Consider the following 40832-nt stretch of genomic DNA (forward strand, 5'->3'; position numbering starts at 1 on the left):
GGCGTGGCTGCGCATGCCGACGCCGATCACCGAGACCTTGACGACGTTGCTGTCGACCGAGATGTCGGTGAAGCCGAAACGCTCGCGGTGCGCCTCGATGACGTCGGTCGCGCGCGCCAGCTCGGCCCGCGGCACCGTGAAGGTCATGTCGGTGGTCTGCTGGTCGGCCGAGATGTTCTGGACGATCATGTCGACGTTGACCGAGGCCTCGGCGAGCGGCCCGAAGATCGCCGCCGCCACGCCGGGACGGTCGGTGACGTTGCGCAGGGTTATCTTGGCTTCGTCCCGGCTGTAGGTGACCCCGCTTACGACTGCCTTTTCCACGCTCTCGTCCTCGTCCGCGACCAGGGTGCCGGTGCCCTCCTCGAAGCTCGACAGCACCCGGACCGGCACCCGGTGCTTCATCGCCATCTCGACCGAGCGGGTCTGCAGGACCTTCGCGCCCTGCGACGCCATCTCCAGCATCTCCTCGTAGGTGATCCTATCGATCTTGCGCGCGCGCTGCACGATGCGCGGGTCGCAGGTGTAGACGCCGTCGACGTCGGTGTAGATGTCGCAGCGCTCGGCCGCCAGCGCCGCGGCGAGCGCGACCGCCGAGGTGTCGGTGCCGCCGCGGCCCAGGGTCGTGATCCGCCGGCGCACGGGCTCGAAGCCCTGGAAGCCGGCGACCACGGCGACCTCGCCCTCGGCCATGCGGCGCAGCAGATCCTCGACCTCGATGCGCTCGATGCGTGCCGAGCCGTGGGCGTTGTCGGTGACGATGGGAATCTGCCAGCCTTGCCAGGAGCGGGCCTGGACGCCCATATCCTGGAGCACGATGGCCAGCAGGCCCGCGGTCACGTTCTCGCCGGAGGAGACGATCGCATCGTATTCGCGCAGGTCGTAGAGCCGGGAGGCCGCGCCGGCGTAGCCGACCAGCTGGTTGGTGACGCCGGCCATCGCCGAGACGGCGACCGCGACTTGGTGGCCGGCGGCCACCTCGGCGGCGACCTTGCCGGCGACGTGGCGTATGCGCTCGAGGTCGGCGACGGAGGTGCCGCCGAACTTCATGACGATGCGGGCCATGGTTCAAGAGGCCTGAAAAAGCGGTGGACCCGAGGGCGACGGCGCCGAAGCGCCGGAAGCGCGGCGAGGGGCCAGGCTGCCTTGCCGCGCGATTCGCGGCTATCCATACTGAACAGACACGCGGAAAGGCAAGCGAGCGAGTGGTGACGGCAACTCCCGGGCGGAAAAATTCACAGGCCACGGTCGATCCGGCCGAGGTCGAGCGCTTCTCGGTCCTGGCCGAGGACTGGTGGGACCCGGCCGGGCGCTCGCGCGCGCTGCACCGGATGAACCCGACGCGCCTCGCCTACATCCGCGACCGCGTCTGCCGGCGCTTCGGCCGCGAGCCGCTGGGCGAACGCCCGCTGGCCGGCCTGAGCGTGCTCGACGTCGGCTGCGGCGGCGGCCTCGTCACCGAGCCCCTGGCCCGGCTCGGCGCCACGGTCACCGGCCTGGACGCCACGCCGGCGGCGATCGCCGTCGCCAGCGCGCACGCCGAGGCGCAGGGCCTGGCGATCGACTACCGCCAAGCGACGGCGGCCGAGCTGGTCGAGATCGGCCGCACCTTCGACCTCGTGCTGGCGCTGGAGACGGTCGAGCACGTCGCCGAGGCGGCCGATTTCCTGGCCGACTGCGCCGCCCTGGTCGCGCCCGGCGGCGGCCTCGTGCTCTCGACCTTCAATCGCACCGGCAAGGCCTTCCTGCTGGGAGTCGTAGCCGCCGAGTACCTGCTGCGCTGGGTGCCGCGCGGCACCCACGACTGGCGGCGCTTCCTGCGACCCTCGGAGGTCGCGGCCGGCCTGCGCCCGCACGGCCTGACGGTGCGCGACGTCCAGGGCATCGTCTACAATCCGCTGAGCGAGAGCTGGCACCTGTCGCGCCGGGATCTCGACGTCAGCTACCTGCTGTGGGCCGAGCGGGACTGACCGGCGGCCGGACCAAACCCCTCAGGCGTCGCCGGTGTCGATCCAGGGCAGGCTGGCGACCTCGACGCCCTCGTCGGCCAGGGCCTCGGCCTCCTCGCGCGTGCTCTCGCCGTAGATCCCCCGTGCCTCGGCCTCGCCATAGTGAATCCGCCGCGCCTCCTCGGCGAAGCGGGGCCCGACGTAGTCGCAGCTGGCCTCGACGCGGTGGCGCAGGTCGAGCAGCGCGCGGCGCAGCTCCGTGGCCCTGGGATCGGAGGCGACCTGCTTTTCCGGCGGCGGCGGCGGCGCGGCGGCACGGCCGCGGGCGAGCCGGGGCGCCATGATCGCCTTTTCGACCTTGTCGGTTCCGCAGCTCGGGCAGACGACCAGCCGGCGCTCCGCCTGCGCATCGAAAGCGGCACCGTCCTTGAACCAGCTGTCGAATTCGTGCTCGTTGTCGCAACGCAGGCTGTAGAGAATCATGGCCTCGGCCGCAGGTCCTCAGGGTCGACGAATGATAGATGGCGATCGCGTGACGGAAGGTAAAGCAGGCTGTCGCACCGGGCACCGGGCCGAGGCGACGCCCTCGGCCTGGATCGCCCGCTTCGCGGCGCTGGTGCCGGCCGGTGGGCCGGTGCTCGACTTGGCGGCCGGCGGCGGCCGTCACTCGCGGCTGTTCCTCGGCCGCGGCCATAGCGTGGTCGCGCTCGACCGGGACGTTTCGACGCTGGCGCCGATCGCCGACCCCCGCCTCGAGGTCGTGGCCGCCGATCTCGAGGCCGGGCGCTTCCCGTTGGCCGGCAGGCGCTTCGCCGCCGTTGTCGTGACCAACTACCTGCACCGGCCGCTGCTGCCCGCCCTGGTCGAGGCGGTCGCGCCCGGCGGCCTGCTGCTCTACGAGACCTTCGCCCAGGGCAACGAGGCCTTCGGCCGCCCGAGCAACCCGGACTTCCTGCTGGCGCCCGGCGAACTGCTCGAGGTGGTGCGCGGCCGGCTGCGGGTGCTGGCCTACGAGGACCTGACCGTGAGCGTGCCGCGCCCGGCGGCGATCCAGCGAATCGCCGCCCGCTCCGGCTGAACCGGGCTGCGCCGCCGCAGCCAGGGATTCCTACTCGCCGGCCTGGCGGAGCTCCTGCCGTGGCGGCGCGAAGGGGCGGTCGTGCTGCAGCGCCGGCACCATGCGCCGCGCCTCGGCGACCGCGGCGGTATCGATCTCGGCGGTGACGAAGCCGGGCGCCTCGCCGCCGTCGGCCAGGACCTCGCCCCAGGGCGCGACGATCAGCGAATGGCCGTAGGTCTTGCGGTCGCCGGCGTGGGTGCCGCACTGGGCCGGCGCGAAGACGAAGCAGCCGGTCTCGATGGCCCGGGCGCGCAGCAGCACGTGCCAGTGGGCCCGTCCGGTGAACTCCGTGAAGGCGGCCGGCACCGACAGGAAGCTGGCGCCGCCCTGGGCTAGGCTGCGGTAGAGCGCGGCGAAGCGCAGGTCGTAGCAGACGGTCATGCCGAGCCGGCCCCAGGGCAGCTCGGCCAGCACCGCCTCGCGGCCCGGCCGGAAGGTCTTGGACTCCCGGTAGGTCTGGCCGTCCGGGATCTCGACGTCGAACATGTGGATCTTGTCGTAGCGGCCGGCGACCGAGCCGTCGGGCGCGAACAGCAGCGAGCGGTTGGCGCAGAGCTCGGGCTCGAGCCGCACGGTCGAGGAGCCGATCAGCAGCCAGCGGCCGAGCTCGGCGGCCAGGGCCGAGAAGGCGGCGACGGCCGGGTGGTCCTCCTCGGGGGCCGCGGCGGCCAGGCTCTCCGAGCGCCGCAGGGTCATCATCGGCGTGTTCTCGGGCGTCAGGATCAGCTGGGCGCCCGCGGCGGCGGCCTCGCGGATCGTCGCGCTGGCCGCCTCGATGTTCTCCGCCAGGCTGTCGCTGCTGGTCATCTGCACGCAGGCGACCTTGAACGAGGTCCCGCCGTTTCCGGCAGCCGGGCCGGTCACTGGCCGGCCCCACCGGACAGGCGGGCGTCGAGCTCGCCCCGCGCCTCGAGCGCGTAGAGCCGGTCGCAGTCGCCCAGGTACTGGTCATCGACGAAGACCTGCGGCACCGAGGTGCGGCCGCCGGCGCGCTCGACCATCTCGGACTTGCGCGAGGGGTTCATCATAACGTCGATCTCCTCGAAGGCGACGCCCTTGTCGGCGAGCAGCTTCTTGGCCCGGTAGCAGAAGGGGCAGAAGGCGGAGGAATAGACTTCGACCTTGGGCATCGCGGCAGCTCCGTAGTGGCTCAGGGCAGAGTGATCCTGGCAGGCGATATAGGCAAGGCGGGCGGCGAAGTCAGGCCCGGCCAGCGCCGAGGCTCTCCCAGACGCTCCTCAGGGTCGGGCGCGCACGACCCGGGCGAGCACGAGGGCGTCGACCGAGGCGGCGCCGGCGCGCTTGAGGGTGCGCGCGCAGGCCGAGAGCGTGGCACCCGTGGTCAGCACGTCGTCGACCAGCAGCACCCGCCGGCCCTTGAGCGCCCTGCGTGCCGGCGGCGGCACCGCGAAGGCGCCGGCGACGTTCAGCTTGCGCCGGCGCCGGCTGAGCCGTCCCTGGGACGGCGTCGCCCGGCGCCGGACCAGGAGCAGCGGCGCATAGGGCTTGCCGCCGAGCCGGGCCAGCCCCTGGGCCAGCAGGCCGGCCTGGTTGTAGCGGCGCAGGAACAGGCGCCGGGGGTGCAGCGGCACCGGCACCACCAGCTCGGCCTCCTGCAGCAGCTCGGCGCCGGCCCGGCGCATCCAGAGCGCGAAGGCGGGGGCGGCGTCCGTGCGGTCGGCATGCTTGAAGCGCAGGATCAGGGGCTTCGAGGCGGCATCGTAGGCCAGGGCGGCGCGTGCTCGGTCGAAGGCCGGCGGGCTGCGCCGGCAGCCCGCGCAGAGCGCCTCGCCGGCCAGGTCGACTGCGGGCTCGAACTCGAAGGGGTGGCCGCACTGCCGGCAGCAGGGCGTGCCGAGGAAGCGCAGGCCGCCCCAGCAGTCGGCGCAGACCCGGCCGGGCTCGTCGACGGTCCGGCCGCAGGCCAGGCAGCGCGGCGGCAGCAGCGCGTCGAGCACGCCGCGCCACAGCCGGCGGCCCCAGAGCCGGCCAGCCTGGAGCAGGCGAGACCTGGCGAGGCGGCCGGGCGGCGCGGCGCCGGTCATTGCCAGCGGCCCCGCCGGCTGCCATATCGCCGGGCATGTCGGACAGCCAGCGCCCCTTCGACCGCGCCGTCGTGCGCCGCCACCGCGAGCGCGCCGCCGCGGCCTGGCCGGCCCACGACTTCCTGGTCCGCGAGGTCGCCGGCCGCCTCGCCGAGCGGCTCGACGACATCCGCCGCAGCTTTCCGCTGGCGCTCGACCTCGGCTGCCACGGCGGCGAGCTGATGCAGGCCATGGCGGGACGCGGCGGCATCGAGCGGACCGTCGCCTGCGACCTGTCCGAGGCCATGGCCCGGCGCGCGGCGGCGACCGGGGCCGCCGCCCTGGTCGCCGACGAGGAGGCGCTGCCCTTCGACGCCGGCAGTTTCGACCTGGTCGCCAGCGCGCTCAGCCTGCACTGGGTCAACGACCTGCCCGGCGCCCTGCTGCAGATCCGCCGGGCGCTCAAGCCGGACGGGCTGTTCCTGGCGGCGCTGCTCGGCGGCGAGACGCTGGGCGGCCTGCGCGCCGCCCTGGTCGAGGCCGACGGCGAGATCAGCGGCGGCGCCGGCCCGCGCGTCTCGCCCTTCGCCGACCTGCGGGACGTGGGCGGCCTGCTGCAGCGCGCCGGCTTCGCTTTGCCGGTGGTCGACAGCGACACCCTGGAGGTGACCTACGAGAGCGCCCTGGCGCTGATGCGCGACCTGCGCGGCATGGGCGAGAGCAGCGCCCTGGCCGCCGGCCGCAAGGGCTTCACCCGGCGCGAGACCCTGCTGCGCGCCGCCGAGCTCTACGCCGAGCACTTCGCCGGGCCCGACGGGCGCGTCTCGGCGAGCTTCCAGGTGCTCTACCTGACCGCCTGGGCGCCCCACGCCTCCCAGCAGCGGCCGCTGCGGCCCGGCAGCGCCGCGCAACGCCTGGCCGAGGCGCTCGAGACGGTCGAGCGCCCCGCCGGCGACAAGGTCGTTCCGACAGGACAGGCCGGGCCTCCTCCTTCCGGGAAATCCTGATCTGCCGCGATGATCGCGAGCCGGCCGCCCGCTGGCAAGCGGCGCCGCCCCCTTCCGGCCGCCCTTTGCTAAAGGAGGTCGCGGAGCTGGGCGACCAGCGGCAGGTCGGCCGGGGGCATCGGGTAGTCGGCGAGGCGCGCCGGACGCACCCAGGCGAGCCGCTGACCTTCCAGCGGCTGCGGGTCGCCCTGCCAGACCCGGCAGGCGAAGAGCGGCATCAGCAGGTGGAAGTCCTCGTAGCCGTGCGAGGCGAAGCCGATCGGCGCGAGGCAGGAGCTGCGCGTGTCGAGGCCGAGCTCCTCGGCGAGCTCGCGCACCAGCGCCGCCTCGGGGGTTTCGCCGGCCTGGACCTTGCCGCCCGGGAACTCCCAGAGGCCGGCCATGGCCTTGCCAAGGGGCCGCTGCGCCAGCAGCACCCGGCCGTCGGCGTCGATCAGCGCGACCGCGGCGACCAGCACGACCGGCTTTGCCGCCGGCTCGGCCTCCCGCGCGGCGGCCTCCCAGCAGCCGCCGCCGGTCACCCGACGGCTCCGTCGCAGCCCGCAGGCTTGCATGGTTCGCCCTTCGACAGGCTCAGGGTGAAGGGCTCACCACGAAGCGACGGAGGCCTCGTCGTGGGATCCGGCGCGCGCTTCATGGTGAGCCTGTAGAACCATGCCAGCGACGGAGGCCTTGTCGCGGAGCCCGAGGCGCGCTTCGTGGTGAGCTTGTCGAACCATGCAAGCGCGAAAGGCGCCGGCCGAGCCACGCTCACATGTTCGAGGCCCACCGCCAGTCCCCTCAGCTCCGGTACGAGCCGTTGATGTCGATGTAGCCGTGGGTCAGGTCGCAGGTCCAGACCCGCGCGGCGCCGCGGCCGATGCCGACGTCGACCTCGACCAGGATCTCCCGCCCCTTCATGTGCGCCGCGACGGGCGTCTCGTCGTAGCCCTCGACGCGCTGGCCTTCGCTGGCCACGGTGACGCCGCCGATGGCGATGCGCAGGCGGTCGCGGTCGGCCTTCTCGCCGGCCTTGCCGACGGCCATGACGATGCGGCCCCAGTTGGCGTCCTCTCCGGCGATCGCGGTCTTGACCAGCGGCGAGTTGGCGATCGACAGCGCGATGCGCTTCGCCGCCCGGCCGCTGGCGGCGCCGCTCACCGCGATCTCGACCAGCTTGGTCGCGCCCTCGCCGTCGCGCACGACCTGCAGGGCGAGATCGCCCAGCAGCGCTTCGAGCGCCTGCCGGAAGCCGCGCAGGAGCGGCGAGCCGGGCCCCTCGACCGGCGGATGGCTGGCGGCGCCGGTGGCGAAAGCCAGCAGGGTATCGCTGGTCGAGGTGTCGCCGTCGACCGTTATGGCGTTGAACGAGCGGTCGGCACCGCGCTTCAGCAGGCTCTGCAGCACCGCAACCGGCAGCCTGGCATCGGTCGCGACGAAGGCGAGCATGGTCGCCATGTCGGGCGCGATCATCCCCGAGCCCTTGGCGATGCCGACCAGCGTGACCTCGGTCTCGCCGATCCGGGCGGTGCGCACGGCGCCCTTGGCGAAGGTGTCGGTGGTCATGATCGCCCGCGCCGCGCGGTCCCAGCCGTCGCCGCCCAGCTGCCCCTTCAGCGCCCCCAGGTGGCTGGCGATGCGCTCGTCCGGTAGCGGCTCGCCGATGACGCCGGTCGAGGCGACGTAGAGCTGCTCGCGGCGCCCGCCCAGGGTCTCGGCCAGGGCCCCGAGCAGGCGCTCGACCGAGGCCATGCCGCGCGCGCCGGTGAAGGCGTTGGCGTTGCCGGCGTTGACCAGCAGGCCGAGCGCGGCGGCGCCGCCGGCCAGGGCCTCGCGGCACCAGAGCACGGGGGCGCTGGCAGTCAGCGAGCGGGTCAGCACGCCGGCCGCCGTGGTGCCCGGCCGGAAGCGCAGCAGCAGCAGGTCGTCGCGACCCTTGTAGCGGATCCCGGTGGCGGCCGTGGCGATCTCGACGCCGGCGACCGGCGGCAGCTCGGGGAAGCGCTCCGGCGCAAGCGGCGAGACCTTGCTCATGACGACGTCCTTGCTGTGGCTTGCACGCGCAGCCCTGCGGCCGGCTGCCCCGGACTACTCGGCCTTCGGCTCCTCGGCCGCGGGCTCCTCGGCCCCCGGCTGGGCCGCCGCATCCGGCGCCGCCGGCTGCATGATCTCGACGCTGGCCTCCTCGCGCAGGGCCTTGACCTGCTCGTCGATGACGCCGCGCGCGACCTGCTCGCGCAGCTCGGCCTCGACCTCCTCGAGGCTCGGCGCCGGCGCCTCGCGGCGGTCCTCGGCCAGGATCACGTGCCAGCCGAACTGGGTTTCGACCGGCTCGCGGGTGTAGTCGCCGGTCTCCAGCTCGAAGGCGGCCTCGGAGAAGGGCGCCACCATCTGGTCCCTGGCGAACCAGCCGAGGTCGCCGCCCTGGGGTCCCGAGGGGCCGGTCGAGCGCTCGGTGGCGAGCTGCTGGAACTCCGCGCCCTCCTCGAGCTCGGCGATGACCGCCTCGGCTTCCTCCTTGGTTTCCAGCAGGATGTGCCGGGCCTTGACCTGCTCGGCTGCCGGGTTCTCGGCAAGGTAGGCCTGGTAGGCGTCCTGCAGCTTCTCCTCGGTCAGCGCCTCCTCGATCTGGTCCTCCAGGTAGACGCGGCGCACGGCGTCCGCCTCGGCCTCGGCGACCAGGGCGCGGACGCGCTCGTCCTCGGCGACGCCGGCGTCGCGGGCGGCCTGGGTCAGCAGGGTCAGATCGACCAGGCGCTCGATCAGGGCCGGGAACAGCATGCCGACCTGGGCCTGCATCTGCGCAGGCAGGTCCTGGGCCGAGCGCAGCACGTCGGACTGGCGCAGCTCCTGCCCGTTGACCACGGCGACCACGGGGTCCTCGCCGGTCGCGGCGGCACCGTCCTGCGCGGCGGCGAGCTGCGGGACGGCCAGGAGGGCGAGCCCGAACAGCGCGGGGGCGAGCCAGGGGAAGCGGGGCATGGGGGAATCCTTTCGAGCGGGCCGGCTCCGGCAGGAGACGGGATAGGGTCGTGGCGACCGCGGGCCTCGGCGCCGGCCCATCGACTGGACGGGGCCGCCACGCTGCATCGGCGGCACTATGCAGATAACGGGCCGGCGAACAAGGGCAGGCGGCGCTGGGATAGCCGCCCCGAAGGCATGCGCGAGGCTCGGCCGGGGGCTTCGGCTCGGGGCGTTTCGTTGACAGGCCCGGTCGGGAGCCATATCTGTGACCCCGCAGGACTGGCGCCCTTCCGAGGGCGGCCGGCCCACGCCCCGTGCCCCGAGGACTTCATGATCGGCTCCATCGCAAAGCGGCTGTTCGGTTCAGCCAACGACCGCTTCGTCAAATCGCTTCGGCCCCTGGTGCTTCAGATCAACGCCCTGGAGCCCGAGGTCGAGAAGCTCTCGGACGAGGACCTGCGGGCCCGCACGCCGGCCTTCCGGGCACGGCTCGAGGCCGGAGAGAGCCTGGACGACCTGCTGCCCGAAGCCTTCGCCACGGTACGCGAGGCGGCCCGGCGCACCCTCGGCCAGCGCCACTACGACGTCCAGCTCGTCGGCGGCATCGTCCTCCATCGCGGCATGATCGCCGAGATGAAGACCGGCGAGGGCAAGACCCTGGTCGCGACCCTGGCGGTCTACCTCAACGCCCTGGCCGGCAAGGGCGTGCACGTGGTCACCGTCAACGACTACCTGGCCCAGCGCGATTCCCAGTGGATGGGCCGGATCTACGAGTTCCTGGGCCTCAGCGTCGGCTGCATCGTCCACGCCCTGCCCGACGAGGCCCGCCGGTTCGAGTACGCCAAGGACGTCACCTACGGCACGAACAACGAGTTCGGCTTCGACTACCTGCGCGACAACATGAAGTTCCGCCTGGAGGACATGGTCCAGCGCGAGTTCTGCTACGCCATCGTCGACGAGGTCGATTCGATCCTGGTCGACGAGGCGCGCACGCCGCTGATCATCTCCGGGCCGGCCGAGGATTCCTCCGAGCTCTACCGCCAGGTCAACGCGCTGCTGCCGGGCCTGGTCGAGGAGGACTACGAGAAGGACGAGAAGCAGCGCTCCGTGACCCTGACCGAGGCCGGCGTCGAGCACATCGAGGCGCTGCTCGCCGAGGCCGGCCTGCTCAACGAGGGCACGCTCTACGACATCGCCAACGTCGGGGTGCTGCATCACGTCAACCAGGCGCTGCGCGCCCACAAGCTGTTCTCCCGGGACACCGACTACCTGGTCAAGGACGACAAGGTGGTCATCGTCGACGAGTTCACCGGCCGCGCGATGGAGGGCCGGCGCTACTCGGAAGGCCTGCACCAGGCCCTCGAGGCCAAGGAAGGCGTCACGATCCAGCAGGAGAACCAGACGCTCGCCTCCATCACCTTCCAGAATTACTTCCGGCTCTATCCGAAGCTCGCCGGCATGACCGGCACGGCGATGACCGAGGCGGAGGAGCTCGCCGACATCTATCGGCTCGAGGTCATCGAGATCCCGACCAACGTGCCGGTCGCGCGCCTCGACTACGACGACGAGGTCTACCGCTCGGTCACCGAGAAGTTCGACGCCATCGTGGCGCAGATCGAGGAATGCCGGCAGCGACAGCAGCCGGTACTGGTCGGCACCGTCTCGATCGAGAAGTCGGAGATGCTGGCCGCCCTGCTGCAGAAGAAGCAGATCCCGCACCACGTGCTGAACGCGCGCCAGCACGAGCAGGAGGCCTTCGTCATCGCCCAGGCCGGCCAGCCGGGCGCGGTGACCATCGCGACCAACATGGCCGGCCGCGGCACCGACATCCAGCTCGGCGGCAACGCCGACATGCGGCTTGCCCAGGAGATCCCCGCCGAGGCCGACGAGGCGACGCGCGAGGCAGCCGCCGCGGCGATCCACGCCGAGATCGAGGCCGCCAAGCAGGTCGTCAAGCAGGCCGGCGGCCTGTTCGTCCTGGCTACCGAGCGCCATGAGAGCCGGCGCATCGACAATCAGCTGCGCGGCCGCTCGGGCCGCCAGGGCGATCCCGGCGCCTCGAAGTTCTTCCTGTCCCTCGAAGACGACCTGATGCGGATCTTCGGCTCGGACCGCATGGAGGGCGTGCTGCGCCGCCTCGGCCTGCAGGAGGGCGAGGCGATCGTCCACCCCTGGGTCAACAAGGCCCTGGAAAAGGCGCAGTCGAAGGTCGAGGCGCGCAACTTCGAGATCCGCAAGAACCTGCTGAAGTTCGACAACGTGATGAACGACCAGCGCAAGGTCGTCTACGAGCAGCGCAAGGAGCTGATGCTCGCCGAGGACGTCAAGGACACCATCGTTTCGATGCGCGAGGAAGTGCTGGGCGACGTCGTGACGCGCTGCATCCCGGCCAAGGCCTACGCCGAGCAGTGGGACGTCGCCGGCCTGCACGAGGAGGCGCTGCGCCTGTTCGGGCTCGACCTTCCGGTCTCCGAGTGGGCCAAGGAAGAGGGCATCGCCGACGAGGAGATCCGCCAGCGCATGATCCAAGAGGTCGAGCGCAAGATGGCGGCCAAGGAGGTCAACTTCGGCCCCCAGCTGATGCGCCTGGCCGAGAAGCAGATCCTGCTGAACGTGCTCGACCGCCAGTGGAAGGACCACCTGCTCAGCCTCGATCACCTGCGCCACGGCATCGGCCTGCGCGCCTACGCCCAGCGCGATCCGCTGAACGAGTACAAGAAGGAGGCCTTCGACCTCTTCGAGAACATGCTGGTGCGGGTGCGCGAGGAGACCACCGCCCTGCTCAGCCACATCGCGATCCGCACCCAGGACCCGGCCGCCGTGACGCCGCAGCGGCCGCCCCAGGAGATGCACGAGACGCGCGAGGATCCGGCGCTGCGCCCGGGGCCGGGAGAGCGCGAGCCCGAGTTGGTCGGCGCCGGTGCGCCGCTGCGCGAGGGCGGCGCCCAGGCCGCGGCCCAACCGGCGCGCCGGCCGGTCCAGAAGCCCGCGGCCAGCGCCGTCGATCCCGGCGATCCGGCGACCTGGGGCAAGGTCCAGCGCAACGCCCCCTGCCCCTGCGGCTCGGGCAAGAAATTCAAGCATTGCCACGGCAAGCTCGCCTGAGCCCCCGCGACCGACCGGGTGAACCGCCATGCGCTGCCTGGTCCTGATCAATCCGAACAGCGGCCGAGCCGCGGAAGCCGAGGACGCCGTTCGCTCGCTCGAGGCCGCAGGCCTCGATACCGAGATCGAGCGGCCGGAAGGTGAGGTCGCGGCGCGCAAGGTGATCGAGCGGCGCGCCAACGAGTTCGACGCCCTGGTCGTGGCCGGCGGCGACGGCACCTTCCACGGCCTCGCGGAGAGCCTGGTCGCCGCCGGCAAGCCGCTCGGCATCCTGCCCCTCGGCACCGCCAACGACCTCGCCCGCGCCCTGCACATTCCCGACGACCTCGAGCGGGCCGCCCAGGTGATCGCGGCCGGCAAGCGCCAGCGGATCGACCTCGGGCGCGCCGGCAGGACGCTGTTCTTCAATGTCGCGACCATCGGCCTGGGCGCCGAGGTGCCGCGCTTCCACAGCGGCGAGCGCAAGCGCCGCCTCGGCCTGCTGAGCTACCCGGTCAGCCTGTGGCTGGCCTGGCAGCAGAACCGCTCGTTCCGCGCCCGGATCCGCTGCGACCGCGAGACCGCGCGCGGCCGCTTCATCCACATCGCGGTCGGCAACGGCCCGAACTTCGGCGGCGGCCTGGTCGTCGACGAGGACTGCCGGATCGACGACGAGACGCTCTACCTCTACGCCATCAAGCCGGTCGGCTTCTGGCGGATGCTGCGGCTCGCGCCCTGGATCCGCGCCGGGCAGCTGCGGCCCTGGCCGGAAGTCCTGACGCTGCGCGGCAAGCGGATCACGATCGCGACGCCGATGCGCCGCCGGATCAACCTCGACGGCGAGATAGCGGGGCACACGCCCTGCACCTTCACCGTCGAGGCGAAGGTGCTTGAGGTCTTTGTACCTTGAACTCACCTATAGCCCTTCGCCCCGGCGTCGCGCCGGGGACCGGGAGTCGGACGAGGCCGAGGCGATGAGTACGATCAAGGACGAATGGACCGTTGCGCTGGAGGATGTCGCGCGCGCCCTGCACGGGGCGATCGAGGTGCTGAAGCGGGTCGGCACGGGGCTCGACGACACGCTGCTCGACGCCGACGCCCTGGCCGACGCGCCGCAGCAGCACGAGCGGCTGCTCCAGCAGCTCGAGGCGATGATCCGCAGCCACGGCGAGCTGCCCGACGACTTCGACCCGGAGCGCGACCTCGCGCGCGACGCCCTGGCCTCGCTGCGCGAGACCTTCTCGACCAACAGCACGGTCGAGATCCTGCGCGAGGCGGAGGAGGCCGAGGAGGCCCTGGTCGCCGCCGCCGCGGAGGCGCTGTCGCTGGAGGAGATCGGGCCGGAGACCGAGGAGCTGCTCGGCGGCCTCGGCCGGCTCGCGGTCGAGACCGGCAGCGACCTTGCCCGCCTGCGCCTCGCGGCCATCCTGACCTGGGCCTGACCTGGGCCTGACCCGGGACTTGGCGTGACCGGGGCCTGGAACCAACCGGGCTCGGGGCTCGTCTTGCCTCCGGCAGGCACCTACCGGGAGACCTCACCGTGAACCTCAAGGCCGCAGCGCTGGCCGGCGGCTCCGTCGCCGTCTTCTTCTACGTTCTCTGGGCCTTCGGCGGCTTCGTCGGCGCCGTCTACTGGGCGATCCAGGAGAGCCTCCTGAACGTTGTGCTCAGCATCTTCATCCCGCTCTACGGCGGGCTCTCGGTGATCTACGACCTGATCTTCGGATAGCCGCCCCGTGGGTAGCTGGCCCGGGCTCGGCGCCTTCACGTCCCTCGACAGGCTCCGGACGTGGGGCGCAGAGCCTCAGCCCAGGCCCTTCTGGCCCATCGCCAGGAACTTGTCGCGGCGCTGGACCCTGAGCGTGCCGCCATCGAGTCGGCGCAGGGCGTGCAGCGCCTCCTCGATGGCGTCGCCGACCGCGGTCATGGTCTTGCCGCGCCCGCGGTGGGCGGCGCCCAGCGGCTCGGGCACGATCTGGTCGATGACGCCGAGCCGCTCCAGATCCTGGGCGGTCAGGCGCAGCGCCTCGGCGGCCTCCTGGTTCTGCTCGGCCGAGCGCCAGAGGATCGAGGCGCAGCCTTCCGGACTGATCACCGAGTAGATCGAGTGCTCCAGCATGATCACGCGGTTGGCGGTGGCGAGAGCGATCGCCCCGCCCGAGCCGCCCTCGCCGATCACCGTCGCGATCACCGGCACCCTGAGCTGCAGGCTGAGCTCGATGCAGCGCGCGATCGCCTCGGCCTGGCCGCGCTCCTCGGCGCCGATGCCGGGATAGGCGCCGGCGGTGTCGACGAAGGTCAGCAGCGGCAGCCTGAAGCGCTCGGCGAACAGCATCAGGCGCTGCGCCTTGCGGTAGCCCTCGGGCCGCGGCATGCCGAAGTTGTGGGTCACGCGGCTCTGCATGTCGTGGCCCTTCTCCTGGCCGAGTACGACGCAGGAGTGGCCCCGGAAGCGGCCGAGGCCGCCGAGGATCGCCTTGTCCTCGCTGTACAGGCGGTCGCCGGCGAGCGGCACGAAGTCCTCGACCAGCGCGGCCAGGTAGTCGGCCGAGTGCGGCCGCTCCGGATGGCGCGCGACCTGGCATTTCTGCCAGGCCGAAAGCTTGGTGTAGGTCTGGCGCAGCAGGCGCTCCGCCTTGCCCTGGAGGCGCGCGACCTCGTCGGCGATGTTGAGCTCGCCGGCGTCCGAGAGGTGGCGCAGCTCTTCGATCTTGCCTTCGAGCTCGGCGATCGGCTTTTCGAAATCGAGATAATGGCGCATGGCGGAGCCCGACATAGCACAGCCCAGGGCGGTGTCACACCGCTTCCATGGCTCTACGCCAGATACAACGGCCAACCGGGGAATGGGAAGGCGTGTGGGCGCTGCCACATGAGCAGTCGCCGGTCAATCTCCGAACGTCTGCGATCTCCGATTCCAGAGCAGTCGCAACGCGAGATCAGTTTGGTCGAGGAGGTCTTTCACAGGGCGCGCCTTAGGTGTCCTCCATGCCCTGCACTCTCTCAAGAAGATCTCGCAATGTGATTTCCCCCCAGTCCTTTACTACCTCCCGCCCCTCCAGTGTGATGCCGCACTCATCCAGGATCTCCATCGTCACCGTTTCCCCAAATGTCCTCTTGAATATTTCTGCAACGTCATTCTTAGTGAGACTCAGCGTCATAAAGTAATCGCCGTTCAGTACGACTTTCCTACCCCAGCATACAGAAAGTTCGTCCCCGTCAAAATCCGTCTGCTGCTGCTCCATCGATATTCGAATTTTACCGGCCTGCACGTGCTTCGCATCCTCCACCTTGAACGAAGCGAGACGGTTCTGCCCCATGTCACGATTCCAGCCTCTTGCGCTCACCTTCACTGGAACATCCTCTCAAAGTACATTGTTGCTGAGCATGTGTCTGAGTATATGCCCATAAGCACAGCTTGTAAAGAGTTTTACTCACAGTGATAGCTTTGGGCCGAATTTAAATCAGCACATCTTGCTGTGCCGAGGGTCGCCAGCACCCTTGTCTAAAGTCCGGTTACTAGGCATGCTGCGCCTCGCTGTTCCTAGGGGTGTCCTCGCATGCGAGGGCTGAGAGTCCGCCGGCCGTGGCGGTGACCCTTAGAACCTGATCCGGGTCATGCCGGCGCAGGGAAGGAACCGGAAATCGGCCTCCGGCGACGATGTCGCGCCCCCGCCCGTTTCCGTCTTTCCCCGTCGCCCCGCCCAACGAGACGACGGAGGACATATCCCATGAGAGCTCTCGCCCTTGCCCGGGCCTTGCTTGCCAGGTGCCTGCTGGCCGCCCTGTTGCTGTTGGCCGGCGCCGCTTCCCACTCCGCCCGCGCCGACGAGACCGGCTACCGCGTGCTGCTCGACTGGTTCCTCAACCCCGACCACGCGCCGCTGGTGGTGGCGCTGCAGAAGGGCTTCTTCGAGGAGGCAGGCCTGGCGGTCGAGCTGCTCGAGCCGGCGGACCCCAACGACCCGCCCAAGCTGGTCGCCGCCGGTCGGGCCGAGGTCGCGGTCAGCTACCAGCCGATGCTGCACATCCAGGTCGGCGCCGGCCTGCCGCTAACGCGCATCGGCACGCTCGTCGCGACGCCGCTCAACACCCTGCTGGTCCTGGCCGACGGCCCGATCGAGACGCTCGCCGACCTGAAGGGCAAGCGGGTCGGCTACTCGGTCGGCGGGTTCGAGGAGGCGCTGCTGGCGGCGATGCTGGCGCCGCACGGCCTCGGGCTCGAGGACATCGAGCTGATCAACGTCAACTTCGCCCTCGGACAGTCCCTGCTGGCCGGGCAGACCGACGCGGTGATCGGCGCCTACCGCAACTTCGAGAAGCACCAGCTGCGCCTGGCCGGCGGCGCCGGCCGCTTCTTCTACGTCGAGGAGGAGGGCGTGCCCGCCTATGACGAGCTGATCCTGGTGGCGCGCAGCGACGTCCAGCCCGACCCGCGCGACGCCGCCTTCCTGGGCGCCCTGGAGCGCGGCGTGCAATACCTGATCAACCACCCCGAGGAGAGCTGGGAGCTGTTCGTCGCCTACAAGGAGGATCTCGACGACGAGCTCAATCGCCTGGCCTGGACCGACACCCTGCCGCGCTTCGCCCTGCGCCCGGCGGCCGGCGACGCCGGCCGCTACCGCCGCTTCGCCCGGTTCCTGCAGGACCAGGGCGTGGTCGGCGCGCTGCCGCCGGTGGAGAGCTATCTGCGCATGCCGGAGTGAGGGCGGCTCAGAAGAAGGGCGCGATCAGCGCACGCAGGCCGTAGGCCAGAGCCGCCACCGCCAGCACGCCGGCGCACCACAGGCCGAGGAACCAGAGCAGCCGGCGCCCGCGCTCGCTCATCGCCGGCGCCTCAGTGGTAGCCCTCGTCGCGGACCTTGCCGCGGAACACCCAGTAGCTCCAGGCCGAGTAGGCCAGGATCACCGGGATCATCACGGCGAAGCCGACCAGGGAGAAGATCTGTGTCGAGACCGGCGCCGCGGCCTCCCAGATGTCGACCTCGCGCGGGATCGCGTAGGGCCAGAGCGAGACGCCGAGGCCCAGGAAGCCGAGCAGGAACAGCACGGCGGCGCTGACGTAGGGCCAGACCTCGCTGCCGCGCGCCAGGGCCAGCCAGTGGAAGATCGCCACCGCCAGCACGGCGACCGGCACCGGCCAGAGGAAGGCGATGTTCGGCCAGCCGAACCAGCGGTCGGCGACCGCCGGGTCGCTGAGCGGCATCCACAGGCTGACAACCGCCATGGCGAGCAGCACGACCGGCAGCAGCAGGGCCGACCAGCGCCGCGCCCGCGCCTGCAGGGCGCCCTCGGTCTTGAGGATCGTCCAGCCAGCGCCGAGCAGCCCGTAGCCGAACACCAGCGCCAGGCCGACGAACAGCGGGAAGGGCGCCAGCCAGTCGAAGGTGCCGCCGGCGTAGACGCCGTCCTCGACAGGGATCCCGCGCACGAAGCCGCCGAGCACGACGCCCTGGGCGAAGGTCGCGATCGCCGAGCCGAAAAAGAAGGCGCCGGACCAGAAGCCCTTGCGCCGGGTCGAGCGGAAGCGGAACTCGAAGGCGACGCCCCGGAACACCAGGGCCAGCAGCATGGTGACCAGCGGCAGGTAGAAGGCCGGCAGCACCACAGAGTAAACCAGAGGGAAGGCCGCCAGCAGGCCCGCGCCGCCGAGCACCAGCCAGGTCTCGTTGCCGTCCCACACCGGCGCCACGGAGTTCATCATGCGGTCGCGCTCGAGCTCGTCGCCGGCGAAGGGGTACAGGATGCCGATGCCGAGATCGAAGCCGTCGGCCAGGACGTAGACCATCACGCCGAACACGATGACTCCGGCCCAGAGCATCGGCAGCAGCGTGTCGATATCCATTCCAGCCCCCTCCTACTCGCGCGGCAGGCGCATGCCCGGCGCATCGACGTGCTCGGCCGGCGGCTCCGACCAGGCCGGCCCCTGCCCCGCAATTCGTCCCAGGTACCAGGTGCCGGCCCCGAAGACGCCGAGGTAGACGACGACGAAGGCGGCCAGCGAGGCCGCCACGCTGCCCCCGGAAAGCGGCGCCAATGCGTCGGCGGTGCGCAGCAGGCCGTAGACGACCCAGGGCTGCCGTCCGACCTCGGTGGTGATCCAGCCGGCCAGAATCGCGATCAGGCCGAGCGGCGAGCCGGCCAGCGCCAGCCAGAGGAACCAGCGCGTGTCGTAGAGCCGGCGCCGGAAGTAGAGGAAGGCGCCGACGAGCCCGATTCCGAGTATCGCGAGACCGCAGGCGACCATCACCCGGAACGACCAGAAGACGATCGCGACCGGCGGGCGCTCGTCCGCCGGCCAGGACTTCAGCCCGCGCACCTCACCGTCCCAGGAGTGGGTCAGGATCAGCGAGCCGAGCTTCGGGATCGCGAGCTCGAAGCGGTTGCTCTCGCTCCGCTCGTCGGGAAGCGCGAAGAGGACCAGGGGCGCGCCCGGGCGCGTCTCCCAGTGACCCTCCATGGCCGCGACCTTGACCGGCTGGTGCTCCAGCGTGTTGAGGCCGTGGAGGTCGCCGGCGACGATCTGGAGCGGCGCCACCACGGCGACGAACAACACCGACATGGCGAGCATGGTACGCGTGCGCGTCTCCTCGCGCCCCTTGAGCAGGTGCCAGGCGCCGATGCCGCCGACCAGCAGGCCGGTCGAGAGGTAGGCGGCCAGGATCATGTGGACCAGCCGGTAGGGAAAGGAGGGGTTGAAGATCGCGGCCAGCCAGTCGGTCGGGCGGAAGTAGCCGTCGACCAGCTCGAATCCCGCCGGCGTCTGCATCCAGGAGTTCGCCGAGAGGATCCAGAAGGACGAGATCAGGGTGCCGACGGCGACCATGCAGGTTGCCAGGAAATGCAGTCGCGGGCCGACCCGATCCCAGCCGAACAGCATGACTCCGAGAAAGCCGGCTTCCAGGAAGAAGGCGGTCAGCACCTCGTAGGCCAGCAGCGGCCCCAGGATGTTGCCGGCCGCCTGGGACAGGCCCGACCAGTTGGTGCCGATCTGGTAGCTGAGCACGACGCCCGAGACCACGCCCATGCCGAAGCAGACCGCGAAGAGCTTGCTGAAGAAGCGATAGAGGTCGCGAAAGCGCGCCTCGCCGGTGCGCAGCCAGAGCAGCTCGAGCAGGGCGAGGTAGCTGGCGAGGCCGATCGTGATCGCCGGGAAGACGATGTGGAAGGATATCGTGAAGGCGAACTGAATGCGCGATAGCAGCAGCGGGTCGAATTCCATCGCGCGGCGCCTCCCGATCTGGACCCGCGGAGCCTAGCACGCCGCCGGCCGCGCCGGCCGCCCTCCATCGCCTCGGGTCGAGGCCTCGGGAGGGACGGCTCCTCGGGGCAACGCTTCCCGCGGCCCTGCGGTTGCAGGAGGGCGGCGCTTCAGCCGGCTTCGGCGATCTGCCGCGCCTTGTCGACCAGGACCTCGGCCTGCTTGATCGAGGCGATGTCGATCAGCCGGCCGTCGAGCGTGACCGCGCCCTTGCCCTCGCGCTTGGCCTGCTGCATCGCCGACAGGATCGCCTCGGCCCGGGCGATCTCCTCCTCGGAGGGCGTGAAGAGCGCGTTGGCCAGCTCGATCTGGCTGGGATGGATCGCCCACTTGCCCTCGCAGCCCAGGACCGCGGCGCGATTGGCCTGGGCCCGGTAGCCCTCGGCGTCGCGGATGTCGCCGAAGGGGCCGTCCACCGGGCGGATGCCGGCGGCGCGCGCCGCCACCACCATGCGCGCGATCGCGTAGTGCCACATGTCGCCCCAATGGAAATCGCGCGACGCGCCCGCGACCGCGGCGTCCGTCAGCACGCCGTACAGCGGGTTCGGGCCGCCGATATTGGTCGTGCGCGCCTTGGTCGAGGCGGCGTAGTCGGCGACGCCGAAATGCAGCGACTCGTTGCGGGCGCTGGCGGCGGCGATCTCGTCGACGTTGGCCATGCCCAGCGCGGTCTCGATGATCAGCTCGAAGCCGAGTCGCTTGTCCCGACCGATGGCGTCCTCGACCTGGGTCACCAGCATGTCGAGGGCGTAGACGTCGGCGTAGGTGCCGACCTTGGGAATCATGATCAGGTCGAGCCGCTCGCCGCCCTGCTCGATGACGTCGACGACGTCGCGGTACATGTAGGGCGTGTCGAGGCCGTTGATGCGCAGCGACAGGGTGCGCTTGCCGAAGTCGATCTCGTTGAGCGCCTTGACGACGTTCTTGCGCGCCTGGGCCTTGTCGTCGGGTGCGACGGCGTCCTCGAGGTCGAGGAACACGACGTCGGCGGCCGAGTCCGCCGCCTTCTCGATGAAGCGATAGTTGGAGGCCGGGACCGCCAGCTCGCTGCGGTTCAGGCGCGCCGTTGCCGGCTCGACCACGGTGAAGCTCATGGGCCGCTGCTCCCTTCGGCTGGCCGGCCGCGGCCGGGAGCCTCCGCTGTAGCCAAGGCCCGGGGCGGAATCAACCGCCTTCGCCGCCCGCCCTCCCGCCGCCCGGCCCGGCGCCGGGAGCGCGGCGAGGGCCCTCCGCGGGCCGGGCGGCCAGCGGATGGCGGTCCTGGACCAGGGACTTCAGCCGCTCGTCGAGCACGTGGGTGTAGATCTGCGTCGTCGAGATGTCGGCGTGGCCGAGCATCTGCTGGACTGCGCGCAGGTCGGCGCCGTGGGCGAGCAGGTGGCTGGCGAAGGCATGGCGCAGCACATGCGGCGAGACCTTGGAGGGGTCGGTACCGGCCTCGACGGCCAACTCCTTGAGCAGCTGGGCGACCCGGTGGCGGGTCAGGTGGCCGTCGCCGCCGCGCGAGGGGAACAGCCAGCGCTCGTCGCTCGGGCGGCGCAGGAAGCTGCGCCGCGCCGGTTCGTAGGCGAGCAGCGCCGCGCGGGCCGGCTCGCTGAGCGGCACCATGCGCTCGCGGCCGCCCTTGCCGCTGACGATCAGCAGGCGCGGGTCGCGGGCGACGGCGGCGGCCGGCAGCCCGACCAGCTCGGAGACGCGCAGCCCGGTGGCGTAGAGCAGCTCCAGGATCGCGACCAAGCGCAGGCCCTCGGGCCCGCGCCGCCGGCGCGCCGCCTCGAGCAGGCCGGTGACCTCCGCCTCGCTGAGGATCTTCGGCAGGCTGCGCCCCTGGCGCGGGCTTGCCAGCTGCAGGGTCGGGTCGTCGGACCGGCGCTCCTCGCCGAGCAGGAAGCGGTAGTACTGGCGCAGCGCCGACAGGCGGCGCGCGGCGGTGCGCGGCGCCAGTCCGGCCGTCTCCAGCGCCGCCAGATAGCCGCGCAGGTCCTCGGCGCCGGCCTCGGCCGGCGCCCGGCCGCGCGGTGCCAGGAAACCGGCCAGATGCTCCAGGTCCCGGCGATAGGCCTCCAGGGTGTTGGCGGCCGCGCCGCGCTCGGCGGCGAGCATCTCCAGGAAGGCTTCCACGTGATCCAAGCGCGTCCCGTCGCGGTCCCCCCGGCCGCGATGCCCCCGCCCGCGCGCGGAGGCTCCGGTCACAAGCCCCTGGCCACTGCCGCTTCCAGGGCGAGCGCCCGCGCCTCGCCGGGGCGATCGACCCGGTTCAGGGCCTCGACCGCCTTCGCCGTCGGGTAGGGGTGGCCGGCGACGCCGTTCTCGGCGATGACCAGGGCGGCCAGCAGCACGGTCTCGCCGAGCCGCGCGCCGACCGCGGCCTGTTCGAGAGCCAGCAGGGTCGAGGTGCCGGTCAAGGGCCCTGCGGACTCGCTGCCGATCAGCTCGCCGAACGCGAGCGCGTCGGTCTCGCCGAGGGCATAGAGCAGCCCGCGCAGCGTGACGACCTCGGCATGCAGCTCGGCCTCGGGGCTGCCGCCCGCCTGCCGGGCGCTGCGCCAGCCCGACAGGTCCTGCGGCCCGCCCGCGATCTCGACACCGGCCAGTCGTGCCAGCGGCCAGAGGTCGACCAGCGCTTGGCGCGCCGTCGGATCGACGCCGACGCTGCGCCGCAGCTCGTCGATCCAGGAGCCGGCCAGCTCGTAGCGGCCGGCCAGGAAGAGGGCGCGCGCGGCGCTCTGCGCGAGCCCCGGAGTCGCGTCGCTCGGCTGGAGCTCGGCGAGCAGCGGCGCGAAGGCGCGGGCGACGCCCAGCTCGACGCCGTCGGCGCGGGCGCTCGCCAGGGCGGGCGGGATCAGCTCGCCGCGCGCCGGGCCCTGGTCGCCGCGCGCCGCGACGTAGAGCAGGGCGCGTGCTTCGGGGCCCGCCAGACCGGCGGCCAGGCTCGCCGCCCGGCCGATCTGGTCGGCGCCGAGGCGGCCGGCCTCGTAGAAGCCGACCAGCTCCTCGGCCTGGATCGCGCCGGCTGCGGCGGCGCGCTCGGCCAGCGCCAGACGCCGGTCGCGGCCGAGGTCGCCGTCGCGGGCGGCCATGGCGAGGACCGCCGGGTCGCGGCTGTCCTGCCAGGAGGCCGGCGGCGCCAGATCGCTGCCGAGCACCAGGGCGACGTTGAGAGCGCTCGGTGCGGGATCCGCCGGCGCCTCGCCATAGCCGAGCGCGGCAGCGGCCAGCGCCGAAAAGCCCTGGTCGGCGCCCTCGCCGCTCTCGCGCAGCAGGTCGAGGCCAAGCATGGCGGCGTCGTTCTCGCCGGTCGCCGCCTGGCAGGCGACCTGCGCCTTGGTCCAGAAGGCGTCGCCCGGCTCGCGCGCAACGCCGTCGCGCGCCGTCGCGCAGGCCTGCCCATAGTCGCCGGTCAGCAGGCTCGCCTGGGTCTTCAGCTCGAGCAGGTCGGGCGCGCCGGCGGCCTCGCCCTCGACCAGGTCGAGGAGGGCGCCCAGGTAGGCCGACTCGCCGAGCGCCAGCAGTGCCCGGCCGCGCAGCACCAGAAGGTTCTGCCCGGGGCCGCCGTCCCGGACGACGGCGCGCACCGATTCGCCCGGGGTCTCGGCTTCGGACAGCAGCACGCGCAGCACCAGGGTGCGCAGCGTCGGGCTGTCGAGTGTCCCGGATAGGCGAGCGAGCAGGGCGACCACCGTCTCGCGCCGGCTGCCGCGCCACAGGTCGTAGCCGAGCCCGCCGTCGTCACGGGTCCAGAGGCCGAGGCGCTCGGGCGCCTCGGCCGCGCCGAGCGGACCGCCCAGTCCTCCACCCTCGAGCCCCCCATCCCCGAATCCACCTTCCCCGAATCCACCTCCCTGGTAGCCGCCTTCCCGGCCGGGGTCCGGCCGCGAGGGTGCCGCCGCGCCGCCGCCGGTCGCGGGCGGGTCCGGCAGCTGGAACAGCTGGATCGGTTGGGAGCCCTGGGCGAGCTGGAGGGCGGCAGAAGGCGGCACCGCGGGCGCTGGCGGGGCGGGATGCGCGGCGGCCGGGCCGGGGGCGGTGACGAGGAGCAGTGCCGCGGCCAGGGGCAGGAGCCCGGCGCCGCGCCGAGGGCTAGCGCGGAAAGCTGTCATCGGACAGGACCTTCTCGACCCGCGCGCTCGGTGGCTGGATGTCGACGAACAGCAGGGCCAGGCCCCCCCCGACCACCAGCAGCAGGACCAAGAGCAAGACCATCGCGCCGAACCGTCCCATAGCCTTCCTCGACTCCCACGACTGCGATCACGCACACTTTCTAGCAACCGGCCGGAGTCGAGGCCAAGCCCGCTTGCCGACGGCCCGCCCTCTCGACCACCTTCTCCCCAGTCTGGATCTGGCTCCCCGGTCTGGAGCTGGCTCCCCGGTCTGGAGCTGGCGAGGAGACCGGCCGAATTATGGTACATTCGACTGTGGCCAATTTGCGGCGCACCCACCCCCTCGCGGATCCTTCGGCAGAGGTTATAGTCTGCCCCATCATGTCGACCGTCACCGACCCCAGCACGGAGCAGCAACTCGCCCCCAGCGGGCGCAGCATCGTGCTGGTCGGCCTGATGGGCGCCGGCAAGTCCTGCATCGGGCGGCGGCTGGCCAAGCGCCTCGGCCTGCGTTTTGTCGACGCAGACAGCGAGATCGAGGCGGCCGCCGGCTGCAGCATTCCCGAGATCTTCGAGCGCCACGGCGAGGCCGCCTTCCGCGACGGCGAGCGCAAGGTGATCGCGCGTCTGCTCAAGAGCGGCGAGCGCAAGGTGCTGGCCACCGGCGGCGGCGCCTTCGTGGACCCCGCCACGCGCGAAGCGATCGCCGCCGCCGGCGTCTCGGTCTGGCTGCGCGCCGACCTGGAGCTGCTGCTGCGGCGCACCAGCCGTCGCGCCAACCGCCCGCTGCTTCGGCACGGGGACCCGCGCGAGACCCTGACCCGCTTGATCGGCGAGCGTTATCCCCTGTACGCGCTCGCCGACATCACCATCGACAGCCTGGATGCGCCGCCGGACGAAACCGTCAAGCTGGTGCACGAGGGGCTGGAGCGTTACGGAGCCCTCAGTTGAACCGCACCGAGCGCCTGACCGTCGCGCTGGACGAACGGCGGTATGACATCCTGGTCGGCGAGGACCTGGTCGCCCAGGCGGGCCGCCACCTGCGGCCCCTCGCGGAGGGCCGCAGGGTGATGATCGTCTCCGACGAGACCGTCGCCGGCCTGCACCTCGGCGCCCTGGAGCGCGCGCTGGCGGACGCCCGCATCGACGCCCGCGCCTTCGTCGTGCCGGCCGGCGAGGCCAGCAAGGACTTCGCCACCCTCCAGCACCTCTGCGAGCGGCTGCTCGAGGCCGGCATCGATCGCGGGACGCTGCTGCTCGCCTTCGGCGGCGGCGTCGTCGGCGACCTGACCGGCTTCGCCGCAGCGATCCTGCTGCGCGGCATCGACTTCGTCCAGGTCCCGACCACCCTGCTCGCCCAGGTCGACAGCTCGGTCGGCGGCAAGACCGGCATCGACACGCCGCAGGGCAAGAACCTGGTCGGCGCCTTCCATCAGCCGCGCCTGGTCCTGGCCGACACCGGGATCCTGGCCAGCCTGCCGCGCCGCGAGATGCTGGCCGGCTACGCCGAGGTGGTGAAGTACGGGCTGCTCGGCGACGCCGGCTTCTTCCACTGGCTCGAGGGGCACGGCCACAGCCTGGTCGAGGGCGAGCCGAACGCGCTGCGCCACGCCGTGCTGACCGCCTGCCGCGCCAAGGCGGCGGTGGTCGCCGCCGACGAGCGCGAGACCGGCCAGCGCGCCCTGCTCAATCTCGGCCACACCTTCGCCCACGCGCTGGAGGCGGAGTGCGGCTACGGCGACGACCTGCTGCACGGCGAGGCCGTGGCGATCGGCATGACCCTGGCGTTCGAGCTCTCGGCCCAGCTCGGCCTGTGCCCGGCCGAGGACGCGGACCGCGTGCGCCGCCACCTCGCCGCGGTCGATCTGCCGACCGGCTTCGAGCGGCTCGGCGGCCGGGCCTGGAGCGCGGGGCGCCTGATCGAGCACATGCGCCGGGACAAGAAGGCGAGCGGCGGCCAGCCGGCCTTCGTGCTGGCGCGCCGGATCGGCGAGGCCTTCGTCAGCCGCGACGTCGCCGAGGCCGATCTCGTCAGCCTGCTGACCGAGGCCATCGCCCAGACCGCCCCGCCGCTCGATCTGGCGGGCGCCTAGCCCAGGACTTCCCGAACGCCATGGAAACCCAGCAATTCCTCGTCATCGGCGCGATCCTCGCGCTGCTCGTGCTCTCGGCCTTCTTCTCCGGCTCCGAGACCTCGCTGACCGCCGCCTCGCGGGCGCGCATGCATACGCTGCAGCAGCAGGGCAACGCCCGCGCCGCCCTGGTCAACCGCCTGTGGGAGCGCAAGGACAAGCTGATCGGCGCAATCCTGCTCGGCAACAACCTGGTCAACATCCTGGCCTCGGCGCTGGCGACCTCGCTGCTGATCTCGCTGGTAGGCGACACCGGCGTCGCCTACGCCACGCTGGGGATGACCCTGCTGGTGCTGATCTTCTCCGAGGTCCTGCCGAAGACCTACGCGCTGCACCACGCCGACCGCATGGCCCTGGTCGTCGCGCCGATCATCAACGTGGCGATCTTCCTGTTCAGCCCCGTGACCCGGCTGGTCCAGCTCGTCGTCACCGGCACGCTGCACCTGTTCGGCGCCAAGTTCGACGCGACCTACGGCACCGAGCGCTGGGAGGAGGAGGTGCGCGGCGCCATCGAGCTGCACCACGACCGCGGCGCCGAGGAGAACCGGGAGGAGCGCGACATGCTGCGCTCGATCCTCGACCTCGGCGACGTCGAGGTCGGCGAGATCATGGTGCACCGGCGCAACGTCCTGGCCATCGACAGCGAGCTGCCGCCCGAGAAGATCATCGAGCAGGTGCTGGAGAGCCCCTACACCCGGATCCCGCTGTGGCGCGGCAAGTTCGACGACATCGTCGGCGTGCTGCACGTCAAGGCGCTGCTGCGTGCCGTCCAGGCGCGCGCCGGCAAGGTCGAGGGCCTCGACGTCGGGGCGATCGCCGCCGAGCCCTGGTTCATTCCCGATTCCACCGACCTGCTGTCGCAGCTCCGGGCCTTCCGCCACCGCAAGGAGCACTTCGCGATCGTCGTCGACGAGTACGGCGAGGTCCTGGGCATCGTCACCCTCGAGGACATCCTGGAGGAGATCGTCGGCGAGATCAGCGACGAGCACGACGTCAAGGTCGCCGGCGTCGAGATCCTGTCCGACGGCTCGGCGGTGGTCCACGGCTCGGTCACGCTGCGCGACCTCAACCGGCACAGCGGCTGGCGCCTGCCGGACGAGGAGGCCTCGACCGTTGCCGGCCTGATCCTGCACGAGGCGCGCTGTATTCCCGAGATCGGCCAACGCTTCGCCTTCCACGGCTTCGCCATGGAGATCCTGGGGCGCCAGCGCAATCAGATCACCCTGGTCAAGATCGCGCGCCTCGGCGAGGAGGAGAAGGCGGGGGAGCAGGAGCCGGAGAAGCCCGGGAGCGACACCGCCGCATAGCGACCTCCCGCGCCGCGCGATCTCGTCTGCGGCAAGCCGCTACTTTTGCTCCCGGCTTCCTTGACCGCCGCCGGCAGCCGGCCCACACTGCCGGCCTGGGTCGCGACACTTGGCGCAGGCCCGTCGCCTGCGCGCTGCCGGCCCGGACGCGGGAGGATGCCGTGCGACGCCAGATCATGCCCCACCTGGTCCACAACCAGGCTCTCTACTTCCTGCAGCCCGAAGACAGCGTCGCCGAGGCGGTGGCGCTCATGTCCGAGCAGCACATCGGCGCCGTCATGGTCGTGCGCGGTGGGCAGCTGATCGGGATCTTCACCGAGCGCGACGTCGTCACCCGGGTCGTCAACGCCCGGCGCGACCCCGACGCCACGCTCTTGTCCGAGGTCATGACCGAGGGGCCGCAGACGATCGCGCCCGGCGAAACCGCGGGGGGCGCGCTGGAGCTGATGGCGCGCCTCGGCTGCCGGCACCTGCCGGTGGTCGACGGCGAGGAGATCGTCGGCATGGTCTCGATCCGCGATCTCTTCGGCTCGGTCCGCGAGCAGCTCGAGCAGGACCTGAAGCAGCGCGACGCCCTGCTGTTCGACACCACCTACGGGGTTGGCTGAGCGCCTAGAGCGCCGCGCCCGGTCGCTGGCGGGCGCCGCAGTTGACGCTGCGCGGTGGGGGCCTATCATCGCCGCCTTCCCGCCCCCAAACGCACGCGGAATCCCGATGCCCCTGTCGCCGCCGGCCGCGCGCGAGCCGATCCACACCCGCCGCTACACCTTCGAGGCCTTCCGCCGGTCGGACGGGCTGTGGGACATCGACGCCTACCTCGCCGACACCAAGACCTACGGCTTCGACAACGAGTACCGCGGCCGGATCGAGGCGGGCCAGCCGCTGCACGGCATGTGGATCCGCCTGACCATCGACGAGGACTTCCTGGTCCACGCCATCGAGGTCGCCTCGGACGACACGCCCTATGCGATCTGTCCGGCGGTGGCGCCGAACTTCCAGAGGATCGTGGGCCTGCGCATCGGCGCCGGCTGGCGCGCCAAGGTGCGCGAGCAGGTCGGCGGTGTCGCCGGCTGCACGCACCTGGTCGAGATGCTGGGCGCGCTCGGCACCGTCGCCTTCCAGGCGGTCTTCCCGCTGCGCGTCGCGCGCGACGCCGCGCCGCGCCGCGCCGGCAGCCGGCCGCCGCTGCTCGGCACCTGCTACGCCTTCGCCCCCGACAGCCCGGTGGTCAAGCGGCAGTGGCCCGAGTTCTACACCGGCCCGGAGGCGTCCGGGCACGGCGACGAGTAGGCCGCTCAGGCCATCCGAGGCTCAGGCCATCCGAGGCTCAGGCCGCCTCGGACGGCGTCCTGGCCGAGATCTGCAGGGCGTGGAGGCCGCTGTCGAACTCGCCGCTCAGCGCCGCGTTGACCAGGCGCTGGCGGTCGACGCGCGACAGCCCCTCGAAACGCTCGGCCACGACCAGCACCCGGTAGTGCGTCTCGCCCTCGGGCCGGGCGCCGGCGTGGCCGGCGTGAAGATGGGAGTCGTCGGCGACCTCGAGGCGCTGCGGCGCCAGGGCCTCGCGCAGGCAACGCTCGATGCGCTCGGCGCGGTTCCCGGACCGCGAGGTCGGGGGGGTCGGGGACATGGCGGGCACTCCTTTTCGGCAGAACGGGCCGCTCGCCAGCGGTGTTAGTCTCCCGCTCCCGCCGAAGCAAGGTTCCCCTTTTCGCCGCCCATGACCTTCTCTTCCGATCCGGCGCGCCGGCGCCAGGCCCTGCTGCTGCTGCTCGGCCTGGTCGTGGTCTGGGGCGCCAACTGGCCGATCATGAAGGTCGGCCTGGCGTATGTCCCGCCCTTCTGGTTCGCGGCCCTGCGCCTCGCCCTGGGGGCCGCGACGCTGTTCGGCCTGCTCGCCCTGCTGGGGCGCCTGCGCCTGCCGCCGCGCGCCGACCTGCCGGTGCTGATGAGCGTCGCGCTGCTGCACATGGCGGGCTTCCTGGCGCTCGCCAACCTGGCGCTGCTGACCGTCGAGGCGGGGCGCTCGGCGGTGCTCGCCTACACCACCCCGCTGTGGGTCGCGCCGGCCGCCGTGCTGCTGCTCGGCGAGCGCATGACCCGGCTGAAGGCGCTCGGCCTGCTGCTCGGGCTGGGCGGGCTGGCGGTGCTCTTCAACCCGCTCGACTTCGCCTGGCAGGATCGCCGGCAGCTGTTCGGCAACGGCGCGCTGCTGCTCGCCGCCCTGCTCTGGTCCGCGGCGATCCTGCACGTCCGGCGACACCGCTGGAGCGCCAGCCCGCTGGACCTGGCGCCCTGGCAGATGCTGCTGGCGAGCGCCCTGCTGGCGGCGGCCGCCCTGCCGCTCGAGGGCCTCGGCTGGGCCCGCTGGTCCTGGGAGCTGGGCGCGGTGCTGGCCTACAACGGCCCGCTGGCCAGCGCCTTCTGCTTCTGGGCGGCCGTCATGGTCGCCCGCGACCTGCCCTCGATCACCACCTCGCTCGGCTTCCTCGGCGTGCCCCTGTTCGGCGTCCTGGTCTCGACGCTCTGGCTCGGCGAGCCGCTGAGCGCCAGCCTGCTGCTGGGCCTGGCGGCGATTCTCGGTGGCCTGGCGCTGGTCAATCTCGCCGACCAGAGGCGCGCCCGAGGCGGCGTTTGCGGATAGCCGCCATGCCTTGCCGCGCCGCAGCACGGCGGCCATAATTTGTCCCATGGTCAGTTCCTGCGAGGAGTCCCTCAACAGCCCCTTCGAGCGCGCGGCGGTGCAGCCCTGCGCCCACCCGGGCTGCACCGCGGCCGGCGACTTCCGCGCCCCGGCCGGGCGCGACCGGCTGCGCGACTACCTCTGGTTCTGCCTGGAGCACGTGCGCGCCTACAACAGCGCCTGGGACTACTTCGCCGGCCTCTCGAGCGACGAGATCGAGCGGATCCGCCGCAGGGACTGCACCTGGGACCGGCCGACCTGGAAGCTCGGCAGCGGCCCCTTCGCCGACGGCTGGAAGGAAGGCGGGCGCTTCCGGGTGGATCCGACGGAGGAAGCCCGGCGCGGGTAGCGCCAGCGGCGCGCCCGGCCCGGCCCGGCGGGCGAGGAAGCGCGGGCGCTCGACCTGCTGGGCCTTGAACCGGGCGCCGACTGGACCGAGATTCGCAGTCGCTACAAGCAGCTCGCCAAGCGCCTGCACCCCGACGCCACCGGCGGCGACCGGGTCAGCGAAGAGCGCTTGAAACGGGTCAACCGCGCCTACGCAACCCTGAAGACCCTTCACGCGGCCAGCCGCGCAAGCTAGGTAAAGGCAAGGAACCGGGCCCACATAAGGGCCGGCCCGTGCGGCCGGCGCCCGCAGCAGCAAGGACGAACCCCGCTAGATGTCCCTCCACAGCGACGACCAGCTCCACGACATGCCGACCGGCCTGCCGGACATCAAGGTCTCGGTGCGCCAGACCTTCAACCTCGACAGCGACATGGAGGTGCCGGCCTTCTCGCAGGAGAGCGACTACGTCCCCGACGTCGATTCCTCCTATCGCTTCGACCGCGACACGACGCTGGCGATCCTGGCGGGCTTCGCCCACAACCGCCGCGTCATGATCCAGGGCTACCACGGAACCGGCAAGTCGACGCACATCGAGCAGGTGGCGGCGCGCCTCAACTGGCCCTGCATCCGCATCAATCTCGACAGCCACGTCAGCCGCATCGACCTGATCGGCAAGGACGCGATCGTGCTGCGCGACGGCAAGCAGGTCACCGAGTTCCGCGAGGGCCTGCTGCCCTGGGCCCTGCAGCGCCCGACCGCGCTGGTCTTCGACGAGTACGACGCCGGCCGCGCCGACGTCATGTTCGTGATTCAGCGCGTGCTCGAGGTCGAGGGCCGGCTGACCCTGCTCGACCAGAACAAGGTGATCCGCCCGCACCCCGCCTTCCGCCTGTTCTCGACGACCAACACCGTCGGCCTGGGCGACACCACCGGCCTCTATCACGGCACCCAGCAGATCAACCAGGGCCAGATGGACCGCTGGAATATCGTGGCGACGCTGAACTACCTGCCGCACGAGGAGGAGGAGGCGATCGTCCTCTCGAAGCTGCCGGGCTACGACAGCAAGGCAGGCCGGGAGAAGCTGAAGGCCATGGTCGCGGTCGCCGACCTGACCCGCTCCGGCTTCATCAACGGCGACATCTCGACGGTGATGAGCCCGCGCACGGTCATCACCTGGGCCGAGAACGCGGACATTTTCGGCGACGTCGGCTTCGCCTTCCGCCTGACCTTCCTGAACAAGTGCGACGAGGTCGAGCGGCCGGTCGTGGCCGAGTACTACCAGCGCAGCTTCGGCACGGAGCTGCCCGAGAGCGGCGTCCACGCCACGGTGGTCTGAGCCAGGCGACCGACCGAACAGCGAGATCGAACCAGCGAGGCGGAAAGGCGAGCTTGTCCCAGGCCGAGACCCCGATCGAGCGCTTCAAGCGCGCCACCGGCGCGGCGATTCGCGCGCTCGCCGAGCAGCCGGACCTGACGGCGAACTTCGCGCCCTCCGGGCAGGGGCTCGTCGGCAAGGAGGTGCGCCTGCCGATGCCGGCGCGCGACCTGCCGGCCGAGGAGGTCGCCCAGGTCCGCGGCGAGGCCGACGCCGTGGCCCTGCGCCTGCGCTTCCACAACGAGAAGCTCCACGCCAGCCAGCGGCCGCAGAACCAGGCCGCGCGCGAGATCTTCGACGCGGTCGAGCAGGTGCGCTGCGAATCGCTCGGCGCCCGGCGCATGGCGGGCTGCGGCCTGAACCTGGGCGCCGCCCTCGAGGAGCGCTACCGGGCGCGGGGCTATGCCAGGGCGCAGAACCGCGAGGAGGTGCCGCTGGCCGAGGCGCTGCGCCTGCTCGCCCGCGAGTCCATGACCGGCCAGGCGGCGCCGCCCTCGGGGCAGCGCATCGTCGACCTGTGGCGCCCGCACCTCGAGGCCGAGGTGCTGAAGGACCTCCACGACCTCGACACCATGGCCGCCGACCAGAAGGCCTACGGACGGACCGTGCGGCGGCTGCTCCAGCACCTCGACCTGGAGGCCATGACCGAGCAGGAGCCGCTCGACGACGAGGAGTCCGAGGAGGGCGGCGACGAGGCCCAGCAGGACCCCTCGGAGATGCGCGGCGAGGGCGGCGAGCAGGACAGCAGCGAGTCGGCCTCCTCGGAAGCCGGCGACGAGGCCGAGATGGGCGAGGCCGAGGGCGAGGACGACGAGGCCGCCGAGGCCGACGGCGAGATGCAGGCCGGCATGGCCGACGAGCAGCCGGGCCGGCCCGGCCGGCGGCCGAACTGGGATCTTTCCGACGCCCTCGAGGGCGTCTACCGGCCCTTCACGACGGAGTTCGACGAGGTCGTCGAGGCCGCCGAGCTGTGCGACCCCGACGAGCTGACGCGCCTGCGCCAGATGCTCGACCAGCAGCTCGCCCACCTGCAGGGCGTGATCGCGCGCCTGGCCAACCGCATGCAGCGCCGCCTGCTGGCCAAGCAGCAGCGCTCCTGGGACTTCAATCTCGAGGAAGGCATGCTCGACACGGCGCGGCTGTCGCGCGTCGTCACCAACCCCGGCCATGCCCTGTCGTTCAAGATGGAGCGCCAGACCGACTTCCGCGACACCGTGGTGACGCTGCTGATCGACAACTCCGGCTCGATGCGCGGCCGGCCGATCTCGGTCGCGGCGATGAGCGCCGACATCCTGGCGCGCACCCTGGAGCGCTGCGGCGTCAAGGTCGAGGTGCTGGGCTTCACGACGCGCATGTGGAAGGGCGGACAGGCGCGCGAGCGCTGGATCTCGGCCGGCAAGCCGCAGATGCCGGGCCGCCTCAACGACCTGCGCCACATCGTCTACAAGTCCGCCGACGAGCCCTGGCGGCGCGGCCGCAAGAACCTGGGGCTGATGCTCCGCGAAGGCATCCTCAAGGAGAACATCGACGGCGAGGCGCTGATCTGGGCGCACAACCGGCTGATCGCGCGGCCCGAGCAGCGGCGCATCCTGATGGTCATCTCAGACGGTGCGCCGGTCGACGACTCGACCCTTTCGGTGAACCCCGGCAACTACCTCGAGCGGCACCTGCGCGAGGTCATCCACTACATCGAGACACGCTCGCCGGTCGAGCTGACCGCGATCGGCATCGGCCACGACGTGACGCGCTACTACCGCCGCGCCGTCACCATCGTCGACGCCGAGCAGCTCGGCGGCACGATGATGGAGAAGCTGGCCGAGCTGTTCGACGAGGATCCCGGCCTGGAGCGGCGCGGCGGCGCCCGCCGGCGCGGCCGCAGCGCCGCCTGAGCCGGCCCATCATGCACGCACCTGCGCTGCCCGAGGGCGTCGGCATCGTCGACCGCGAGACCCTGAAGAGCCTCTCGGGCATGGAGCTGCTGCGCGGCTGGCGCGACGGCCTGCTGCCGACGGCGCCGATCGCCCACACCCTCGGCTTCCGTCTCGCCGAGATCGAGCAAGGCCGGGCGCTCTTCGTCGGCACGCCGCACCTGGCGCTCTACAACCCGATCGGCAGCGTTCACGGCGGCTACGCCGCGACCCTGCTGGATTCCTGCATGAGCTGCGCGATCCACTCGACGCTGCCGGCCGGCAGCGGCTACACGACCGCCGAGATCAAGGTGAACTTCGTGCGCGCCATCACGGTCGACAGCGGCGAGCTCAGGGCCGAGGGCCGGATCATCCATCCCGGCCGGCGTCTCGCGACCTCCGAGGGCCGCATCACCGACGCCGCCGGCCGCCTGCTCGCCCACGGCACGGCCACCTGCTACATCTTCGAGATGTGAGGCCGGCCGCCGCCACGGAGGCGACGGCCGGCCCGACGGCTTGCCCGCCCGGCCACCAGGCCAGGGGCGATCAAGCTAGGAGTGCTTAGGCCAGGGCGGTGCGCTGCAGGCTCGGCGTCTCTGGCGTCGGGACGCCGGACGTCTTGTAGGTCGCCATCAGCTGCTGCTTCTCGGCGGCCATGCGCTCACCCAGGTCGTCCATGTCGAGGCCGGCCTTGCGGGCCTGGCTGAACATGCCCTCAACCCGCTTCTCCTCCTCCTCGACGTGATGCTCGATCATCTCGGAGAGCACCTTGACCTTGGCTTCGTAGAAGGAGTCGTCGGGCCCGCCGGCCTCGATCTCGGCGATCAGGACCTTGGCGCCGTCGTGCTCGACGTAGGCCTCCTTCAGCAGGTCCTCCTCGACCGCGCCCTTGCAGGCCGGATAGAAGACGTCCTCCTCGATCTTGGCGTGAATCGCCAGCTCCATGCAGATCTGCTCGGCGAGCGCCTGCTTCTTCCCGTCTCCCTTGGCCTTCTCGAACTGGTCGAACAGCTCCTCGACCTTGCGGTGATCGGCCTTTAGCAGGGCGATGGCGTCTTTCTTCGGCATGTCAAACTCCAAGACAAGTGTTTCAATCACTGCAGAGCGCAACGACTCGCCGCAACTACAGTTCCTTTTGCGAAGTGTTCGCAAGGACGGAACCTTTCCTGCTCTAGAGATCGAGCTCGATCCAGGCCGGCGCGTGATCGCTGGCCCCCGGCTCGCCGCGCACCGACCGGTCGATGCCGGCCTCCGCCAGGCGCGGTGCCAGCGCCGGGCTGAGCAGCAGGTGGTCGAGGCGCAGGCCGGCATCGCGCTCCCAGCGCCGCCGCTTGTAGTCCCAGAAGGTGTAAAGCGGCGCCTCGGGGTGGCGCGCGCGCAGCGCGTCGGTCCAGCCCTGGTCGAGCAGGCTGCGAAAGGCGGCGCGCGGCTCCGGCTGCAGCAGCGCGTCCTCGGTCCACGAGCGGGTCGGATAGATGTCCCGGCCGGTCGGAACGACGTTGTAGTCGCCGGCCAGCACGACCGGCACGCCGCTTTCGAGCAGGCTGCCGGCGTGGGCGACCAGCCGGTCGAACCAGGCGAGCTTGTAGTCGAACTTCGGGCCGGGCCGCGGGTTGCCGTTGGGCAGGTAGAGCGAGGCGACCAGCACGCCCTGCACCGCGGCCTCCAGGTAGCGCGCCTGGGCGTCCGCCGGGTCGCCCGGCAGGCGCCGGCGCGTGACCACCGGCTCCGCCGCCCGCGCCAGGATCGCGACGCCGTTCCAGGTGCGCTGGCCCTGCCAGGCGGCGGCATAGCCCGCTGCCGCCAACTCCTCCTCCGGAAAGGCCGAAGGCGCCGCCTTGAGCTCCTGCAGGCAGACGACGTCGGGCCGGGCCCGCTCCAGCCAGGCCAGCAGGTTGGCGAGGCGCCGGTTGACGTTGTTGATGTTGAAGGTCGCGATTCTCATGGGGATTCGAACGTCCGGCGGCGACACGCGATCCCGCGCCAGGTGCGATCGCCGCCGAGGGAGCGAGCGCCGTGGTTGCGTCGGTTTCCTCCATGACGCTTAATCGACCGGCGGAGAAACCACCCAAGAGTGGTGCGCCGTCATAGAAACCGCCATCGGGAGGATATCGTCATGGTGAGACCGTTCCTTTGGGCCCTGGCCCTCGCAGCCCTCGCCCTGCCCCAGTTGCCGGACCGCGCCGCCGCCCAGGCCGGCCTGCTGAGCGGCGTCGTCGACCTCGAGCCGCTGACGCTCTCGGTCATGGAGCCGATGACCCAGGCGCCCTACGAGCTGGAGGCCGGCAAGTATTACCGCCTCGACATCGTCTGCGACGGCTCTGGCGAGCTGGCGATCTCCGGCGCGGAGTTCTTCCGCAACGTCTGGGTCAACGAGGTCGTGATCAACGACATCGAGGTCCGGCCGCTCGGCATCGACTCCCTGGAGTTCGACGACGCCGGCACCGCGCAGATCTCCTTCGTGACGATCCGGCCGGGCACCTTCGTGCTGCGCATCCCGGGCACCACGGGGGAGTCCCAGCAGGCGATCTTCAACGTCAGATGACGGGCGGGCGCGGCGGCGGGCGGCTCAGGCCGCCTCCCGCTGCGCCGCCTCGACGAGCCGGACGATCTCGGCGAGGATCGCCGTCAGGTCGTAGTCCTTGGGCGTGAAGACCGCGGCGACGCCCGCCGCCCTGAGCGCCGCCGCGTCCTCGGGCGGAACGATGCCGCCGACGACCAGCGGGACGTCGGTCAGGCCGAGGGCGGCGAGGCGCGCCGCGGTCTGCTCGACCAGCTCGAGGTGGCTGCCCGAGAGGATCGACAGGCCGACGACGTGGACGCCCTCCTCCAGGGCGGCGCCGGCGATCTGTCCCGGGGTCAGGCGGATGCCCTCGTAGACGACCTCGAAGCCGGCGTCGCGAGCGCGCACGGCGATCTGCTCGGCGCCGTTCGAGTGGCCGTCGAGGCCGGGCTTGCCGACCAGCATCTTGAGACGTCGGCCGAGCCGCGCCGAGACGGCGGCGACCCGTTCGCGGAGCTGCTCCAGCTCGGCCTGGCCGCCGCGCACGGCGACGGCGCGGGCGACGCCGGTCGGCGCCCGGTACTCGCCCCAGATCGCGCGCAGGACGCCGGCCCACTCGCCGGTCGTGACCCCGGCATGGGCGCAGGCGATGGAGGCCTCCATCGGGTTGCCGCCCGCGGCCGCGGTCTGCCCGAGCCGGGCCAGCGCCGCCTCGGCCGCGGCGCCGTCGCGCGCCGCGCGCCAAGCGGCGAGACCCTCGAGCTGGCGCCGCTCGGCCTCGGGATCCGGCGCCAGGAAGCCGCCGTCGGCCGAGGCGGTCAGCGGCGAGGGCTCGGTCTCGGTCAAGCAGTTGACGCCGACGACCTTCAGCCGGCCGCTCTCGATGTCCTGGAAGCGCCGGGTCGCGCTGTCGACCAGGCGCTCCTTCATGTAGCCGCTGTCGATCGCCGCGACCGCGCCGCCGAGCCGCTCGATCTTCGCCAGCTCGGCGCGGGCGGCGGCGCAGAGCGCCTCGACCTTGGCCTCGACCACGGGATTGCCGGCGAAGAGGTCGCCGTACTCCAGCAGGTCGGTCTCGTGCGCCACGATCTGCTGCAGGCGCAGGCTCCACTGCTGGTCCCAGGGCCGCGGCAGGCCCAGGGCCTCGTTCCAGGCCGGCAGCTGGACGGCGCGGGCGCGCGCGTCCTTCGACAGCACGACCGCCAGCATCTCCAGCAGGATGCGGTAGACGTTGTTCTCCGGCTGCTGCTCGGTCAGGCCGAGGGAGTTGACCTGGACCCCGTAGCGGAAGCGGCGGTAGCGCTCCTCCTCGACGCCGTAGCGCTCGCGGCAGATCTCGTCCCACAGGCGCGCGAAGGCGCGCATCTTGCAAAGCTCGGTGACGAAGCGGACGCCGGCGTTGACGAAGAAGGAGATCCGGCCGACCACCTTCGGCAGGTCCTCCGGCGGCACCTGGCCGCCGTCGCGCACCGCGTCCAGCACGGCGATGGCGTTGGCCAGCGCGAAGGCCAGCTCCTGCTCCGGCGTCGCCCCGGCCTCCTGCAGGTGGTAGCTGCAGACGTTGGTCGGGTTCCACCTCGGCAGCTCGCGGTAGGCGAAGGCGACGACGTCGGTGGTCAGCTTCAGCGAGGGCTTCGGCGGGAAGATGTAGGTGCCGCGGCTGAGGTACTCCTTGAACAGGTCGTTCTGCACCGTGCCGGAGAGCGCGGCGCGCGCGACCCCCTGGCGCTCGGCACAGGCGACATAGAGCGCGAGCAGCCAGGGCGCGGTGGCGTTGATCGTCATCGAGGTGTTCATCCGGTCGAGCGGGATGCCCTCGAACAGCGCCGTCATGTCGCCGAGGTGGCCGACCGGGACCCCGACCTTGCCGACCTCGCCCCGCGCCAGGGGATGGTCGGCGTCGTAGCCGGTCTGGGTCGGCAGGTCGAAGGCGACCGAAAGCCCGGTCTGGCCCTTCGCCAGGTTGGCCCGGAACAGCGCGTTCGAGGCCGCGGCGGAGGTGTGGCCGGCATAGGTGCGGATCAGCCAGGGCGCGTCGCGCTGCGCTGCAGCGGACTCCTGCTGCGCTGCGGCTTGGCCCGCTGGGCCGCCGCTCGGGTTTTCTGGCATTCCGTGGCATCCGTTTCGTGTGGAACCATCCGATAGAACGAAAATTATACCCTGAGAGTTTCCATTGAAACAAAGTTGAATTGTGCATTGCAATAGGAACGAGCCTGCGATATGCCGCTTTCAAGACCGCGCCGAGCGGCGAGGGCACACAGCGCCCGTGGACGAGCAAGGATTGGCAGCAGACCGAGGAGTCGTCGAGCATGACCGAGCCCGCTGAGGTGATCGAGTTGCGACCGGGGCAGACCGCCAAGGACCTCTACGAGATCGGCGAGATCCCGCCGCTCGGCCACGTGCCGAAGCGGATGTATGCCTGGGCGATCCGCCGCGAGCGCCACGGCGAGCCCGAGACCGCCATGCAGCAGGAGGTGGTGCCGGTCCCGGCGCTCGACAGCCACGACGTGCTGGTCATGGTGATGTCGGCCGGCGTCAACTACAACGGCGTCTGGGCTGCGCTCGGCACGCCGATCTCGCCCTTCGACGTGCACAAGGCCGACTACCACATCGCCGGGTCCGACGCCGCCGGCGTGGTCTGGGCGGTCGGCGGCAAGGTCAAGCGCTGGAAGGTCGGCGACGAGGTCGTGGTCCACTGCAACCAGGACGACGGCGACGACGAGGAGTGCAACGGCGGCGATCCGATGTTCTCGCCGTCCCAGCGGATCTGGGGCTACGAGACGCCGGACGGCTCCTTCGCCCAGTTCGCCCGCGTCCAGGACCGCCAGCTGATGCCGCGCCCCCGGCACCTGACCTGGGAGGAGTCGGGTTGCTACACCCTGACCCTGGCGACCGCCTACCGGATGCTGTTCGGCCACCGCCCGCACATCCTGCGGCCCGGCCAGAACGTCCTGGTCTGGGGCGCCTCGGGTGGCCTGGGGTCGATGGCGGTCCAGCTGATCGCGACCGCCGGCGCCAATGCCATCGGCGTTATCTCCGACGAATCCAAGCGCGACTTCGTCATGGGCCTGGGCGCCAAGGGCGTCATCAACCGCAGCGACTTCGCCTGCTGGGGCCAGCTGCCCAAGGTCAACTCCGAGGAGTACAAGACCTGGTTCGCCGAGGTCCGCAAGGTCGGCAAGGCGATCTGGGACATCACCGGCAAGGGCAACAACGTCGACTTCGTCTTCGAGCACCCCGGCGAGGCGACCTTCCCGGTCTCGACCTTCGTCGTGAAGCGCGGCGGCATGGTCGTCTTCTGCGCCGGCACCACCGGCTACAACATCACCTTCGACGCGCGCTACGTCTGGATGCACCAGAAGCGCATCCAGGGCAGCCACTTCGCCAACCTGCTGCAGGCCGCCCAGGCCAACACCCTGGTCGTTGAGCGCCGCCTCGACCCCTGCATGAGCGAGGTCTTCGCCTGGACCGACATCCCGCGCGCCCACACCAAGATGCGCAAGAACCAGCACAAGCCCGGCAACATGGCGGTTCTGGTCCAGGCCGGCCGGCCCGGCCTGCGCACCCTCGAGGACGCGATCGAAGCCTGAGCCGGGGCCCGTTCGCGAGCGGCCGGCGGCGACCCTTCCCGCCGCCGGCCGCACCTTCTGCCGCACCGAGATATCGGGTAGACCTGCGCCATGACCGACTGCCTGCCCGCCGAGGCGAGTGCCCGCTCCGGCCCGCTCTCCCCGGCTTTGCTAGACGACCTGCTGCCGCTCTGCCGCGAGGCGCTGGGCGCCGCCGAGGGCCTGGAGCTGGCCGCGCGGCGGTCCGTCGGCGCCCTGGTCGCACCGCAGGGCCGGCCGGACCCGGACCTGCTCGAACGCGAGCAGTTCGCCGCCCACGGCCTGGCCTGGCTGGCGACCTACGTCGCCGCCTTGCGCGAGACGCTGCACTGGGTCGAGCGCCTGGAGGCCGAGGGCCGCTGCGGCGAGCTCGAGCGACTGATCCTCCAGGCCGCTTTCGGCGAGTACCTGGCGCAACTCGCCGGCGGCCTGCCGCTGAGCCAGGTCGAGGTGCTGCGGCCGGCCGACCTCGGCCTCGCACCGGAGGCGCTCGAGGCCTTCCTGACTCCGACGGTGGCGGGGCTGATCGCCCGCGGCAACACCGCTGGCCTGCGCCTCCGCCTCGCCGAGCTGATCGCGGCGGACCGCTTCGGCGAGCCGGGCCTGGACGAGACCGACGCCCTGATCGCCGAGCAGTTCCGCAAGCTCGCCGACGCCCATGCCGAGGCGGCGCACGGCTGGCACCTGCGCGACGAGCTGATCCCGATCGAGGTCGTGCGGCAGCTCGCCGAGCTCGGCGTCTTCGGCCTGACGGTGCCCGAGGAATACGGCGGCCTCGGCCTCGGCAAGACCGCCATGTGCGTGGTCACCGAGGCGCTGAGCCGCGGCTACATCGGCCTCGGCTCGCTCGGCACCCGCACCGAGATCGCGGCCGAGCTGATCCGCCTTGGCGGCACCGAGGAGCAGAAGCGCCACTGGCTGCCGAGGCTGGCGAGCGGCGAGATCCTGCCGACGGCGGTCTTCACCGAGCCCGGCGTCGGCTCCGACCTCGGCAGCCTCAAGACCCGCGCCGTGCGCGACGGCGACCGCTACCGCATCCACGGCAGCAAGACCTGGATCACCCACGCCGCGCGCACCGACCTGATGACCCTGCTGGCGCGCAGCGATCCGGACAGCGCCGACTACCGCGGCCTGTCGATGTTCCTGGCCGAGAAGCCGCGCGGCACCGAGGCCGAGCCCTTTCCGGCCGCCGGCATGACCGGCGGCGAGATCCCGGTGCTCGGCTACCGCGGCATGAAGGAGTACGAGCTCGCCTTCGACGGCTTCGAGGTCGAGGCGCGGAACCTGCTGGGCGGCGTCGAGGGCGAAGGCTTCAAGCAGCTGATGGCGACCTTCGAGTCGGCGCGCGTCCAGACCGCCGCGCGCGCCGTCGGCGTCGCCCAGAACGCCCTGGAGCTGGGCCTCGCCTATGCCCGCGAGCGCATCCAGTTCGGCAAGCCGATCCTGGCTTTCCCGCGCGTCGCCGGCAAGCTCGCCTGGATGGCGGTCGAGACCATGGTCGCCC

43 protein-coding genes and 1 riboswitch are annotated in these 40832 nt (G+C 71.6%); of the genes, 22 read left to right on the forward strand and 21 right to left on the reverse strand.

Going from position 1 to position 40832, the window contains the following annotated elements:
• On the reverse strand, positions 1–1065 hold a 1065-nt coding region (locus WD341_RS07840), incomplete at its 3' end, for an aspartate kinase (RefSeq protein WP_368424884.1).
• A gap of 143 nt (positions 1066–1208) precedes the next feature.
• On the opposite strand from WD341_RS07840, the gene ubiG reads away from it, so the two are divergent.
• Positions 1209–1970: a bifunctional 2-polyprenyl-6-hydroxyphenol methylase/3-demethylubiquinol 3-O-methyltransferase UbiG gene (gene ubiG / locus WD341_RS07845; protein WP_368424885.1), complete on the forward strand. Its 762-nt coding sequence runs from the start codon at positions 1209–1211 to the stop codon at positions 1968–1970.
• Between the two features lie 21 nt (positions 1971–1991).
• Here ubiG and WD341_RS07850 read toward each other — a convergent pair whose 3' ends face one another.
• Complete coding sequence (locus WD341_RS07850; RefSeq protein WP_368424886.1) at positions 1992–2432, reverse strand: DUF1178 family protein; 441 nt, start codon at positions 2430–2432, stop codon at positions 1992–1994.
• A gap of 49 nt (positions 2433–2481) precedes the next feature.
• Between WD341_RS07850 and WD341_RS07855 the strand changes: the two genes are divergently transcribed.
• The gene (locus tag WD341_RS07855; protein ID WP_368424887.1) at positions 2482–3027 is read left to right on the forward strand and encodes a class I SAM-dependent methyltransferase; all 546 of its coding nucleotides are present in this window, start codon (positions 2482–2484) and stop codon (positions 3025–3027) included.
• Positions 3028–3057: 30 nt separating this feature from the next.
• Here WD341_RS07855 and WD341_RS07860 read toward each other — a convergent pair whose 3' ends face one another.
• The 3 genes from WD341_RS07860 to WD341_RS07870 form a co-directional block, all read right to left on the reverse strand.
• Complete coding sequence (locus tag WD341_RS07860; RefSeq protein WP_368424888.1) at positions 3058–3933, reverse strand: carbon-nitrogen hydrolase family protein; 876 nt, start codon at positions 3931–3933, stop codon at positions 3058–3060.
• The gene (gene grxC / locus WD341_RS07865; protein WP_368424889.1) at positions 3930–4199 is read right to left on the reverse strand and encodes a glutaredoxin 3; all 270 of its coding nucleotides are present in this window, start codon (positions 4197–4199) and stop codon (positions 3930–3932) included. The genes WD341_RS07860 and grxC overlap by 4 nt, the downstream gene beginning before the upstream one ends.
• Positions 4200–4307: 108 nt before the next feature.
• A complete protein-coding gene (locus WD341_RS07870) occupies positions 4308–5114 on the reverse strand; it encodes a ComF family protein (protein WP_368424890.1) in 807 nt (268 codons plus the stop codon).
• A gap of 35 nt (positions 5115–5149) precedes the next feature.
• Between WD341_RS07870 and WD341_RS07875 the strand changes: the two genes are divergently transcribed.
• Positions 5150–6100, forward strand: a complete 951-nt coding sequence (locus WD341_RS07875) for a methyltransferase domain-containing protein (RefSeq protein ID WP_368424891.1) — start codon at positions 5150–5152, stop codon at positions 6098–6100.
• 68 nt (positions 6101–6168) lie between these two features.
• Here WD341_RS07875 and WD341_RS07880 read toward each other — a convergent pair whose 3' ends face one another.
• The 3 genes from WD341_RS07880 to WD341_RS07890 all read right to left on the reverse strand — a co-directional run bounded on the left by WD341_RS07880 (position 6169) and on the right by WD341_RS07890 (position 9061).
• The gene (locus WD341_RS07880; RefSeq protein ID WP_368424892.1) at positions 6169–6621 is read right to left on the reverse strand and encodes a (deoxy)nucleoside triphosphate pyrophosphohydrolase; all 453 of its coding nucleotides are present in this window, start codon (positions 6619–6621) and stop codon (positions 6169–6171) included.
• Between the two features lie 259 nt (positions 6622–6880).
• The gene (gene argJ / locus WD341_RS07885) at positions 6881–8113 is read right to left on the reverse strand and encodes a bifunctional glutamate N-acetyltransferase/amino-acid acetyltransferase ArgJ (protein WP_368424893.1); all 1233 of its coding nucleotides are present in this window, start codon (positions 8111–8113) and stop codon (positions 6881–6883) included.
• Positions 8114–8167: 54 nt separating this feature from the next.
• Complete coding sequence (locus WD341_RS07890; RefSeq protein ID WP_368424894.1) at positions 8168–9061, reverse strand: peptidylprolyl isomerase; 894 nt, start codon at positions 9059–9061, stop codon at positions 8168–8170.
• A 312-nt stretch (positions 9062–9373) separates the two neighbouring features.
• Between WD341_RS07890 and secA the strand changes: the two genes are divergently transcribed.
• The 4 genes from secA (at position 9374) to WD341_RS07910 (ending at position 13856) form a co-directional block, all read left to right on the forward strand.
• Entirely contained in the window at positions 9374–12148 is a 2775-nt protein-coding gene (gene secA, locus WD341_RS07895) for a preprotein translocase subunit SecA (protein ID WP_368424895.1), read from the forward strand.
• A gap of 28 nt (positions 12149–12176) precedes the next feature.
• Entirely contained in the window at positions 12177–13037 is an 861-nt protein-coding gene (locus WD341_RS07900) for a lipid kinase (protein WP_368424896.1), read from the forward strand.
• Between the two features lie 64 nt (positions 13038–13101).
• On the forward strand, positions 13102–13569 hold the full coding sequence (locus tag WD341_RS07905) for a hypothetical protein (protein WP_368424897.1): 468 nt from the start codon (positions 13102–13104) through the stop codon (positions 13567–13569).
• A 98-nt stretch (positions 13570–13667) separates the two neighbouring features.
• Entirely contained in the window at positions 13668–13856 is a 189-nt protein-coding gene (locus WD341_RS07910; RefSeq protein ID WP_368424898.1) for a hypothetical protein, read from the forward strand.
• Positions 13857–13931: 75 nt separating this feature from the next.
• Here WD341_RS07910 and WD341_RS07915 read toward each other — a convergent pair whose 3' ends face one another.
• Both WD341_RS07915 and WD341_RS07920 read right to left on the reverse strand, forming a co-directional pair.
• Positions 13932–14888, reverse strand: coding sequence for an acetyl-CoA carboxylase carboxyltransferase subunit alpha (locus WD341_RS07915; RefSeq protein WP_368424899.1), 957 nt, complete (start codon positions 14886–14888; stop codon positions 13932–13934).
• A gap of 211 nt (positions 14889–15099) precedes the next feature.
• The gene (locus WD341_RS07920) at positions 15100–15477 is read right to left on the reverse strand and encodes a hypothetical protein (protein ID WP_368424900.1); all 378 of its coding nucleotides are present in this window, start codon (positions 15475–15477) and stop codon (positions 15100–15102) included.
• Positions 15478–15660: 183 nt separating this feature from the next.
• Positions 15661–15774: riboswitch (TPP riboswitch) on the forward strand.
• An 81-nt stretch (positions 15775–15855) separates the two neighbouring features.
• Between WD341_RS07920 and WD341_RS07925 the strand changes: the two genes are divergently transcribed.
• Positions 15856–16830, forward strand: a complete 975-nt coding sequence (locus tag WD341_RS07925; protein ID WP_368424901.1) for an ABC transporter substrate-binding protein — start codon at positions 15856–15858, stop codon at positions 16828–16830.
• 7 nt (positions 16831–16837) lie between these two features.
• Here WD341_RS07925 and WD341_RS07930 read toward each other — a convergent pair whose 3' ends face one another.
• The 7 genes from WD341_RS07930 to WD341_RS07960 form a co-directional block, all read right to left on the reverse strand.
• The gene (locus WD341_RS07930; protein ID WP_368424902.1) at positions 16838–16951 is read right to left on the reverse strand and encodes a DUF2474 family protein; all 114 of its coding nucleotides are present in this window, start codon (positions 16949–16951) and stop codon (positions 16838–16840) included.
• Positions 16952–16961: 10 nt separating this feature from the next.
• The gene (gene cydB, locus WD341_RS07935; protein ID WP_368424903.1) at positions 16962–17969 is read right to left on the reverse strand and encodes a cytochrome d ubiquinol oxidase subunit II; all 1008 of its coding nucleotides are present in this window, start codon (positions 17967–17969) and stop codon (positions 16962–16964) included.
• Positions 17970–17981: 12 nt separating this feature from the next.
• Positions 17982–19346: a cytochrome ubiquinol oxidase subunit I gene (locus tag WD341_RS07940; RefSeq protein WP_368424904.1), complete on the reverse strand. Its 1365-nt coding sequence runs from the start codon at positions 19344–19346 to the stop codon at positions 17982–17984.
• A 149-nt stretch (positions 19347–19495) separates the two neighbouring features.
• Positions 19496–20479 (reverse strand): CoA ester lyase, encoded by a 984-nt coding sequence (locus tag WD341_RS07945; protein WP_368424905.1) that lies wholly within the window; start codon positions 20477–20479, stop codon positions 19496–19498.
• A gap of 70 nt (positions 20480–20549) precedes the next feature.
• Positions 20550–21515 (reverse strand): site-specific tyrosine recombinase XerD, encoded by a 966-nt coding sequence (gene xerD / locus WD341_RS07950; RefSeq protein WP_368424906.1) that lies wholly within the window; start codon positions 21513–21515, stop codon positions 20550–20552.
• A gap of 59 nt (positions 21516–21574) precedes the next feature.
• Positions 21575–23365, reverse strand: a complete 1791-nt coding sequence (locus tag WD341_RS07955; RefSeq protein ID WP_368424907.1) for a hypothetical protein — start codon at positions 23363–23365, stop codon at positions 21575–21577.
• A 100-nt stretch (positions 23366–23465) separates the two neighbouring features.
• The gene (locus WD341_RS07960; protein WP_368424908.1) at positions 23466–23588 is read right to left on the reverse strand and encodes a hypothetical protein; all 123 of its coding nucleotides are present in this window, start codon (positions 23586–23588) and stop codon (positions 23466–23468) included.
• A gap of 278 nt (positions 23589–23866) precedes the next feature.
• On the opposite strand from WD341_RS07960, the gene WD341_RS07965 reads away from it, so the two are divergent.
• From WD341_RS07965 to WD341_RS07985, 5 genes are all read left to right on the forward strand, one after another.
• Positions 23867–24436 (forward strand): shikimate kinase, encoded by a 570-nt coding sequence (locus WD341_RS07965; protein ID WP_368424909.1) that lies wholly within the window; start codon positions 23867–23869, stop codon positions 24434–24436.
• Complete coding sequence (gene aroB / locus WD341_RS07970) at positions 24433–25578, forward strand: 3-dehydroquinate synthase (RefSeq protein ID WP_368424910.1); 1146 nt, start codon at positions 24433–24435, stop codon at positions 25576–25578. Before WD341_RS07965 ends, aroB begins: the two co-directional genes overlap by 4 nt.
• A 20-nt stretch (positions 25579–25598) precedes the next feature.
• A complete protein-coding gene (locus WD341_RS07975; RefSeq protein WP_368424911.1) occupies positions 25599–26924 on the forward strand; it encodes an HlyC/CorC family transporter in 1326 nt (441 codons plus the stop codon).
• Positions 26925–27085: 161 nt separating this feature from the next.
• Positions 27086–27532, forward strand: coding sequence for a CBS domain-containing protein (locus WD341_RS07980; RefSeq protein ID WP_368424912.1), 447 nt, complete (start codon positions 27086–27088; stop codon positions 27530–27532).
• A 106-nt stretch (positions 27533–27638) separates the two neighbouring features.
• A complete protein-coding gene (locus WD341_RS07985; protein WP_368424913.1) occupies positions 27639–28214 on the forward strand; it encodes a DUF2889 domain-containing protein in 576 nt (191 codons plus the stop codon).
• 37 nt (positions 28215–28251) lie between these two features.
• Here the strand turns inward: WD341_RS07985 and WD341_RS07990 are convergent, their stop codons facing one another.
• Positions 28252–28554: a BolA family protein gene (locus tag WD341_RS07990; RefSeq protein WP_368424914.1), complete on the reverse strand. Its 303-nt coding sequence runs from the start codon at positions 28552–28554 to the stop codon at positions 28252–28254.
• Positions 28555–28644: 90 nt separating this feature from the next.
• On the opposite strand from WD341_RS07990, the gene WD341_RS07995 reads away from it, so the two are divergent.
• From WD341_RS07995 to WD341_RS08020, 6 genes are all read left to right on the forward strand, one after another.
• Positions 28645–29568 carry a DMT family transporter gene (locus WD341_RS07995; RefSeq protein WP_368424915.1) on the forward strand — a complete coding sequence of 308 codons (924 nt, stop codon included), beginning with the start codon at positions 28645–28647 and terminating at the stop codon, positions 29566–29568.
• A 46-nt stretch (positions 29569–29614) separates the two neighbouring features.
• The gene (locus WD341_RS08000) at positions 29615–29956 is read left to right on the forward strand and encodes a hypothetical protein (RefSeq protein WP_368424916.1); all 342 of its coding nucleotides are present in this window, start codon (positions 29615–29617) and stop codon (positions 29954–29956) included.
• Between the two features lie 57 nt (positions 29957–30013).
• Positions 30014–30190, forward strand: a complete 177-nt coding sequence (locus WD341_RS08005; protein WP_368424926.1) for a DnaJ domain-containing protein — start codon at positions 30014–30016, stop codon at positions 30188–30190.
• 79 nt (positions 30191–30269) lie between these two features.
• The gene (gene cobS, locus WD341_RS08010) at positions 30270–31271 is read left to right on the forward strand and encodes a cobaltochelatase subunit CobS (protein ID WP_368424917.1); all 1002 of its coding nucleotides are present in this window, start codon (positions 30270–30272) and stop codon (positions 31269–31271) included.
• 53 nt (positions 31272–31324) lie between these two features.
• A complete protein-coding gene (gene cobT, locus WD341_RS08015) occupies positions 31325–33199 on the forward strand; it encodes a cobaltochelatase subunit CobT (RefSeq protein WP_368424918.1) in 1875 nt (624 codons plus the stop codon).
• A gap of 11 nt (positions 33200–33210) precedes the next feature.
• Positions 33211–33693: a PaaI family thioesterase gene (locus WD341_RS08020; RefSeq protein WP_368424919.1), complete on the forward strand. Its 483-nt coding sequence runs from the start codon at positions 33211–33213 to the stop codon at positions 33691–33693.
• 85 nt (positions 33694–33778) lie between these two features.
• Here WD341_RS08020 and WD341_RS08025 read toward each other — a convergent pair whose 3' ends face one another.
• Both WD341_RS08025 and WD341_RS08030 read right to left on the reverse strand, forming a co-directional pair.
• Entirely contained in the window at positions 33779–34285 is a 507-nt protein-coding gene (locus tag WD341_RS08025) for a hemerythrin domain-containing protein (RefSeq protein ID WP_368424920.1), read from the reverse strand.
• 103 nt (positions 34286–34388) lie between these two features.
• Positions 34389–35162 carry an exodeoxyribonuclease III gene (locus WD341_RS08030; RefSeq protein WP_368424921.1) on the reverse strand — a complete coding sequence of 258 codons (774 nt, stop codon included), beginning with the start codon at positions 35160–35162 and terminating at the stop codon, positions 34389–34391.
• A gap of 171 nt (positions 35163–35333) precedes the next feature.
• Here WD341_RS08030 and WD341_RS08035 point away from each other — a divergent pair, with 171 nt between their 5' ends.
• Entirely contained in the window at positions 35334–35762 is a 429-nt protein-coding gene (locus WD341_RS08035; protein ID WP_368424922.1) for a hypothetical protein, read from the forward strand.
• Between the two features lie 24 nt (positions 35763–35786).
• On the opposite strand, the gene WD341_RS08040 is transcribed toward WD341_RS08035, so the two are convergent.
• On the reverse strand, positions 35787–37829 hold the full coding sequence (locus tag WD341_RS08040) for a protein meaA (protein WP_368424923.1): 2043 nt from the start codon (positions 37827–37829) through the stop codon (positions 35787–35789).
• Between the two features lie 200 nt (positions 37830–38029).
• Here WD341_RS08040 and ccrA point away from each other — a divergent pair, with 200 nt between their 5' ends.
• Positions 38030–39310, forward strand: a complete 1281-nt coding sequence (gene ccrA, locus WD341_RS08045) for a crotonyl-CoA carboxylase/reductase (RefSeq protein WP_368424924.1) — start codon at positions 38030–38032, stop codon at positions 39308–39310.
• A 90-nt stretch (positions 39311–39400) separates the two neighbouring features.
• The coding region (locus WD341_RS08050) for an acyl-CoA dehydrogenase family protein (RefSeq protein WP_368424925.1) at positions 39401–40832 on the forward strand (1432 nt) is incomplete at its 3' end.

This window comes from Tistlia sp. (genome assembly GCF_040905785.1).
GTDB lineage: Bacteria > Pseudomonadota > Alphaproteobacteria > Kiloniellales > DSM-21159 > Tistlia.

Bases quoted from the DNA above. Each gene is read 5' to 3' on its own strand.
- WD341_RS08025 (WP_368424920.1), bottom strand. From the start codon at position 34,285: ATGCCGAAGAAAGACGCCATCGCCCTGCTAAAGGCCGATCACCGCAAG.
- cydB (WP_368424903.1), bottom strand. From the start codon at position 17,969: ATGGATATCGACACGCTGCTGCCGATGCTCTGGGCCGGAGTCATCGTG.
- WD341_RS08040 (WP_368424923.1), bottom strand. From the start codon at position 37,829: ATGCCAGAAAACCCGAGCGGCGGCCCAGCGGGCCAAGCCGCAGCGCAG.
- WD341_RS07905 (WP_368424897.1), top strand. From the start codon at position 13,102: ATGAGTACGATCAAGGACGAATGGACCGTTGCGCTGGAGGATGTCGCG.
- WD341_RS08000 (WP_368424916.1), top strand. From the start codon at position 29,615: ATGGTCAGTTCCTGCGAGGAGTCCCTCAACAGCCCCTTCGAGCGCGCG.
- WD341_RS07890 (WP_368424894.1), bottom strand. From the start codon at position 9,061: ATGCCCCGCTTCCCCTGGCTCGCCCCCGCGCTGTTCGGGCTCGCCCTC.
- WD341_RS07990 (WP_368424914.1), bottom strand. From the start codon at position 28,554: ATGTCCCCGACCCCCCCGACCTCGCGGTCCGGGAACCGCGCCGAGCGC.
- WD341_RS07940 (WP_368424904.1), bottom strand. From the start codon at position 19,346: ATGGAATTCGACCCGCTGCTGCTATCGCGCATTCAGTTCGCCTTCACG.
- WD341_RS07960 (WP_368424908.1), bottom strand. From the start codon at position 23,588: ATGGTCTTGCTCTTGGTCCTGCTGCTGGTGGTCGGGGGGGGCCTGGCC.
- WD341_RS07900 (WP_368424896.1), top strand. From the start codon at position 12,177: ATGCGCTGCCTGGTCCTGATCAATCCGAACAGCGGCCGAGCCGCGGAA.
- ccrA (WP_368424924.1), top strand. From the start codon at position 38,030: ATGACCGAGCCCGCTGAGGTGATCGAGTTGCGACCGGGGCAGACCGCC.
- WD341_RS07985 (WP_368424913.1), top strand. From the start codon at position 27,639: ATGCCCCTGTCGCCGCCGGCCGCGCGCGAGCCGATCCACACCCGCCGC.
- WD341_RS07995 (WP_368424915.1), top strand. From the start codon at position 28,645: ATGACCTTCTCTTCCGATCCGGCGCGCCGGCGCCAGGCCCTGCTGCTG.
- WD341_RS08035 (WP_368424922.1), top strand. From the start codon at position 35,334: ATGGTGAGACCGTTCCTTTGGGCCCTGGCCCTCGCAGCCCTCGCCCTG.
- WD341_RS07875 (WP_368424891.1), top strand. From the start codon at position 5,150: ATGTCGGACAGCCAGCGCCCCTTCGACCGCGCCGTCGTGCGCCGCCAC.
- WD341_RS07850 (WP_368424886.1), bottom strand. From the start codon at position 2,432: ATGATTCTCTACAGCCTGCGTTGCGACAACGAGCACGAATTCGACAGC.
- WD341_RS07945 (WP_368424905.1), bottom strand. From the start codon at position 20,479: ATGAGCTTCACCGTGGTCGAGCCGGCAACGGCGCGCCTGAACCGCAGC.
- WD341_RS07925 (WP_368424901.1), top strand. From the start codon at position 15,856: ATGAGAGCTCTCGCCCTTGCCCGGGCCTTGCTTGCCAGGTGCCTGCTG.
- WD341_RS07965 (WP_368424909.1), top strand. From the start codon at position 23,867: ATGTCGACCGTCACCGACCCCAGCACGGAGCAGCAACTCGCCCCCAGC.
- cobS (WP_368424917.1), top strand. From the start codon at position 30,270: ATGTCCCTCCACAGCGACGACCAGCTCCACGACATGCCGACCGGCCTG.
- WD341_RS07915 (WP_368424899.1), bottom strand. From the start codon at position 14,888: ATGCGCCATTATCTCGATTTCGAAAAGCCGATCGCCGAGCTCGAAGGC.
- WD341_RS08030 (WP_368424921.1), bottom strand. From the start codon at position 35,162: ATGAGAATCGCGACCTTCAACATCAACAACGTCAACCGGCGCCTCGCC.
- secA (WP_368424895.1), top strand. From the start codon at position 9,374: ATGATCGGCTCCATCGCAAAGCGGCTGTTCGGTTCAGCCAACGACCGC.
- WD341_RS07930 (WP_368424902.1), bottom strand. From the start codon at position 16,951: ATGAGCGAGCGCGGGCGCCGGCTGCTCTGGTTCCTCGGCCTGTGGTGC.
- argJ (WP_368424893.1), bottom strand. From the start codon at position 8,113: ATGAGCAAGGTCTCGCCGCTTGCGCCGGAGCGCTTCCCCGAGCTGCCG.
- WD341_RS08020 (WP_368424919.1), top strand. From the start codon at position 33,211: ATGCACGCACCTGCGCTGCCCGAGGGCGTCGGCATCGTCGACCGCGAG.
- WD341_RS07975 (WP_368424911.1), top strand. From the start codon at position 25,599: ATGGAAACCCAGCAATTCCTCGTCATCGGCGCGATCCTCGCGCTGCTC.
- grxC (WP_368424889.1), bottom strand. From the start codon at position 4,199: ATGCCCAAGGTCGAAGTCTATTCCTCCGCCTTCTGCCCCTTCTGCTAC.
- WD341_RS07870 (WP_368424890.1), bottom strand. From the start codon at position 5,114: ATGACCGGCGCCGCGCCGCCCGGCCGCCTCGCCAGGTCTCGCCTGCTC.